The sequence below is a fragment of the Pseudomonas guariconensis genome (assembly GCF_015680235.1).
Lineage (GTDB): Bacteria > Pseudomonadota > Gammaproteobacteria > Pseudomonadales > Pseudomonadaceae > Aquipseudomonas > Aquipseudomonas guariconensis_A.
This window is the reverse complement of sequence record NZ_JADLJL010000008.1, coordinates 1-57,671: the sequence shown is the minus strand read 5'-3', so window position 1 is coordinate 57,671 and position 57,671 is coordinate 1. Positions and strand designations below refer to the sequence as shown.

Below are 57,671 nucleotides of genomic sequence, written 5' to 3'. Positions count from 1 at the left end.
CCGTCCATTTCCAGCGGCAAGCGGATGCCGTGCCAATGAATGGTCGTTTCCACCGGCAGGCGGTTGATGAAGCGCACCCGCAGCCAGGTGCCCTGGCGCACCCGCAGCTCGGTTCCCGGCGCCGACGGACCGAAAGCCCAGGCCTCGGTCTTGAAGCCAGGCACCAGCTCCACCTCCAGAGGGGCAGCGATCAGTTCGTAGTCGTGCCCGGCATTCTCATCCTCGACCTTACCCAGCCAGTAACGCGCTGCCCCTCCAGCGCCCAGGCCAACCACAACCAGGCCGGTGAGCCCCTTGAGCATTTGTCGACGGGTGAAGGACATCGGTGCGGGTACCTCGTGCTCGGTGCAATCAGTCTGCCAGCAGGGCTGGCAATGAAGGGCGAATACGATACACCTGCAATTGAGAAAGATTAAGTGAAGTCTGTCCAGGTAGCACTATCTACCGCTTGTACCCTGCCACAAAAAAGCACCCTGCAAGCCCTTTCGACGACCACGAGGACGCTCATGTCCCTGACTCAGCAGCAACAAAATGACCGTCAAGCACTGAACCAGATCGCCAAGCAGGTCATCCAGGCCTGCCCCGACATGCGCCAAATGGCACGGGAAATCGCCCAGGCCCTGTTGCACCACCATGGTTTATCGACGCTTGAACCGGACCATGTCTATTTTCATCGCTTCCACACCGCCGCGAGCAGCCCGCGCACCTTCAGCGGTTGGCAACATCATGCCAAGCCCTACCTGTCACTGACCTTGCCCAAACTGGTAATGCATCGTTTCACCCCCACCGAACAGGACAACAGCGACCAGCTCGACGTCTATGCGGGCTTTTACAGAGATGGCCCAGGCAAGGGCGTCTATGACGAACACAACGAGGTTCGCCTGCTGCCCAAGGATGCCCTCGACTACTTTTGGCAGATCGATTTCAGCAGCCAGTACCATCAGCGCCTGGCGACGTTCTGGGCGCAGCATGACGATGACTATCGCACCCTGGCCAAGGCACGCTTCCTCAGTACGTTACTGGAAGTGCGAGCCCGGCAAGGAGACAACCTGCTGGCCAGGCGCGCATTGCTGGTCGCCAAAGCCTTGGCCGGCATACACGGATGGCCCCCCACCCTGCAACAGCTTCGCCAGACAACCACGCCTACTGGCACGTGCAAGGTGCACACCTTCGACATCGGCGGCTATGTTGCCAGTGATGTGCTGCGAGTCGTCATGGACGACGGCTACCAGTTGCTCTATCTCCCTGGCGAAGACGAGGCCCTCAAACTGTTCGCCAGCGAGCGGGACCTTTACGGCTGGGTTCTGGCAACCACCCGGGAGCCGGCTGCGCGGGCACGCTTCCTGAGCCATTTCCCCCTGGCCAGCCATGGGGAGCACGACCCCAATGTCGGCCTGGGGCACCTGCTCGACATCATGAGATGCCAATGGGATGCCAAGCATCCCAAGGGCCTCGATACACTGGACAGCCCCTTGACCCTGGACGCCTTCAACCATCTTCGCGACGCGGCACGCCAGCGAATGATCGAGGACGCTCATTTCGCCCTGCGCTCCAATGCGGACCTGCGTAAACAGCTGTGGGTCGGCTACCTACGTGCCTTCAACCAGGTATTCGCCCCCTTGGCAGCCCTCGATTGGCCGCTGGCATTGGCTGCGACAGGGGCAGGCCTGGCCGAGACCGGGCTGGACATCGACCAGGCCATAAACGGCCATACCACCGCGGACCGTCAGGAGGGAGCCATCGCTGCGATCGTGGCGGCGATCAATACGCTGTTCGATATCCTGATGTTGCGTTCGGCCGGCGTGAATGATGCAGGTGAAATGGCCGAGACAAGTACAACGGAAGGTGAAGATGGCGACGCGCCATCGGCGCAAACACCGCAAGACCCGCTTGAACCCGCCGCCCCCGAGGAGCTCCAGCATTGGGTCCCCGAAGCGTTCCAACCGTCCGCACCACTGCAGCTGGCCGAAGCATTCGAAAGCAATGTCATCTTGGCCGATGACGCGAGCACTACCGTTCACAGCCAGGACGGCAAGCGCTACGTGGTCATCGATGACCTGCCCTACCAAGTGCGCTACGCCGGCGAGATCAATACCTGGGTCGTGATCGATCCGGAAAACCCTTATTCGTTCACACGCAACATTCCCATCGTTCAGGATGCCGATGGTAACTGGCAGTTCATCGAACGCATGGGGCTCAAAGGCGGCACACCCAGGTTCCTGCTTAGGGCCTGGGGGCGCCTGCATCCACGCCCAGCCCTGCCAGCGCTGGACCCGCTGCCCTATGAAATACCCGAGGCACAGCGGGCAACTTTCGAAAGGTTTGCGTTACGTGGCGAAGGTGAATGGGCAATGCTCGACCCTGGCGCCAGGGTATACCAACAGCTACGCGACCGAATGGCTGCGGACGCGACACGGTTCTATGCCACCTTCCAGCAACCTCCACGCCCACGCATACCGGAGTTCTCGAGCACGAGCGGCTCCCGCGAGATCCTTCAGAAGCTGTATGAGCAGTCACCGGGATTGGTCATCGGCGAGTCGCACGTCGAGCAAGGTGCCAAGCAGTTCCTGATTCAAAACATGCAGCAATTGAAGAATCAGGGCATCAGGGTGCTGTACCTGGAGCATTTCATGATCGACTTCCAGCAGGCCGAACTGGACGTTTTCAATCGCACCGGCGTACTGCCGGCAGACCTCAAAACCTACATAGAGGCGCACGACGCCCGCGCTTCGCTGGAGCCGACGCCATACACGCTGAAGAAAGTGCTGTACCAAGCCTATAGCCGCAACATCAGGGTCCAGGGCATCGACTGCCTGGTCTCCTACCGCCCGGTCTGGGAAGAGCCGCCTTTCCCTGACGCCCGCCAAAGGATGATGAACTTCTTTGCCCACCGAGTCATCCAGGCCGACCAGGCACGACGTGGGACGACGAAATGGCTGGCGCTCGTGGGCAACACACACGCCAATACCTTCGAAGGTGTGCCAGGCCTTAGCGAACTGCAAGGCACCCTTGGCTTGCGCGTCCAGGATGTCGAGATCACCCAACCCCGGACCATAGCCCCCGACGCAGGCTTCGAAGATTCCTTCGACGGCCAGACCTACCCCGTCACCAGCGACCTCCTGCTGAAAGTACCGCTGACTCGCCCCTGGATGTAATGCACCACCGGAACCTTTCCCCCAAAAAGCCGAAAGCCCGCAATTACGCGGGCTTCCGGGGTATTTTTTGCCACTCGCCGCCGGTCTATGCCGGACGCGGGATCATTCCCACTCGATGGTGGCTGGCGGCTTGCTCGACACGTCGTAGGTGACGCGCGAGATACCATCGATTTCGTTGATGATACGACCGCTGACGGTTTCCAGCAGCTCGTACGGCAGGTGTGCCCAGCGAGCGGTCATGAAATCGACAGTCTCGACGGCGCGCAGGGCCACGACCCAAGCGTAGCGACGGCCATCGCCGACCACGCCGACGGATTTCACCGGCTGGAACACCACGAACGCCTGGCTGGTCTTGTGATACCAGTCAGCCTTGCGCAGTTCTTCGATGAAGATGTGGTCGGCGCGACGCAGCAGGTCGGCGTATTCCTTCTTCACTTCACCGAGGATACGCACGCCCAGGCCCGGGCCCGGGAACGGGTGGCGGTAGACCATGTCGTACGGCAGGCCCAGCTCCAGGCCGATCTTGCGGACTTCGTCCTTGAACAGCTCGCGCAGCGGCTCGACCAGCTTGAGGTTCATTTCCTCAGGCAGGCCACCGACGTTATGGTGCGACTTGATCACGTGCGCCTTGCCGCTCTTGGCGCCAGCCGACTCGATCACGTCTGGGTAGATGGTGCCCTGGGCGAGGAACTGGATGTTCTCCAGCTTGCTGGCCTCGGCATCGAACACGTCGATGAAGGTGCGGCCGATGATCTTGCGCTTCTTCTCCGGGTCGGCCTCGCCGGCCAGGTTGTCGAGGAACTGCTTTTCAGCGTCGGCGCGGATCACCTTGACGCCCATGTTCTCCTTGAACATGGCCATCACCTGGTCACCTTCGTGCAGGCGCAGCAGGCCGTTGTCGACGAAGACGCAGGTCAGCTGGTCGCCGATGGCGCGGTGCAGCAACGCGGCAACCACGGAGGAGTCGACGCCGCCGGACAGGCCCAGCAGCACGTTGGCCGAACCGACCTGCTCGCGCACCTGGGCGATGGCGTCCTCGACGATGTTGGACGGGGTCCACAGGGCTTCGCAGCCGCAGATATCCTGCACGAAGCGGGACAGGATGCGACCGCCCTGCTTGGTGTGAGTCACTTCCGGGTGGAACTGCACGCCGTAGTAGCCACGGGCGTCGTCGAACATGCCGGCGATCGGGCAGCTCGGGGTGCTGGCCAGGATGTTGAAGTCGCCCGGCATCTGGGTGACCTTGTCACCGTGGCTCATCCACACGTCCAGGCCGAGCACGCCGTCATCGTCGACATGGTCTTCGATGCCATCGAGCAGGCGGCTCTTGCCGACCACGTCGACGCGGGCGTAGCCGAATTCGCGCAGGTCGGAACCTTCGACCTTGCCGCCCATCTGCTCGGCCATGGTCTGCATGCCATAGCAAATGCCCAGCAGCGGGACGTTCAGGTCGAAGACGGCCTGCGGCGCGCGCGGGCTGTTGGCTTCGTGAACGGACTCCGGGCCGCCGGCAAGGATGATGCCGCGCGGGTTGAAGGCACGGATCGCTTCATCGTCCATGTCGAACGGGTGCAGTTCGCAGTAGACACCGATCTCGCGCACGCGGCGGGCGATCAGCTGGGTGTACTGGGAACCGAAATCGAGGATCAGGATGCGGTGAGCGTGAATGTCGAGGGCCATGACTCAATCTCGTCAGTGGAAATCGGAAACGACGCGGGGCTGTCATGACAGCCCCGCTAACAGGTGTTGCTGGAAGCCTCAACCTACGCGGTAGTTTGGCGCTTCCTTGGTGATCTGTACGTCATGCACATGGGACTCGGCCATGCCGGCACCGGTGATGCGCACGAACTCCGGCTTGGTGCGCATCTCGTCGATGGTCGCGCTGCCGGTGTAGCCCATGGAAGACCGCAGGCCGCCCATCAGCTGGTGGATGATCGCCGCCAAGGCACCTTTGTAGGGCACACGGCCTTCGATGCCTTCCGGAACCAGCTTCTCGGCACCGGCCGAGGAGTCCTGGAAGTAGCGGTCCGAGGAACCCTGGGCCTGCGCCATGGCGCCCAGCGAGCCCATGCCGCGATAGGCCTTGTAGGAACGGCCCTGGAACAGCTCGACCTCGCCCGGGGCCTCTTCGGTACCGGCGAACATCGAACCCATCATGACGCACGAGGCGCCCGCGACGATGGCCTTGGACAGGTCACCGGAGAAGCGGATGCCACCGTCTGCGATCAGCGGCACGCCTGTGCCTTCCAGCGCGGCGGCGACGTTGGCGATGGCGCTGATCTGCGGCACGCCGACACCGGCGACGATGCGGGTGGTGCAGATCGAGCCTGGGCCGATGCCGACCTTGACCGCGTCGGCACCGGCTTCGGCCAGGGCCTTGGCAGCGGCACCGGTGGCGATGTTGCCACCGATCACCTGCACCTGTGGGTAGGTTTGCTTGACCCAGCGAACGCGGTCGATCACACCCTTGGAGTGGCCGTGGGCGGTGTCGACCACCACCACGTCGACGCCGGCGGCAACCAGGGCGGCAACACGCTCGCCGGTGTCCTTGCCGGTGCCGACCGCGGCGCCAACGCGCAGGCGACCCTGGTCGTCCTTGCTGGCCAGCGGGTAGGCCTTGGCTTTTTCGATGTCCTTGACGGTCATCATGCCTTTGAGGTTGAACTTGTCGTCGACGATCAGGACTTTTTCCAGGCGGTGCTTGTGCAGCAGCTCGCGGACTTCGTTCTTGTCGGCGCCTTCACGCACGGTGACCAGGCGCTCCTTGGGCGTCATCACCTCGCGCACCTTGGCGTCCAGGCGGCTTTCGAAACGCACGTCACGGGAGGTGACGATACCGACCAGGTCGCCGTTCTCCAGCACCGGAACACCCGAGATGTTGTTCAGGCGGGTCAGGTCGAACAGGTCGCGCACGGTGGCGTCGGCGTCGATGGTGATCGGGTCCTTGACCACGCCGGCCTCGAACTTCTTGACCTTGCGGACTTCGGCAGCCTGCTGCTCGATGGTCATGTTCTTGTGGATGATGCCGATGCCGCCTTCCTGGGCCATGGCGATGGCCAGGCGCGCTTCGGTCACGGTATCCATGGCGGCGGAGACCAGCGGAATGTTCAGCTCGATGCCGCGGGTCAAACGGGTCTTGAGACTGACTTCATTGGGCAGTACCTCGGAATAGCCAGGTACAAGGAGGATATCGTCGAAGGTCAGGGCTTCTTGGCTGATACGCAGCATCGCGGGGGCTCCCGGGCGGGAAAAATGGAAGCGCGCCATTATACTCATCCACGGCGCGCCGCTCAATGCAAAATAAGGGCCTTCGGTCAGCCTTGCGGCAGTTTTACCTGCACCACTGCCACCGGCTGGTCCAGCCAGTCGGCGAAGCTGTCGAGAAAGGCCTGGGTGAACCCGGCCTCGCCCCAGTTGTTGAAGATGAAGCCCAGGTTGGAAAAGGCACACGGCTGCAGGAACAGAAAGCCGTTGATGTCGTCCTCGAAACCGCACAGGGGACAGGTGAAGTTGTCCGTCACCCCGGGCATCCATTCCTCCAGGCTTTCGAACAGCGGCTCGCCGACCTCACGCCGGCATTCAGGGCAGCCGGCCTCTTCGAGAAAGCCTTCGGTGGGCGTATAGATGCAGCGCTTGAGCATCACCTCCAGGCCGTTGACCTGTTCGCCGAAGGGGAGCTTCTCGGGGTGCAGCGCCACCTTGCGGGCACCTTCGGCCAGGGCATGGCCCATGCGATTGCCAGTGCGCCCACAGGTGCTGAGCTGCTCCTCGACGATCTTCTCGCGCACCAGCCAACGCAGGATCGCCCGGGCGCGGGCTTCGTGCACCGGCACGGTGGACAGTTTGGGGACGATGATGCTCTGGGTGTTCATGAACGAAACGGGCCTGCGGACTGCGGTAGTGATGAGATTCTACCGCTCAACCACCGAGGTAGCGACCGATCAGCGCCAGCCCGCTGGCCAGCACCAACCAGGTGACCAAGCGCACGAAGGCCTCACGGGACAGCTTCTGGCTCAGGTGCCGACCTAACCAGAGCCCGACGACCATCACCGGTAGCAAGCATGCCGCGAGCCATAACAGGTGGGCATCGGCATACGCTCCGGCGATGAGAAACAGCGACAGGCGCACCACCGTGCTACAGCTGATCAGCGCACTCTGGGTCGCACGCGCCTGCTCCGTGGAGTCCAGCCGGGCATTGAGATAGATCGCATAAAGAAAACCCCCGCTGCCGAACAAAGCGCCGAACAACCCGCCCGCCGCGCCCATCGGCACGGCCCAGGCGCCTGCCAACCGCGCGGGCCGCACCTTTATCGCAAGGCCATACACGGCATACCCCGTCACGAACAGTCCCATCAGCAACAACAGAAGGTCTGACTTCAAATGCAGTAGGAAGACCACCCCCAGGGTGCAGCCCACCGCCATGCACGGCAGCAGCCTCAACAGCTCGCTGCGCGCCACCGCCCTGCGCGAGGGTAGCCAATTACCGAAGGCTGCCACGAAGTCCAACAGCACCAGCAGCGGGATGATCCGCGACAACGGCATGAAATGAATCAGTATCGGCCCTGCCACCAAGGCCGTGCCGAAGCCAGCAATGCCAAAGACGATGTAGGCAATGCCGACCCCTAGCAGGATGGGCAACCAATCAAGACCGGAAAACGGCAGTTGGGCAAGCATGGGCGTGATCCCTGACAAGACGCAGATAGGTTAGCCAGGCATGAGCCATGCCGACTAATATGCCTTTGCGCCCTCAGCCATCTCGAAAAGGCATGCCATGACTTCCATTCGCCAATTGCGCTATTTCGTGGAAATTGCCGAGAACGGCAGCTTCAGCGCAGCTGCCGAGCGGCTGTACATTGCCCAATCGGCCTTGAGCCGGCAGATCAAGGAGCTGGAACAGCAGCTTGGCACGCCGCTGTTCGAGCGTACTGCCCGCCAGCCACGCCTGACCGCGGCCGGACTGGCGTTTCTCGACCGCGCCCGACACCTGCTGGCTGACCTGGACAAGGCCGAACGCCTGGCCCGGGAGATTGGCCAGGGCTTGCGCGGCAGCTTGCGCCTGAATCACTCCAGCACCGTTCCGTTGACCGGACGGCTGCTCGAGCGCCTGGGCGGCTATCTGGAGGCCAACCCCGGCGTTTCCCTGGAGATCGCTCAGCAATCGTCGGAAGCGCAGTTGGAAGATATCGCCGAAGGACGTCTGGAAATCGGCCTGCTTCGCCTGCCCGTATTGCGCCAACATCAGGACGTGGAAACCCATATCTTGTTCAGCGAGCCGTTGCTGCTAGCCGTGGCGGCAAGTCATCCACTGGCAAACGCCACGCAGGTGGACCTGGAGCGATTGCATGAGGAGCGCTTTATCTCCATCCCCCATCGGCAGCGAGGGGGGTTGAGCTATCTATCCGCTTCGTTGTGCATGAAGGCGGGGTTCTTTCCCCGGGCCGCGCAGGTCGTTTCTCGCAAGACCACCCAACTGCAACTGATCCAGGCCGGTTTCGGAGTGGCGCTGTTGCCGGCGTGCATGCGCGACATTGCGCCGGCCTCGGTGCACTTCGTACCGCTGGATGAGCCTTGCCAGAGCACCGTAGCCCTGGCGTGTCGACGAGAGGCCGGGGACCTGGTGCGCCAGTTCGTCTCGGCGATGCAAGGCTCGAGCGCCAGCACAGACAACCAGGTGTGATGTCCTTTATCATGCCCGCCATGATCAGAGACCCCTTCGAACGACTCGGGCTGGACCGCGAGGTCCTCACCGTCAGCCAGCTCAACGGCCGCGCCCGCGTGCTGCTGGAGGACGTGTTCCGCAGCGTCTGGGTGGAAGGCGAGATTTCCAACCTCGCCCGCCCGGCCTCCGGGCACATGTATTTCACCCTCAAGGATAGCGGCGCCCAGGTGCGCTGCGCACTGTTCCGGCAGAACGCCGCGCGTGTGCGCCAGGCCCTGCGCGATGGCCTGGCCGTGCGCGTGCGCGGCAAGGTCTCGCTATTCGAGGGGCGTGGCGACTACCAGCTGATCCTCGACACCGTCGAACCAGCAGGCGACGGCGCCTTGCGCCTGGCCTTCGAGGCACTGAAGGAAAAGCTCGGTGCCGAGGGCCTGTTCAGTGCCGAACGCAAGAAACCGCTGCCGGCCCACCCGCAACGCATCGGCATCGTCACCTCGCCCACGGGCGCGGTGATCCGCGACATCATCAGCGTGTTCCGCCGCCGCGCGCCACAGGTCGAACTGAACCTGATCCCCACCGCCGTGCAAGGGCGCGAGGCCATCGGCCAGATCGTCCGCGCCCTGCGCCTGGCCGACAGCCAAGGCTACGACGCCCTGATCCTGGCCCGCGGCGGCGGTTCGCTGGAAGACCTGTGGTGTTTCAACGAAGAGGACGTGGCCCGTGCCGTGGCCGCCTGCGTGACGCCCATCGTCAGTGCAGTGGGCCATGAGACCGACGTGTCGATCAGCGATTTCGTCGCCGACGTGCGCGCACCGACGCCCTCCGCCGCCGCCGAGCTGCTGGCGCCGGACAGCAGTGGCCTGCAGCAACGCCTCGACAGCCTGCAGCGCCGCCTGCTGCTGCGCATGAAGAACCGCCTGGCCCATGATCACCTGCGCCTGGAAGGCCTGGCCCGGCGCCTGCGCCACCCCGGCGAGCGCCTGCGCCAGCAGGCCCAGCGCCTGGATGACCTGGACATGCGCCTGCGCCGCGCTTTCATGCTCACCATGAACCAGCGCCACGAACGTCTGGGCCGCCTCGACACGCGCCTGGCCGCCCAACACCCGGGCCGGGCGCTCAAGCTGCTCGGCCAACGCCTGGACACCCTCGCCGAACGCCTGCCGCGGGCGATGCGCGACGTGCTCAAGGACCGCCGCCAGCGCTTCCAGGCACAGCTGCAGACCTTGCAGGTGGTCAGCCCTTTGGCCACCCTGGCGCGTGGCTACAGCATCCTGCTCGACGAGCACGGCCAGGCCATCCGCAGCGCCGCCCAGACCCACAACGGCCAGCGCCTGACCGCACGCCTGAACGAAGGCGAGCTCAAAGTGCGGGTCGAGGACAACCACCAGACCCCGGTCACCCTTTCGCTACTGGACTGACACATGCCCCGCCTGCTCGCGCCTTTGCTCGCCCTTTCCCTGCTGTTGCTCGGCACCCATGCCCAGGCCAGCTACATCACCCGCCAGCTGAACAAGCCGGTGCCCGGCGGCGTGGCAGTGGTCAACCTCGGCCCCGCCGCCACTGCGCCCGCCGCACGTTTCGACGGCAAGCCGGTACTGGTGGTCCAGGAGCAGGGCAACTGGCTGGCCATCGTCGGCATCCCGCTGACCCAGAAACCCGGCACGGCCGTGATTACCCAGGGCGCTCGCACGCTGCCCTTCAACGTCGCCAGCAAGAAATACCCCGAGCAGCACATCACCCTGAAGAACAAGCGCCAGGTCAACCCCAACCCCGCCGACCTCAAGCGCATCGACCGCGAGCTTGCCGAGCAGATCAAGGCCTACCGCAGCTTCAGTCCTACGCTGCCGAGCAACCTGATCCTCGACAAGCCGGTCACCGGCCCCTTGTCGAGCAAGTTCGGCGTGCGCCGCTTCTTCAACGGCGAGGAACGCAACCCCCACGCCGGCCTGGACTTCGCCGTACCCGCCGGCACGCCGATCAAGACCCCGGCCAATGGCAAGGTGATCCTGGTGGGCGACTACTTCTTCAATGGCCGCACCGTGTTCGTCGACCACGGCCAGGGATTCATCAGCATGTTCTGCCACATGTCGAAGATCGACGTGAAACCGGGCCAGGCACTGCGCCGCGGCGAGGTGGTCGGCCGCGTGGGCGCAACTGGGCGGGCGACCGGGCCGCACATGCATTGGAACGTCAGCCTCAACGATGCACGGGTCGACCCGGCGATCTTCATTGGCGCCTTCCAGCCCTGAACACTGCGGTACGCCCGTCACGGGGCAAGCCCGTTCCCACAGGTTTCATGTTGACTCGAGTCGCGCAGTGAACCTGTGGGAGATTGCCCAGCCTTTCGGGCTGCGCTGTCGCGCAGAGAACAAGCGGCTAGCGCCGCCCCCCTGTAGGAGCGGGCTTGTCCCGCGATCGGGCCAGCCTACCCGACGGCATTTGCGCCCCCTGTAAAGACCGCGCAAGCGACGCTGCCTTTTCCAAAGCAATGAGCGATAAAATCTCGAAAGCCTGGGTTTTTTGAGCATTTCTATCAATTTTTCACAGAGGCTTGCCATCTCTCACCCCACTGGTTAGGGTTGAGGCATGAAAACCTCCAACACCCTCATTCTGCTTCGCCAACACCGCAGCCTCTGCCTGGTCAGTGCACGACTACCAGGGTGAATCGCGTCGCCTCGCCTTTTCATCTCGTTACGTTCGGCAGGCCCGATCACGGCCGCACACTAAAGGATTGCTTCCATGACCATGCTCAAAGACCCTTCGAAGAAATACCGCGCGTTCCCGACCATCGACCTGCCTGACCGCACCTGGCCGTCGAAGACCATCACCCAGGCGCCGATCTGGTGCAGCTCCGACCTGCGTGACGGTAACCAGTCGCTGATCGAGCCGATGGACTCGGAGAAGAAGCTGCGTTTCTGGAAGACCCTGGTGCAGGTGGGCGTGAAGGAAATCGAGGCCGCGTTCCCGTCCGCCTCGCAAACCGACTTCGACTTCGTGCGCACCCTGATCGAAGACGGCCACATCCCGGACGACACCACCATCCAGGTGCTCACCCAGGCCCGCGAAGACCTCATCGCCCGCACCTTCGAGTCCCTGCGCGGCGCCAAGAAGGCCATCGTGCACCTGTACAACGCCACCTGCCCGTCGTTCCGCCGTATCGTCTTCAACCAGGACAAGCAAGGCGTGAAGGACATCGCAGTCAACGCAGCCAAGCTGTTCGTCAAGTACGCAGCCCAGCAGCCAGACACCCAGTGGACCTTCCAGTACTCGCCGGAAACCTTCAGCGCCACCGAAATGGAGTTCGCCAAGGAAGTCTGCGACGCCGTGATCGAGGTATGGAACCCGACGCCTGAGCACAAGATCATCCTCAACCTGCCGGCCACCGTCGAAGTGTCGACGCCGAACGTGTACGCCGACCAGATCGAGTGGTTCTGCCGCAACGTCAACCGCCGTGACAGCGTGATCATCAGCCTGCATACCCACAACGACCGTGGCACCGGCATCGCCGCCACAGAACTGGGCCTGATGGCCGGCGCCGACCGCGCCGAAGGCTGCCTGTTCGGCAACGGCGAGCGCACCGGCAACGTCGACCTGGTGACCTTGGCGCTGAACCTTTATACCCAGGGCATCGACCCACAGCTGGACTTCTCCGACATCGACGGCGTGCGCAAGGTCGTCGAGGAATGCAACCAACTGCCGGTGCACCCACGCCATCCGTACGTCGGCGACTTGGTCCATACCGCGTTCTCCGGCTCGCACCAGGATGCCATCCGCAAGGGCTTCGCCAAGCAGAAGGACGGCGAACTCTGGGAAGTACCGTACCTGCCGATCGACCCGGCCGACATTGGCCGCAGCTACGAGGCGGTGATCCGCGTCAACAGCCAGTCGGGCAAGGGCGGCATCACCTACCTGCTCGAGCAGGAATACGGCATCAGCCTGCCGCGCCGCATGCAGATCGAGTTCAGCCAGGTGGTACAGGGCGAGACCGACCGCCTGGGCCTGGAAATGACCGCCCAGCAGATCTACAGCCTGCTGCACAAGGAATACCTCCAGGCCAATACACCGTATGCATTGGTCAGCCATCGCCTGCAGGAAGAAAACGGCCACAGCGCCGTGGAAGTGGAAGTCGCCGGCGAAGGCGAAACCACCCTGCACTGGCGCGGCAAGGGCAACGGCGCGCTGGAGGCACTGGTCGCCGGCCTGCCGATTTCGGTCGAGATCATGGACTACAACGAGCATGCCATCGGCGCCGGTACCAACGCCAAGGCTGCGGCCTACATCGAGCTGCGCGTGGCCGGCGGCCGCCCGGTGCATGGCGTGGGTATCGACGAGAACATCACCACCGCCAGCTTCAAGGCACTGTTCAGCGCCCTGAACCGCTCGCTGAGCCAGCAGGCTGCCAAGGCGGCGTAAACCGTCACGCAGTGATCAAGGCCCGCATCCTTCGATGCGGGCTTTTTTATGTCTGCTGGGCTGTTGGGGCTGCTATGCAGCCCTTTCGCGGCACAAGGCCGCTCCACAGGGATTGGCGTCTGTAGGAGCGACCTTAAAGGGACCCAGCGCGCTTCCAGGGCAAAAAAAAGGGGCGCTGACCAAAGCGCCCCATAAGCCGTGTAGCACACAACGAATCCGGTTTCAGTCCAACAAGGCCATCGCCTCGGCGCTGCACGCCTGGATCCGCGCCCAGTCGCCATTCTTGACCCAGCTGCTGTCGAGCATCCAGGTGCCGCCCACGCACATCACATTGGGCAGCGCCATGTAGCTGCGTACATTGCCTGGGTTGACGCCACCAGTAGGGCAGAAACGGATATCGCCGAACGGGCCGCCAAAGGCCTTGATCGCCGCCACGCCGCCACTGATCTCCGCTGGGAACAGCTTGAAGCGACGGTAGCCCAGGGCGTAGCCCATCATGATTTCCGACGGCGTGCTGATGCCCGGCAGCAGCGGGATATCGCTTTGCACGCCAGCCTCGAGGATGTCCGGGGTGATGCCTGGGGTGACGACGAACTGCGCACCGGCCGCTTCCACCGCGGCGAACATCTCGCGATCGAGCACCGTGCCAGCACCGACACACAGCTCCGGACGTTGCTCACGCAGCACACGGATGGCTTTGAGGCCATGCTCGGAGCGCAAGGTCACCTCCAGGGTGCGGATGCCGCCGGCAGCCAGGGCATCGGCCAGGGGCAGGATGTCGTCCTCACGGGCGATGGTGATCACCGGCAGGATGCGCGCCTGTTCGCAGATCGCGTCGATCCTCGCGGCTTTTTCAGCCATCGAGAGCAAAGGCTGTGGTCGTTCAAGGGTGGTCATGACAGTGGATCCTTGGCTCATGGGCACCAGTAGATGTCCAGGGGGTCGTGAAGAAAAGCGCGAATCGGCATTTCAGTAAGGTTTTCGCCCGCCGAGGCGGCGCGCAGGGTAGCGAGCTTGCCCTCGCCCTGCACCGCCAACGCGGTGAAGGCGGCCTTGGCCAGCATGGCGCGGGTCATGCTCAGGCGCTGGCGCGGTACGTTCGGGGCCAGCATCGGCAGGCAGCGGCGCCGACTGGCCAAGTCCAGGCCTTCATGCAGGTTGGGGCTGGCCGGGAACAGCGAGGCCGTGTGGCCGTCATCGCCCATGCCCAGCACCAGCACGTCGATCGCAGGCAACCCGGCCAGCGCCTGGTCGGCCTGCTCGGCCGCGGCCTCGAGATTCTCGGCATTGCGGTACAGCCCGAGGAAACGTGCCTTGGCCGCCGCGCCTTTGAACAGGTGGCGGTTCAACAGGCCGGCATTGCTGTCGGCATGCTCGACCGGCACCCAGCGTTCATCGGCCAGGCTGACCGTGACTTTGGTCCAATCCAGCGTTTCGGTGGCCAGCTTCTCGAAAAACGGTACCGGGCTGCGCCCGCCCGACAGCACCACGCAGGCCTGCCCTTTGCTGGCGATGGCCTGGCGCAGCCGCTCGGCCACGTCCCGGGCCAGCGAGGCCGCCAATGTGTTGGAATCCGCCAGCTGATGCACCTTCACGGTCGCCGGCAATTGCAGGTCAGATATCGCCATACCAAGCCCTCCCATCGCGAGTGATCAGCGCGATCGAACTCATCGGCCCCCAGGAACCGGCCGCGTAGGGCTTGGGGGCGTCCCCGGCGTTCTTCCAGCCGGCGATCAGTTGGTCGCACCATGTCCAGGCGTATTCAATTTCATCCTTGCGCACGAACAGGTTCTGGTTGCCACGCATCACTTCCAGCAGCAGCCGCTCGTAGGCGTCCGGGATGCGCGCACTGCGCCAGGTATCGGAAAAATTCAGCTGCAAGGGCCCGCTGCGCAGCTGCATGCCCTTGTCCAGGCCTTGCTCCTTGGTCATCACCCGCAAGGAAATACCTTCGTCCGGCTGCAGGCGGATGATCAGTTTGTTACCGATCTGCAAACGCTGTTCGGGGGCGAAGATGTAGTGCGGCGTCTCCTTGAAGTGGATGACGATCTGCGACAGCTTCTGCGGCATGCGCTTGCCGGTGCGCAGGTAGAACGGCACGCCGGACCATCGCCAGTTGCGGATGTCGGCGCGCAGGGCGACGAAGGTTTCGGTGTCGCTCTGGGCATTGGCGTTGTCTTCCTCCAGGTAACCCGGCACCGGCTTGCCGTCGCTGTAGCCGGCGATGTACTGGCCGCGCACCACGCGGGTGGCCAGGGCCTCGCCGGTGATCGGCGCCAGGGCCTTGAGCACCTTGACCTTCTCGTCGCGGATGCTGTCGGCGGACAGGTCGCTTGGCGGGTCCATGGCGATCAGGCACAGCAGCTGCAACAGGTGGTTCTGGATCATGTCGCGCAGTTGCCCGGCCTTGTCGAAATAACCCCAGCGGCCTTCGATGCCGACCTTCTCGGCCACGGTGATTTCCACGTGGGAGATCGAGTTCTGGTTCCACTGGGTTTCGAACAGGCTGTTGGCAAAGCGCAGGGCGATCAGGTTCTGTACCGTCTCCTTGCCCAGGTAATGGTCGATGCGGTAGACACGGTTCTCCGGGAAGAAACGCGCCACCGCATCGTTGACCCTGCGGGAAGACTCCAGGTCGTGACCGATGGGCTTCTCCAGCACCACCCGGGTGCGTTCGGCAAGGCCGGCCTTGTCCAGGTTCTCGCAGATGGCCCCATACACGGCCGCAGGCGTTGCGAAATAGGCGATCAGCGGCAGGTCCGCCGCCACCTGCCCGGCCAGGTCCTGGTAGCCCTCGGCCTGGAGGAAGTCCAGGCGCAGGTAGCTCAAGCGGCCAAGGAAGCGCCCCAGCACGCCGGGCTCGATATCGGCATCGGGCACGAAACGGCGCAGGTGGGCCTCGATGGTCGCCAGGTGCTGCTCGCCCTCTCCCGCTTCGCGAGCCAATGCCAGCAGGCGGGAATCGGGGTGCAGCAAGCCAGCCCGGTCGAGCTGGTAGAGCGCGGGGAACAGCTTGCGCAGCGCCAGGTCGCCCAGGGCGCCAAACAGGGCAAAGGTGCAAGGTTCTACACTGATCGCAGCCATGATGTTGGTTCTTTCCTAAAGTTGGCCTAGGAATATCGCTTTCAAACGCAGTTTTCAAGGGCTAATGTAGTAAAAACTACAACATTACCGACAAATACCACACACAAGTGGTGCGACACGGGCACCGACAGTACGATAGACACCGTGCAAACGGCCCGCTGTTCCATCAGCCGGCTGTCTTCCCGACCCAAGGACATACCATGGACCGCGTGCGAAACCTCCTGGAACAGATCCAGGGACGCCTCGACGAGCTGAACAAGGCCGAACGCAAAGTCGCCGAAGTCATCCTGCTCAACCCGCAACAAGCCACCCGCTTCAGCATCGCCGCCCTGGCCCAGGCCGCCAAGGTCAGCGAGCCGACGGTCAACCGCTTCTGCCGCTCCTTCGGCGTCAGTGGCTACCCCGAGCTCAAGCTGCAACTGGCCCAGAGCCTGGCCAGCGGCGCCGCCTACGTCAGCCGCGCGGTGGAAGCCGACGATGATCCGGCAGCCTATACCCAGAAGATCTTCGGCAGCGCCATCGCCTCGCTGGACAGCGCCTGCCAACAGCTCGACCCGCAACAGGTCAGCCGTGCCGTGGACATGATGATCCAGGCCCGGCAGATCCACTTCTTCGGCCTGGGCGCCTCGGCCCCGGTGGCCCTCGACGCCCAGCACAAGTTCTTCCGCTTCAACCTGGCCGTGTCGGCCCATGCCGACGTGCTGATGCAACGCATGCTGGCCTCGGTGGCCCACACCGGCGACCTATTCGTGATCATCTCCTACACCGGGCGTACTCGCGAATTGGTCGAAGTGGCGCGCGTCGCCCGCGAAAACGGCGCCTCGGTGCTCGGCCTGACCGCCGCCGGCTCGCCCCTGGCCAAGGCTTGCAGCCTGAGCCTGCACATCCCGCTGCCGGAAGACACCGACATCTATATGCCGATGACGTCGCGGATCATCCAGCTCACCGTGCTCGATGTACTGGCCACCGGCATGACCTTGCGTCGCGGCGTGGACTTCCAGCCGCACCTGCGCAAGATCAAGGAAAGCCTCAACGCCAGCCGCTACCCCGTCGAGGACGACGAACTCAGCTGAGCCGGTGCGCCTGCAGGCTCAGGTGAGCCTGCTGCCCGGGCGCCAGGCTCAGGCCCTCGCCGCTGCCGCTGGCCGCTTCGACACAGACGAAGCGCTGGCACTCACGCCCGCTGACCCCCACCAACGGCCGCCGCCCCGGGTGCCAGACCACGGTATCGTCGCTGTCGCCGGTATCGATGCACAGTTCGCGCTGCCAGGCCGGGTCCTGCAATTGCACCCGAGGCGTGCCTGGGTAGACCTTCTGGCACCCGCCCCTGAGCTTCAAAGCGCCATCTTCGCGGCAGGCCTGGCGATTCAGGCGGTCATAACCTTCGATGTCCTCGAGCCCGGACAGCGCTATCTGAGCAACGTCACTGATTCGCCAATAGGCCAGCAGCGCATGGCTCAGCTGGCATGGCTCGCTGTCCTGGTGCTCGGTGGTCAGACTCAGCTCCATGCGCCGGCCCAGTCGAGCATGCAGGTCGACCTGCCAATCGCACAGCTGCAGGCGCCACTTGAGGGTCACGCCCTCCTCGTCCTCCTGGCTGTCCATCAGCTTCCAATCGAGCAACCGCGCCCAGCCATGGGCCGGCCACAGGTCCTCGCTCGGGTGACGCCCGTACCACGGCCAGCACACCGGCACACCACCGCGAATGGCCCCCACCTGCGGCCACTGTTCGGCGCACCACAGCCAGGGCCGCTCGCCCGCTGGTTGGAAGTGCAGGAGTTGCGCGCCCTGGCGACTGAAAACCGCCTGGCAATGGGGGTGGTCGATGATCAGTACATCGCGCTGCTGGTAACGCTCCCATTCGAACGTCGGCCGAGGCCTCTGCGCGCAAAAGAAGCGATGTAGCGGATGTTCAGGCATGGTTCCAAGCTCTTGTTGTTTGAGACAGCGCTATCTCGGCTCAGGCCTCGTTTCCACCGCAGACCAGTGGAAACGAGGAAGCCGGAAATGGATGGCGTAAATTTACAACAATTTTTCTCAGAATGACGACTGAATCTTCAAACCCGCGACCAGCGCGTTGTCCACATCGTCCACCCCGCCCGGGCTCTTGATGTATTGCAGGTTGGGCCGCACGGTCAGCCAGTTGGTGACATGGAAGCCGTAGTAGAGCTCGGCGTTGTACTCGGTGCGCTGCAGCGGCACGAAGGCTGGGTTGTCGTAATCGTCGATGCCACTGGCGGCGTTGAGCTGCTCGGCACGCTTCTTCACGTCGTCGTTGACGTGGATGCGGGCGATGCCCAAGCCAATGTCATCCTTGGGTCGGGCATCGAAGGGGCCCTTGTAGACCATGCCGACCTGCTGGTAGTTGTCGATGACGTTGGTGGCCTTGTCATGCACCGTGAAGTTGGCGAACAGGCTCAGGCCCCGATTGACGTCGCCGCCGTGGGCGGTCACCTGCTGCTGGGCAACTACCCACCAGCCATGCTTGCTGGAGTGGGACTTGAAGTCGTTGCCGGTGATGCCCTGTGGCTGGCCATTGACGTCCTCGTAGATATCGTCGGCATTGGCGGTGCTGTAGTAGTAGCCCAGGCGGTACTCGCCCGGCAGGCCGTTGACCTTGGGCGACCAGACCATCTCCACCGGCAGGATGGCGCCCTTGGTGCCACTGCCGCTGAGCTTGAAGCCGTTACCGGTCTCCAGGTTCGAGGGGTTCTGCTCGAAGGCGCCCACCTGCACGAAGAACTCCGGGTTGATGTTGTATTTGACCCGCAGCGCCCACTGGCTGACCGGCCAGTTGTACCAGATGCCGCCTACCCAGTTGCCTACCTGGGAGCCGCAGAACGCCAGGTTCTGGAAGTCGCAGGGGAAGCTGTTGAAGTCCTCGCCTTCACCGAAGCGGCCGAATTTCACGTCCAGGGCGCCATCGAAGTACTTCTGCTTGATCCACATCTGGGTCAGGCGCCAGGTCTGGCCACGGCCCCAGACTTCCTGCACCGAGCTGAGGTGGCCGGCCCGCGGGTCGCCGATGCGGTCGTTGGAGAGGTTGCGACCGCTACGCTCGGTGATCGCCAGCTTGAACTCGGCGTCATGCCAGCCGAGGATCTTCTGCAGGTCCAGGTGCGCCCCGAGGGCGAACTGATCGCTGTAGCGTGCCGTCTTGTCGTCGTTGTAGCCGCCGTGCAGGTTGCCGGCCACTTCGCCGACATAATCGAGGGTGAAGTCGTAGCCTTTTTCCAGCAGTTCGGTGCGCGTCCCGCCCCAGTCGCCGGTCATCCATTTCGAGTCCGCCGAGAAGGCCTCGGCTGCCTGTGCCCCATTGCTGCCGACGATGGCCAGCATGGCCAGCGACCCCAGCGTCCTGATGCGTTTGCGATGATCCATCCCTTGTTCCTCACTCTTCTTGTTATTGATGGTGTAGACGATTCAGCGACTCTTGAAGCGCGCCACGTTGCCCGTGACCCCGGATACCGGTTCGGCAAGGTCCAGACGTTCGCCGCTTTGCGCGTCGAACAGCAGTACCCGGGCCGGGTCGAATTGCAGGTTCAGGTTGTCACCGACCCGGCAGGCAACATCCGGCGCCAGCCGACAGCAGACCTTGGCCTGGTTGAGGGTGACGAAAACCAGCAGGTCCGGCCCGGTGGGCTCGGTCACCTGCACTTGGGCGCGGATGCCAGGCAGGCCATTGCCCTCTCCCACGCCGATCTGCTCCGGACGGATGCCCAGGACCACTTCGCGCCCCTCCCATGCGTCCATCCGCCCCAGGGGCAACTCACAGCGCGCCTGGCCGCTGTCGAGCAGGGCCAGCAGGCGCCCTTCCTGTTTCGTCAAACGAGCCGGGATGAAGTTCATTGGCGGTGAGCCGATGAAGCTGGCGACGAACTGGTTGGCCGGGTCGTTGTAGATCTGCTGGGGCGTGCCGAACTGCTGGATGACGCCATCTTTCATCACCGCCACCTTGTCACCCAGGGTCATGGCCTCGATCTGGTCGTGGGTGACATATACGGTGGTGGTTTTCAGGCGCTGGTGCATCAACTTGATTTCGGTGCGCATCTCCACCCGCAGCTTGGCGTCCAGGTTCGACAGCGGCTCGTCGAACAAGTAGATTTTCGGCCGCCGCGCCAGGGCCCGGCCCATGGCCACCCGCTGTTGCTGGCCGCCGGAGAGCTGCCCGGGCTTACGGCCGAGCAGGTGTTCGATCTGCAGCAGTTTGGCGACCCGCGCCACCTCCTCGTCGATGGCCGCCTGGGGCATCTTGCGGATCTTCAGGCCAAAGGCGATGTTGTCGCGCACGTTCATGGTCGGGTACAGCGCATAGGACTGGAACACCATGGCGATGTCCCGGTCCTTGGGGCTCATGCCGCTGATGTCGGCGCCATCGACCAGAATCTCGCCACCACTGATGTCCTCGAGCCCGGCGATGCAATTCATCAGGGTCGACTTGCCGCAGCCGGACGGGCCCACCAGGATCAGGAACTCACCCGACTCGATACCCAGGTCGATGGCCTTGAGGGTATCGGCCAGGCCGCTGCCGTAGCGCTTGTTGACGTTGCGAAGTTCGAGCCGTGCCATATGTCACCCCTTGACCGCGCCGGCGGTCAGCCCGCGCAGGAAATATTTGCCGGCCAGCACATAGACCAGCAGGGTCGGAAGCCCCGCGATCATCGCCGCCGCCATGTCGACGTTGTATTCCTTGACCCCGGTGCTGGTGTTGACCAGGTTGTTCAGGGCCACCGTGATGGGCTGGGCGTCGCCGCTGGCGAACACCACGCCGAAGAGGAAATCGTTCCAGATCTGGGTGAACTGCCAGATCAGGCAGACCATGATGATCGGCACCGACATCGGCAGCAGGATGCGCCCGAAGATCGTGAAGAAGCCCGCACCGTCCAGCCGCGCCGCCTGCACCAGGGCCTCGGGCACGCTGCAGTAGTAGTTGCGAAAGAACAGCGTGGTGAAGGCCAGGCCATAGACGACGTGCATCAGCACCAGGCCCGCGGTGGTACTGGCCAGGCCCAGCTTGCCCAGGGTGAACGAGGCTGGCAGCAGCACGGTCTGGAACGGCAGGAAGCACCCGAACAGCAACAGGCCGAAGAACAGCTGCGACCCTCGGAAGCGCCACATCGACAGCACATAGCCGTTGAGCGCGCCGATCAGCGTGGAGAGCACCACCGCCGGCACGGTGATCTTCACCGAGTTCCAGAAGTAGCCGCCCACGGTGTCCCAGGCCTTGATCCAGCCGATGCCGGTGACCACCTCCGGCCAGCTGAGCAAGTTGCCGGCACGGATGTCCTCAGGTGTTTTGAAGCTGGTGAGCAACATCACCACCAGCGGGACCAGGTACAGCGCACAGGCAGCCAGCAGGGTGGCGTGAATGGCCAGGCGGCTGGGGGCGAACCAACGGGGGCTAGTCATGGCGCTTGTTCCTCAGTTCCGAATACAGGTAGGGCACCAGGATCGCCAGGATGGCGCCAAGCATGAGGATCGCGCTGGCCGACCCCATGCCCATCTGCCCGCGGCTGAAGGTGAAGTTGTACATGAACATTGCCGGCAGGTCGGAGGCATAGCCAGGGCCACCTGCGGTCATGGCGGCGACCAGGTCGAAACTCTTGATGGCGATGTGAGCGAGGATCATCAGGGCGCTGAAGAACACCGGCCGCAGGCTGGGCAACACGATGCGCAAATAGATCCTCGGCAGGCTCGCGCCGTCGACCTGGGCAGCCCGCACGATTGACGGGTCGACCCCGCGAAGGCCCGCCAGGAACAGCGCCATGACGAACCCGGAAGCCTGCCACACCGCGGCGATCACCAGGCAGTACACGACCCGCTCGGGATCCACCAGCCAGTCGAAGCGAAAGCCCTCCCAGCCCCAGTCGCGCAGCAGCTTGTCCAGGCCCAGGCCGGGGTTGAGCAACCATTTCCAGGCCGTGCCGGTGACGATCATCGACAGCGCCATGGGGTAAAGGTAGATAGTGCGGATGAACCCCTCGCGGCGGATGCGCTGGTCTAGCAGCACAGCGAGCAGTACCCCGACCACCAGGCTGATGCCGATGAACAGCCCACCGAACACCAGCAGGTTCTTGCTGGCAACCCACCAGCGGTCGTTGTCGAGCAGCTTGAGGTACTGGCTCAGCCCAGCCCACTTGTAGCTGGGCATGAAGCTTGAGTTAGTGAAGGACAGGACGAAGGTCCAGAGGATGTAGCCGTAGAAGCCCACCAGGACAATCAGCATGCTGGGCGCCAGCACCAGTTTCGGGAGCCAGCGCTGCAAGGCGTCCAGGGGTGAGGCCCGCAGGGTTGCGGTTGCTGTGTTCATGAGTGATACCGAGTCAATGGCGGCGCTGGGCACCGCATCGCGGGGCAAGCCCGCTCCCACAGAGTGAGCGCTGCCCACAGGTCATGCGGCACCTGTGGGCGTAGGCTCGTTATTGGGCCGCCTTGATCGCCGCGCCCAACTGCTTGGCCGCCTTGGCCGGGTCGGCCTTGGGGTCGTTGAGGAAGTTGGTGACCACATCGAAGATGGCCCCCTGCACGGCCAGCGACGAGGCCATGTTGTGCGCCATGCTCGGCTGCAGGCCATCGCCCTGCTCGGCTTGCTGGAAGTCCTTCTGCGACTGCTGGGTGCAAGCATCGAACTGGCTCATATCCATGCCCTGGCGCACCGGCAGCGAGCCCTTGGCCTGGTTGAAGGCAGTTTGGAAGGCCGGCTCCAGGGCGACCTTGGCCAGGTCGTTCTGGGCCTTGATGTCGTTGTCGTCCTTGAGCTTGAACATCGCCAGGGAGTCGATGTTGTAGGTGAAGCTGCCTTGGGTGCCGGGGAATGGCACGCACTGGTAGTCCTTGCCAGCTACCTTGTGTGCGGCAGTCCATTCGCTCTTGGCCCAGTCGCCCATGATCTGCATGCCGGCCTTGCCATTGATGACCTCGGCGGCGGCGATGTTCCAGTCACGCCCGGCGCGGTTGGCGTCCATGTAGGTCCCCAGGCGCTGCAGGACCTTGAAGGCCTGGACCATTTGGTCGCCGGTCAGGGTGCCTTGGTCCAGCTCGACGAAGGCTTTGTGGTAACCCTGCGGCCCCAGGACCGCCAGCACCAGGTTCTCGAACACAGTACTGTCCTGCCAAGGCTGGCCACCATGGGCCAAGGGCTGGAAACCTGCGGCCTTGAGCTTGTCCGCGGCGGTGAACAGTTCGTCCAGGGTGGTGGGCACCTTGGCCCCGGCCTTCTCGAACACCTGCGGGTTGACCCACAGCCAGTTGACCCGGTGGATGTTCACCGGCACGGCCACGTAGTGATCGTCGTATTTCCAGATGGGGGTGAGCTTGGCCGGCAGCAGTTGGTCCCACTGATTGGCCTGGGCCACGTCATCGAGCTCGGTGAGCAGGCCCAACGCGCCCCACTCCTGGATGTCCGGGCCTTTGATCTGCGCGGCGGCGGGCGGGTTGCCGGCCACGGCACGGCTCTTGAGCACGGTCATGGCAGCGGCACCGCCACCGCCGGCCACGGCGTTGTCCTTCCAGGTGAAGCCGTCCTTCTCGACTTGTTGCTTGAGGGTGTTCACGGCAGCGGCCTCGCCACCGGAAGTCCACCAGTGCAGGACTTCGACGGTGCCGTTGCTGGCGGCGGATGCATGAATCGGCATGAGCGAAGCGAGGGAAACGACAGCGGCGAGACGAGTGATCGCATTCATCGTGGGAAACCTTTCTTGTTGTTATGCATAGGCAAGTCATGGGTACTTGCGCTTGCATCCGAGTCTAACCAGACGCCCATGCCGGGCAGGTAACGAAGGGATGCGCAAATGTCACCGACTCGTGACATTCGACTGTTCAATCAGCGCTGCGCGGCAGGCTCAAGGTCACCCGCAACCCACCCTGGCGCAGGTTCAGCAGGCTCACCTCGCCGCCATGGCTGTGGGCGATATTGCGCGCGATACCGAGCCCCAGGCCGTAGCCCTGCTGCTGCCCGGCCAGACGAAAATGCGGCTCGAACACCTGCTCCAGACGCTGCTCGGGAACACCAGGCCCTTGGTCGTCCACCTGCAGGACGAAGCCGGTGGCGCTATCCAGAATACGCAGGTGCGCCCGCTCCCCGTATTTGATGGCGTTGTCGATCAGGTTGCCGATGCAGCGGCGCAAGGCCAGGGGCTTGCCCGGGTACGGCGCCAGGGCACGACCCTCGAGGGTGATGCGGCCATCGCCCAGGTAGGGCTCGGCGAGCATCTCAAGCACCTGGTTGAGGTCGATGGGCTCGATGTTCTCGTGGATGTCGGTGTCCTTCACGCATTGCAGAGCACCCTTGACCAACAGCTCCAGCTCGTCGAGGTCACGGCTGAACTTGGCCTGCATCCGCTCGTCCTCGAGCAGCTCGACGCGCAGGCGCAGGCGTGTGATGGGCGTGCGCAGATCATGGGACACGGCACTGAACAGCTGCGCACGTTCGGTCAGGTAGCGGCTGATACGCTCGCGCATGCTGTTGAACGCTCGCCCCACCTCGACCACTTCGCTGCCGCCCCCCTCGACCACCGGGGCCACGTCGGCCCCCAGGGACATCTCCCGCGCCGCCCGGGCCAGGCGCTTGAGCGGGCGGCTCTGCCAATGCACCAGCAAGCCGATGAACAACAGCAACAAGGCGGTGGTCAGGGCGATGAAGCCGATCTGCTGGCGTGGCAGCCGTTCGGCCTCGAGGCTGGTGTAGGGCTCGGGCAGCAACGAGGCGATGTACAGCCACTCGCCTTCGCCCAGGCGGATCTGCGTCACCAGCACCGGCGGGTTCAGCGGCTCCAGGGTCAGCGAGTAGTGCGCCCATGAGCGCGGCAGTTCGTCGAGCTTCAAGCCGCTGTTGAAGATACGCAGCTCCTGTGGGCTGACGAATTCCACCGAAATTTCCATCTGCTGGCCCAGGCGCTCGTGCAACACCTGCTCGAACACCTCGATCACCGCTCGCTTGCGTGGGGTGATCGGCAGCATGGGCATGTCCAGGGGTTTGTCGTTGAGCGAGACGAAGAAACGCGTGCCGCCCATGCTGCGCAGCTGGTCCAGCACCATGGGCCGGTAGGCCACCGGCAACGAACGAAAATAGCTGACGCTGGCGCTCATCGAATGCGCCAGGCTACGGGCGCTGGCCTGCAGGCCCTGGAGCTGGCTGGCGCGCAACTGGGAAACCCAGATCAGGCTCGACAGCCCTTGGGCCAGCAACACCACCAGCAGGGTAAGCAGCAGCATGCGCCCCAGCAACGAGCGCGGCAGCAAGCGCCAGCGTCGCTCAGCAGGCCGGGTAGACATGGGCTGCCAGCAGGTAGCCACTGCCGCGCACGGTGCGTATCAGCCGAGGCGGCTTGTCGGTGTCACGCAGGCGCTGGCGCAGGCGGCTGACCGCCATGTCGACGATGCGGTCCAGCGGCATAGGCTCGCGCCCACGGGTGGCGTTGCCGATGGTGTCGCGGTCGAGGATCTGCTGCGGGTGGTCGAGAAACAGCTTGAGCAGGGCGAAGTCGGCCCCGGAGAGGATCACCTCCTCGCCATCGCGGTGGAACAGCCGGTGGCTGATGGTGTCCAGGCGCCAGTCATCGAAGGTCAGTACGGCCTGGCTGGGCACCGCCTGACCGAACTCGGCGCGGCGCAGCAGGGCCTTGATCCGCGCCTGCAATTCGCGCGGGCTGAACGGCTTGCCCAGGTAGTCGTCGGCGCCCAGCTCGAGGCCAATGACCCGGTCGGCCTCGTCGGAGCTGGCGGTCAGCATGATGATCGGTACCCGTGCCAGGCGAGGATGCTGGCGCACCCAGCAGCACAGGCTGAAACCGTCTTCGTCAGGCAGCATCACGTCGAGGATCACCAGGTCGCAGGGCTCGCGCTCCAGCGCTTGGCGAAAGCCCTGGCCGTCGGCCTCGGCATGCACCTGAAACCCGGAGCGACTCAGGTAGGTTTGCAACAGCTCGCGAATTTCCTGGTCGTCGTCGACCATCAGGATCGATTTGCCGGTGGTGGTCACTGAACCTTCCTCTGAACAGTGGAAACGGGGCTGCCTGGCAGCCCATCGCGGGACAAGCCCGCTCCTACAGGGACAGCGTCGCGCCTGATTCGTGGGGGCTTGCTCCGCGATCGGGCTGACCTTGGCTCAATGATCCAACGCCTGCTGCAACGCGACGCCTGCCCCCAGCAACCCGGAAAACTCCGCCGTCACCAGCCACACCGGCACCCCGTCGAAATACCCGCTCATGCAGCCCTTGTCGGCAAAGCTCGCGGCAAAGCCGCTGCGCAGGAACAACTCGGCAAAACGCGGGATCACGCCGCCGACAATATAGACGCCGCCCCGGGCACCGAGGGTCAGGACATTGTTACCAGCGACTCGCCCAAGGAAGCGGCAGAACTGCTCGACCACCGCCAGCGCTCGGGGTTCGCCGCCTAGAGCGGCATCGGTGATCTGCGCCGGGGTCTTGTGTCTGGGTGTGTCCCCATCGAGTGCGCACATGGCCTGGTACAGGCGCACCAGACCACCGCCACTGAGCACCGTTTCGGCGCTGACATGGCCGATTTGCCCGTGGATCTGCTGGTGGATCGCGGCCTCGCGTGCGTTGCCCACCGGCAGGTCGACATGCCCGCCCTCCCCCGGCAAGGCCAGCCAGTGCTGGTTGTCCAGGCGCAACAGGCTACCCACGCCCAGCCCGGTACCGGGGCCGATGACCAGGGCCGGCCGAGCGGGGTCGGCCGTGCCCGCGCAGACCTGGCGATATTCGCCGTCCTGCAGGCGTGTCATGCCCAGGGCCATGGCGCTGAAATCATTGATCAACAGCAGGCGCTCGACCTGCAGGGCCCGGCAAAAGGCACTGCGGCTCAGGCGCCAGTGGTTGTTGGTGAAGCGGAACTCGTCGCCGCTGACCGGCCCCGCCACCGCCAGGCATACGGCGGCCAGGCCACCGCGGGGAATACCTTGCCCGGCGAGGTAGGCCTCAATGGCCTGCTCGGGGTTGGTGTAGTCGGCGGTCGCCAGGACCTGCACGGCCTGCAGCTGGTTGTCGTGCCACAGGCCGAAGCGCGCGTTGGTGCCACCGATGTCGCCAACCAGCAAAGCCTTCATTTGAGCTGCTCCAACGCCGAGGTGAAGGCGCTGGCGCCCTGCTCGGCCGAGCTGAACGCCACACGCATGAAGCCGAACAGCTCGCGCCCCATGCCCAGGTCGTTGCCCTGGGGGGCCGTGGGCAGGTCGCGGGTTGCCAGCTCTTCGGCCGACACCATGATCTGCAGCGTGCCTTCGACACCGTCGACCCGCACGATATCACCATCGCGCACCCGCGCCAGCGGGCCGCCGTCATAGGCCTCCGGGCAGACGTGGATCGCGGCCGGGATCTTGCCTGAAGCGCCGGACATCCGCCCGTCGGTCACCAGTGCGACCTTGTAGCCGCGGTCCTGCAGCACGCCCAGGAATGGGGTCAGCTTGTGCAGCTCGGGCATGCCGTTGCAACGCGGGCCCTGGAACCGCACCACCGCGACGAAGTCACGCTCCAGCTCGCCGGCCTTGAAGGCATCGGCCAACGATTGCTGGTCATGGAATACCCGCGCCGGCGCTTCCACCACCTGATGCTCCGGCGCCACGGCAGACACCTTCATGACGCCCCGGCCAAGGTTACCGTTCATCACTCGCAGGCCACCTTCGGCCGAGAACGGCCGCGCCACCGGGCGCAGGATACTCTCGTCCAGGCTCTGGCGTGGGCCTTCACGCCAGACCAGCTTGCCTTCTTCCAGGAACGGCTCCTGGGTGTAGCGGCGCAGGCCGTGGCCAGCCACCGTATTGACGTCTTCGTGCAGGAGCCCGGCGTCGAGCAGTTCGCGAATGAGGAAGGCCATGCCACCGGCGGCCTGGAAATGGTTGATGTCGGCCTTGCCGTTGGGGTAGACGTGGGACAGGGTCGGCACCACCTCGGACAGGTCCGCCATGTCCTGCCAGGTCAGCTGGATACCCGCGGCCTGGGCGATGGCCGGGATGTGCAGGGTATGGTTGGTGGAGCCCCCGGTGGAGTGCAGGGCGACAATGGCGTTGACCAGGGCCTTTTCATCGACGATCTCGCCCAGTGGCATGAAGCTGCCGCTGGCCTTGGTCATGCGCGTGACCTGCTGCGCCGCTTCGGCGGTCAGGGCATCGCGCAGCGGGGTATAGGGGTTGACGAACGAAGCACCCGGTAGATGCAGGCCCATCACTTCCATCACCAGCTGGTTGGTGTTGGCCGTACCGTAGAAGGTACAGGTACCCGGGCTGTGGTAGGACTTCATCTCCGACTCCAGCAACTCCTCGCGGCTGGCCTTGCCCTCGGCGTAGCGCTGGCGCACGTCAGCCTTTTCCTTGTTGGAGATGCCCGACGGCATCGGCCCACCTGGCACGAAGATGGTCGGCAGGTGGCCAAAGCGCAGGGCGCCCATCATCAGGCCGGGGACGATCTTGTCGCAGATACCCAGCATCAACGCCGCATCGAACATGTTGTGCGACAGCGCGATGGCCGTGGACAGGGCGATTACCTCACGACTGGCGATGGCCAGCTCCATGCCCGGCTCGCCCTGGGTGACGCCGTCGCACATGGCCGGCACACCACCCGCGAACTGGCCGACCGAACCGATCTCACGCAGGGCCTGTTTGATCTGCTCCGGGAAGTGCTGGTACGGCTGGTGGGCCGAGAGCATGTCGTTGTACGCCGAGACGATGGCCACGTTGGCGGCGTTCATCATCCGCAGGCTTTGCTTGTCCTGGGCGCCGCAGCCGGCCACGCCATGGGCGAAGTTCGCACACTGCAGGCTGGCACGCATGGGGCCATCGCTGGCCGCGCCGCGAATCAGCTCCAGGTAGCGTTCACGGGTGGCACGGCTGCGTTCGACCAACCGTTCGGTGACCTCAAGGATGCGCGGATGCATGTACTGGACTCCAGGCTAACTGTGGGGGTGGCGTCTTCGGGCATTTCCCCTCCAAACGATTGCGGCCTAGGCTCAAGGTAAGGGGGCCTGACGCGATCACGGGGCGGTCTGCCCGACCACTCGTTGTAGGTTTAACAAAATACTGCCATCAAAAAGGCTTGTTTTCTATCCTGCGAGGAATAATCTTGTAATTCCAATAACAAAACCGTTTCAGTGAAGTCACCTTTTTTGCCACGGCTTCACCCGGACCGCCAGAGGTAATGCCATGACCCTTCGCATCGCGATCAATGGATTTGGCCGCATCGGACGCAACGTCCTGCGCGCACTCTATACCCAAGGCTACCGCCAGGACCTGCAGGTCGTCGCCATCAATGACCTGGGCGACAGCGCGATGAACGCCCATCTGCTCAAGTACGACAGCGTGCACGGCACGTTCGAAGCCAGTGTGGAGGCCGACCAGGAGAGCCTGACGGTCAACGGCGACCGCATCTCGGTCAGCGCCATCCGCAACCCGGCGGAGCTGCCGTGGAAGGCCGAGGGCGTGGATGTGGTGTTCGAATGCACCGGCCTGTTCACCGACCGCGCCAAGGCCGCCGCCCACCTGGCCGCCGGGGCGCGCAAGGTGATCGTCTCGGCACCGGCCAAGGGCGCCGATGCCACGGTGGTCTACGGGGTCAACCATGACACGCTGAAGGCTTCGCACCAGATCATCTCCAACGCCTCCTGCACCACCAACTGCCTGGCGCCGATCGCCCAGGTGCTGCACCGCGAGTTCGGCATCGAGCAAGGTTTGATGACCACCATCCACGCCTATACCAACGACCAGGTGCTCACCGACGTCTACCACAGCGATCCTTACCGGGCGCGTTCGGCCACCCAGTCGATGATCCCGAGCAAGACCGGCGCCGCCGAGGCCGTAGGCCTGGTACTGCCGGAGCTGGCCGGCAAGCTCACCGGCATGGCCGTGCGGGTGCCGGTGATCAATGTGTCGCTGGTGGACCTGACCGTCAACCTCAAGCGCGACGTCAGTGCCGAGCAGGTCAACCAGCTGTTCCTCGAGGCCAGCCGGCACTCCCGGATACTGGGCTACAACGCCTTGCCGCTGGTGTCGTGCGACTTCAACCATAACCCGCTGTCGTCGATCTTCGATGCCAACCATACCCGGGCCAACGGGCGGATGCTCAAGGTACTGGCCTGGTACGACAACGAATGGGGCTTCTCCAACCGCATGCTGGATAACTGCCTGGCGTTGTGCAACGCCCGCTGATCGCGGTGTCGAGCTGCACTGTCGCGCAGCGAACACGTGGCGACTGTGGGGACTGCAATTGGGCCGGGCCTGATATCGCGTCGCCTGGTAAGGGCTTCGCCCTTGATCGCGGGGCAAGCCCGCTCCTACAGATTGCTAGCCGGGCCTGTGGGCGGGCTTGTCCCGCGATTGGGCCGGGCCTGATATCACCACCGCCTGGCAATGTGATTACAGATTAGACTTGACCAACAGAGCGGATGATAAGCATTATCATTCGCTTCCTATCGGTCAGGTTTTCCCGTGAGTCAGTCCCGGTTCAACACAGTCTTCGTCACCCAGCGCCTCACGCTGTTGCGTACGCTGCAACGCATGGTGGGCAACCCCAGCACCGCCGAGGATCTGTTGCAGGAAACCTACCTTCGCGTCACCCGCGCCCTGGGCGAGCGGCCGATCGAGCACCTGGAGCCGTTCGTGTTCCAGACCGCGCGCAATCTCGCCCTGGATCACCTGCGCGCCCGCCGTGTGCAGGCACGTACCTTGGTCGAGGACGTCCCTGACGACATCCTGCACAACGTCGCCGCCCCCACCACCAGCAACGAGGATGCCGCCCATGCCGAGCAGTTGCTCGAGCGCTTGAGCGTCAGCCTCGGCCAATTGACACCGCGCCAGCAACGCATCTTCATCCTCAGTCGCCTGCACGGCGCCAGCTACCTGGAAATCGCCGAACAATTGAACGTCTCGGCCAGCACGGTACAGAAGGAACTGAAACTGATCATGGCCATTTGCATTGGCGTGGCCGACCGCCTCAAGTGAGCCGACCACTCGCCGGCCGGTCCAGGCAAAGCCCTTGCCTTGCTTCACCGCAGCCTTGATCATTTGCGAAAAGACCTACAGCAAGGATTCTCCGTGACTGACAGCCCTGCCCCTGGCCCGTCGCCTGCCGAGCCTGATGCCCGTGCCCGCGCCATGGACGAAGCGCTGGACTGGCTGGTGCGCCTGCAATGCGCCAGCGAAGAGGACACCCAAGCCTTCGAGGCCTGGCTGGGCGCAGCTGCGGAAAACGCCGAGGCCTATGTCGAAGCCGAGGCCCTGTGGAACGGTGCGCCACTGCGCCAGGCCGCTGCGCAACTGCACCACACCCGGCGCCGTTCCGTGGGCGGTCGCCTGCGCGCCCACTGGAAACCCCTGGCCACCGCCGCCGTGCTGCTGGTCGGGCTGTTCACCTTCGGCAACCTGCCTGTACGCCTACAGGCCGACCATCTGACGGTGGTCGGCGAACGCCAGCGCCTGCAGTTGGGCGATGGCGCCAAGGTGCTGCTCAACACCGACTCGGCCTTCGCCAGCGACCTGCACAATGGCCGCCAGGTCGCCCGCCTGCTCCAGGGCGAAGCCTATTTCCAGGTCCCCGGCAATACCCTTGAGCCTCTGGAAGTCCAGGCCGGCCCCTTGCGGGCGCAGGCGAGCGACACCGATTTCGCCGTTCGTTACCTCGACGGCCAGGCCCAGGTCAGGGTGCAGCGCGGCGATATCGACCTGCAGGCGGCCAGCGATCAACGCATTCGCCTCAGTGCCGGCGACAGCATCAGCGTGGGGGCCCAGGGTTTTGGCACGCGTCAACGTGCCGACCTGCGCAAGGACCTTGCCTGGGTCGATGGCCGCCTGGTGTTCGAAAATTGCCCATTGAGCCAGGTACTGGCCGAAGTCCGGCGCTACTACCCAGGCTGGATCATCAACCGCAACGCAAACCTCGACCACGTCGCGGTGACCGGCAACTACCGCCTCGACCAGCCGCTGGAAACCCTGCGCGCCCTCGCCCACATCACCTCGGCACAGCTGCATGAGTATCCGGCACTGGTGATCCTCAACTGATCTGCTGGTTTTTTTTACGCGATTGCCGCCCTTCGTCCGTCTCGTTATAGCCAATGCGACTGATTCTTGTTCGAAAACGAGAACAGCCATCACCTATAACAGTTCGCGCGTCAGGGAGCGCCTTCGATGTCCACAGGTTCAACTCGCCCATCCAACCCGTCCCGCCGCATGGGGCAATTGTCCCTGCTGACCCTCGCCCTGCTCGCCAGCGGCGCCTGCAGCCTGCCGGCACTGGCCGCGGAACCGGCCCAGGCCAGCAGCCCACGCATGGGCGACTACCGCTTCGCCATCGACCAGCAACCCTTGGTCGCTGCAATCAATGCGTTCAGCCAGGTCACTGGCTGGCAGGTCGGCTTTAGCGCCGAGGTGGCCGAGGGCGTTTCGTCGCCAGGCGTGCGGGGCTCGTTGGCACCGGAAGCGGCGCTGCACCGCCTGCTGCAAGGAACCGGGCTCAAATTCCGCACCATCGGCAATGGCAACGTGGTGCTGGAGCGCCAGATGACGGGCAACGCCATCGCCCTGCAGCAGCTGACGGTCAGTGCCACCCGCAGCGCTCAGGACGTCAGCCAGGTACCGAGCACCGTGACAGTGCAAACCCGCCAACAGCTGGACCGGCAGAACGTCAACAACATCCAGGACATGGTGCGCTACGAGCCCGGCGTATCGGTGGCCGGCACCGGCCAGCGCAGCGGTTTGAATGGTTTCAACATTCGCGGCATCGACCGCGAACGCATCCTGACCCAGGTCGACGGCGTCTCCATCCCGGACAGTTTCTTCTACGGCCCCTACGCGCAAACCCAACGCAACTACGTCGACCCGGAAATCGTCAAGCGCGTGGAAATCCTGCGCGGCCCGGCGTCGGTGCTGTATGGCAGCAACGCGATTGGCGGTGCGGTGAGCTACTTCACCCTCGATCCAGACGACATCATCAAGCCCGGCAAGGACGTCGGTGCCCGCCTGAAGACCGGCTACAGCTCCGCCGATGAAAGCTGGTTGACCTCTGCCACCGTCGCCGGCCGCCAGGGCGACTTCGACGGCCTGCTGCACCTGAGCCAGCGCAACGGCCACGAAACCGAATCCTACGGCGAGCACGGCGGCACCGGCCTGGACCGCACCAAGGCCAACCCGGTGGACGCACGCACCACCAACGTACTGGCCAAGTTGGGCTGGAACTATGCCGATGACGCACGCCTGGGCTTGACCTACGAGCGCTACAAGGACGATCGCGACCAGAACATCCTCAGTGCGGTAGGCGGTCCTTTCATCCCTGGCTGGGGCGCTTCGAACATGTACCGTGCGCGTACCAGTAACGACACCATTACCCGTGAGCGTTTCGGCATCAACCATGAGTTCGGGCTCGATAGCCTGGTGGCCGACCATGTGAAGTGGAGCTTGAACTACCAGGTCGCCAAGACCGATCAGAACACCGAGGAGCTCTATGTGCCCGGGGCGCGTGAAGTCTTGCGCACGCGCAACACGACCTACAAGGATCGCAAGTGGGTCTTCGACGCCCAGCTGGACAAAGCATTCAGCCTGGGTGAAACCGACCACCTGCTGACCTATGGCACGACCCTCAAGCATCAGGAAGTGGCCGGCTCACGCAGTGGTGCCGGCACCTGCCTGGCCGTCGGCAGAGACTGCCCTGCCGAAGGCGCGGACAGCCCGAAGGATGGGCAGGTGCTCGTCAGCGACTTCCCGGACCCGACGGTCAATACCTACAGCCTCTTTGTCCAGGACGAAATCCGCTGGAACGATTGGACCTTCCTCCCCGGTGCACGCTATGACTACACCCGCATGAAGCCGAAGATGACGGACGAATTCCTGCGTGGTCTGGAGAACGGCAGCGGCAGCGCGCAAAACGTCGACGACTCGGCCAAGAAGTGGCATCGCCTGTCGCCCAAGCTGGGTATCACCTACGCCTTCGATGACAACTACACCTGGTATGGCCAGTACGCCGAAGGCTTCCGCACGCCGACGGCCAAGGCCATGTATGGTCGCTTCGAAAACGCCGAGCTGGGCTATAGCGTCCAGGGCAACCCGAACCTGGAGCCTGAAAAGAGCAAGAGCTATGAAACCGGCCTGCGTGGCAACTTCGAGGCGGGTAACTTCGATGTCGCGGTGTTCTACAACAAGTACCGTGATTTCATCGACGAAGACGCGGTCAAGAGCCTGGACCTGCTGCCCACCTATCAGGCCAACAACATCAGGCACGCCACCATCAAGGGTGCCGAGGTCAAGGGCCGCCTGAACCTCGACCACTTCGGCGCGCCGCAGGGCCTGTACACCCAAGGCTCGATCGCCTATGCCCATGGCCGCAACGACGACAGTGGCCAGCCGCTGAACTCGGTCAACCCGCTGACCGGCGTGTTCGGGCTGGGTTACGAGCAGCCGAACTACGGCGGCCTGGTGAGCTGGACCCTGGTCAAGCGCAAGACCCGTGTCGACGACAGCACCTTCTTCGCCCCGGACGGCCAGAGCTCGAAGTTCCGTACGCCAGGCTACGGCGTGCTGGACCTGAGCGGCTTCTACAAGGTGACCGACGACCTCACGGTCAATGCCGGCCTGTACAACCTCACCGACAAGAAGTACTGGCAGTGGGACTCGGTACGCCGCTACGACGGCCAGGGCGAAGCTGCCGTGACCCAGCCGGCCAACCTCGACCGCCTGACAGCACCAGGGCGTAACTTCGCCATCAACCTGGTGTGGGATATCTGATCCGTTCGGCGCAGCGGCCTGGGTGCCTGTGAGATCGAGCGCCGCGCGGGCGGCGCTCGATCTCACAAACAACACCCCCCCACAGAGGTACGCCCTCCTGCTCGAACAGAATTTTTACGTCCAGCCACTACCTCGTTCGTCTTGTCACTAGAGCCCAATTTCCCAAGGACCTACCATGACCGCCACTTCCCTGCGTTCGCAACGCCTGAACCAGGTCACCCACGCCCCTCACACCGAGCTGGACGCCCTGGTCAAATCGCACAAGCCATTCGACAGCCGCGAAAGCTTCGCCCGCTTCGTGGTTGCCCAGTACCTGTTCCAGTCCGAGCTGCAGGCGCTGTACAACGACCCGAAACTGATCGCCATCTTTCCCGACCTGGCCGCCCGCTGCCGTGCCGAGCAAGCCCGCCTGGACCTGGCCGACCTGGATACCGAGGTGCCCGCCCGGGTACCCGGCGCACTGCACAACCCCACCCTCGGCCAGGCCTTGGGCTGGATCTTCGTCTCCGAAGGCTCCAAACTGGGCGCCGCGTTCCTGATCAAGCGTGCCGTGGCCCTGGAGCTGTCCGACAGTTTCGGTGCCCGTCACCTGGGCGAGCCGGAAGGTGGCCGCGCCGAAGGCTGGAAGCAGTTCACCCGGATTCTCGATGGCCTTGAGCTGTCGCCCGAGGAAGACGCCGCTGCCGAACGTGGCGCGGTCGCGGCCTTCGAACGTTTCACCGAGCTGCTCAAGCATGCCTATGCCGCCGATGCTGCACTGGCCTGACACGCTTCACCCGGCCGCCTAGGCGGTCGGGCCCTTCCCTGCAGTGAGACCATGACCCGACCTGCCCGCTCCAAACTGTCCCGCCTGTTGTTCGCACTCCTTGCTTACGTCAGCCTGGGCATCGGCCTCGTGGCCATCGTCATCCCCGGCCTGCCGACCACCGAGTTCATCCTGCTCGCGGCCTGGGCCGCCACCCGCAGTTCCCCCCGCCTGAGCGCCTGGCTGGAAAACCATCGCCTGTTCGGGCCGATCCTGTACAACTGGCGCAATGGCAAGGTGATCCAGCGCCGGGCCAAGGTCAGCGCCACCCTCAGCATGCTGCTGTGCGCCGGTCTGATGCTGGTGTTCCTGGAGGCCCGTTGGCCGGTCTTCCTGGCCATCGGCGGCATGGCCCTGGGTAACCTGTGGATATGGTCGCGCCCGGAACGCCCTACCCCACCCAACCCGGGCGAACGTTCACAAGCTCAGCACTCCTGAATACAGCGCGTAGGCGGCCAGGCCGGCCCCGGCCAGCACCGCTGCGAAGATCAGCTTCTCCCATCGGGTGAACAGGGCTTGCCCCTGCTCATGCTTGGCCCGGGCAAACAGGATCACCCCAGGCGCATACAACAGCGCCGACAGCAGCAAGTACTTGAGACCTCCGGCATATAGCAGCCAGACGGCATAGAGCAACGCGACCATGGCCACCAGCAGGTCCTTGCGGCGCCGCCGTTGTTGCCCGGCATAACCTTCACCGCGCAGCGTCAGCAACACAGCATAGGCCGCGGACCAAAAGTACGGCACCAGGATCATCGACGAGGCCAGGTAGATCAGGCTGGTATAGGTGCCCGCGGAGAACAGGGTGATCAGCAGGAAGCCCTGGATCATGCAGTTGGTCAACCACAGCGCATTGGCCGGTACATGGTTGGCGTTTTCCCGCGCCAGGAAACGTGGCATGGTCTTGTCCCGGGCCGTGGCGAAGAGGATCTCCGCGCACAGCAGTGCCCACGACAGCAAGGCCCCGAGCAACGACACCGCCAGCCCGATGCTGATCAGCAACGCGCCCCAGGGCCCGACGATGTGCTCGAGTACCGATGCCAGCGACGGGTTCTGCAGCTTGGCCAGTTCCGGCTGGGTCATCACCCCTAGCGACAGCACATTGACCAGCACCAGCAGGGCCAATACACCAAGAAAACCGATCACCGTGGCCTTGCCCACGTCCGAGCGATGCAGGGCCCGGCCGGAATAGACGCTGGCGCCCTCGATACCGATGAACACGAACACGGTCACCAGCATCATGTTGCGCACCTGCTCCAGCACGCCGCCGAACTTCGGGTTGCCCAGGCCCCAGATGTCGCGGGTGAAGATATCGGCACGGAAGGCAAAGGCCGCGATGACGATGAACATCAACAGCGGTACCACCTTGGCGATGGTGGTCACCTGGTTGATGAACGCCGCTTCCTTGATGCCGCGCAGCACCAGGAAGTGCACCGCCCATAGCAGCAGCGAGGCGCAGCCGATGGCCGCCGGCGTGTTGCCTTCGCCGAACACCGGGTAGTAGAAGCCCAGCGTGCTGAACAGCAGGACGAAATAGCCGACGTTGCCCAGCCAGGCGCTGATCCAGTAACCCCAGGCCGAGGAAAAACCCATGTAGTCACCGAAACCGGCCTTGGCATAGGCATACACCCCGGAGTCGAGTTCAGGCTTGCGGTTGGCCAGGGTCTGAAACACGAAGGCCAGCGCCAACATGCCCACTGCGGTGATCCCCCAACCGATCAGTACCGCCCCGACATCGGCCCGGGCCGCCATGTTCTGCGGCAACGAAAAGATGCCGCCGCCAATCATCGAGCCGACCACCAGTGCGATCAACGCACCCAGGCGCAGCTTTTGTCCCGGTTCAGCCATGGGTCCTCTCCTTGGTGCGTTGCAATACGCATGAAACAACCGCCCCTATAAATAACTGCAGCGTTTTATAGTAGCCCATGCGATCAAACGTTAAAAACTCATAACAACGCGTTCTATGTCCTTGGTATTAATACTGCGCGTTCCTTGCCTCAGGTCAACGCCTGAAACTTTTAATACAGAATATGTACCGAAACTTGCTTCTCAGCCAAAAACGGCTAGCGTTCTATGCTCGCAGGCGACACAGAGTGTTTACTCTAGATCGACATGGAAGTGCCAGCGCGCAAGGCCTGCAGCCGGGTAGTCGGCACGCTCCAGGAGGTTATGTGAAGGAATTTTCCTACTTCACATCGTCATAAACTGACCCAGGTCAGCGAATGGCAACGACGTCGGAATTACGCTGAGGTCAACGTTCTCCTGACATGGAGTTGTTAAATGTCTGATTCTCCCGGAAAACTAAAACTGGGTGCACTCGTTGCACTTGTCGTCGGCTCGATGATTGGCGGCGGCATCTTTTCATTACCGCAAAACATGGCAGCCAGTGCCGGTGTCGGCGCGGTGCTGATCGGTTGGGCCATTACCGCCGTGGGCATGTTGACCCTGGCCTTCGTGTTCCAGACCCTGGCCAACCGCAAGCCCGACCTGGACGGCGGGGTGTATGCCTACGCCAAGGCCGGTTTCGGTGACTACATGGGCTTTTCCTCGGCCTGGGGTTACTGGATCAGCGCCTGGCTGGGCAACGTCGGCTACTTCGTGCTGTTGTTCAGCACGCTGGGCTATTTCTTCCCGATCTTCGGTGAAGGCAATACCCCCGCCGCAGTGATCGGCGCGTCCATCCTGCTGTGGTCGGTGCACTTCCTGGTGCTGCGCGGCATCAAGGAAGCGGCGTTCATCAACCTGGTCACCACGGTGGCCAAAGTCGTGCCGCTGGCGCTGTTCGCCCTGATCTGCCTGTTCGCCTTCAAGCTCGACATCTTCACCGCCGACATCTGGGGCGAAGGCTCGCCGGACCTGGGCAGCGTGATGGATCAGGTGCGCAACATGATGCTGGTGACCGTGTGGGTGTTCATCGGCATCGAGGGCGCGAGCATCTTCTCCTCGCGGGCGGAAAAACGCGCCGACGTGGGCAAGGCCACGGTCATTGGCTTCATCACCGTGCTGCTGTTCCTGGTACTGGTCAACGTGTTGTCGCTGGGCGTGATGACCCAACCGGAGCTGGCCAAGCTGCAAAACCCGTCGATGGCTGCCGTACTCGAGCACGTGGTCGGTCACTGGGGCGCGGTGCTGATCAGTGTCGGCCTGATCATCTCGCTGCTCGGCGCCTTGCTGTCGTGGGTACTGCTGTGTGCCGAGATCATGTTCGCCGCGGCCAAGGACCACACCATGCCGGAGTTCCTGCGCCGCGAGAACGCCAACCATGTGCCGGCCAACGCCCTGTGGCTGACCAACGCCATGGTGCAGATCTTCCTGGTCATCACGCTGTTCTCCAACAGCACCTACCTGTCGCTGATCTACCTCGCCACCTCGATGATCCTAGTGCCCTACCTGTGGTCGGCCGCCTACGCGGTGCTGCTGGCAATGCGCAGCGAGACCTACGAGCAGGCCCTGGCCGAACGCAAGAAGGACCTGGTCATCGGTGGCATCGCCCTGCTGTACGCCATCTGGCTGCTGTACGCCGGCGGCGTGAAGTACCTGCTGCTCTCGGCCCTGCTCTATGCCCCTGGCGCGATCCTGTTCGCCAAGGCCAAGCGCGAGGTGGGCCAACCTATCTTCACCAACGTGGAAAAACTGATCTTCGCAGCCGTCGTGGTCGGCGCCCTGGTGGCGGCCTACGGCCTGTACGACGGCTTCCTGACCCTTTGAACCACGTCTTCGCATTTTTGGAGGAATGAACCATGTCCACGGAAAAACACATGTACGGTGTCCACTCCGAAGCAGGCAAGCTGCGCAAGGTAATGGTCTGCGCCCCGGGACTGGCGCACAAGCGCCTGACCCCGAGCAACTGCGACGAGCTGTTGTTCGACGATGTGATCTGGGTCGACCAGGCCAAGCGCGACCACTTCGACTTCGTCACCAAGATGCGCGAGCGCGGGGTGGATGTACTGGAAATGCACAACCTGCTCACCGACATCGTGCAGAACCCCGAGGCCCTGAAGTGGATCCTCGACCGTAAGATCACCCCTGACACCGTCGGGGTGGGCCTGACCAACGAAGTGCGCAGCTGGCTCGAAGGCCAGGAGCCACGCCACCTGGCCGAATTCCTGATCGGCGGCGTGGCCGGCCAGGACCTGCCGCAGAGCGAAGGCGCCAGCGTGGTCAACATGTACAACGACTACCTGGGCCATTCCAGCTTCATCCTGCCGCCGCTGCCCAATACCCAGTTCACCCGCGACACCACCTGCTGGATCTACGGCGGCGTGACCCTCAACCCGATGTACTGGCCGGCGCGACGCCAGGAAACCCTGCTGACCACCGCCATCTACAAGTTCCACCCTGAGTTCACCAAGGCCGACTTCCAGGTCTGGTACGGCGACCCGGACCAGGAGCATGGCCAGGCCACCCTCGAAGGCGGCGACGTCATGCCGATCGGCAAGGGCATCGTGCTGATCGGCATGGGTGAGCGCACCTCGCGCCAGGCCATCGGCCAACTGGCACAGAACCTGTTCGCCAAAGGCGCGGTAGAGAAAGTGATCGTCGCCGGGCTGCCGAAGTCCCGCGCGGCCATGCACCTGGACACCGTGTTCAGCTTCTGCGACCGCGACCTGGTCACGGTCTTCCCGGAAGTGGTGCGCGAGATCGTGCCGTTCATCATCCGCCCGGACGAAAGCAAGCCCTACGGCATGGACGTACGCCGCGAGAACAAGTCGTTCATCGAGGTGGTCGGCGAACAGCTGGGCGTCAAGCTGCGCGTGGTCGAGACCGGCGGCAACAGCTTCGCCGCCGAGCGCGAGCAGTGGGATGACGGCAACAACGTGGTGGCGCTGGAGCCAGGCGTGGTCATCGGCTACGACCGCAATACCTACACCAACACCTTGCTGCGCAAAGCCGGGATCGAGGTCATCACCATCAGTGCCGGCGAACTGGGCCGAGGCCGCGGCGGTGGCCACTGCATGACCTGCCCGATCGTACGCGACCCCATCGACTACTAGGCCATCACACCCCCGGCGGCCCCCACAAGGCGGCAGCCGGGTCGACCCCGAATCCAAGGAGAACCGTCATGGCGTTCAATATCCACAACCGCAACCTGCTCAGCCTCGAACACCACAGCACCCGTGAACTGAAATACCTGCTGGACCTGTCCCGCGACCTCAAGCGCGCCAAGTACACCGGCACCGAGCAGCAGCACCTCAAGGGCAACAACATCGCCCTGATCTTCGAAAAGACCTCGACCCGCACCCGCTGCGCCTTCGAAGTCGCCGCCTACGACCAAGGCGCCAACGTCACCTACATCGACCCCAACTCCTCGCAGATCGGCCACAAGGAGAGCATGAAGGACACCGCCCGAGTGCTCGGGCGCATGTACGATGCCATCGAATACCGTGGCTTCAAGCAGGAGATCGTCGAGGAACTGGCCAAGTTCGCCGGCGTGCCGGTGTTCAACGGCCTGACCGACGAGTACCACCCGACCCAGATGATCGCCGACGTGCTGACCATGCGCGAGCACAGCGACAAGCCGCTGCATGACATCAGCTATGCCTATCTGGGCGATGCCCGCAACAACATGGGCAACTCATTGCTGCTGATCGGCGCCAAACTCGGCATGGACGTGCGTATCGCCGCGCCCCGGGAGCTGTGGCCCCATGACGACCTGGTGCAACGCTGCAAGCAATACGCCGAGGAGAGCGGCGCGCGCATCAGCCTTACCGAAGACCCGAAAGCCGCGGTCGATGGCGTGGACTTCGTCCACACCGACGTCTGGGTCTCGATGGGCGAGCCGGTCGAGGCCTGGGGCGAGCGCATCAAGTTGCTGCTGCCCTACCAGGTGAACAAGGAGCTGATGAAGGCCACCGGCAACCCACGCACCAAGTTCATGCACTGCCTGCCGGCGTTCCACAACTCCGAGACCAAGGTCGGCAAGCAGATCGCCGAACAGTACCCGCACCTGGCCAACGGCATCGAAGTCACCGACGACGTGTTCGAGTCGCCGGCGTGCATCGCCTTCGAACAGGCGGAAAACCGCATGCACACCATCAAGGCGATCCTGGTATCGACCCTGGCTGACCTCTGACAACCCTCTCGTTCCTTGTGGGAACTCTGTGGGAGCCGGCTTGCCGGCTCCCACAAAGAACGAGGCGTTCACTCCATTTCAAAAGGACATTCACCATGCGTATCGTTGTTGCTTTGGGCGGCAACGCCCTGCTGCGTCGCGGCGAGCCCATGACCGCCGACAACCAGCGCGCCAATATCCGTACCGCCACCGAGCAGATCGCCAAGATCCACCCGGGCAACGAACTGGTCATCGCCCACGGCAACGGCCCGCAGGTCGGCCTGTTGTCGCTCCAGGGCCAGGCCTACAAACCCGATGAAGCCTACCCGCTGGACGTGCTCGGCGCCGAGACCGAAGGCATGATCGGCTACATGATCGAACAGGAGCTGGGCAACCTTTTAGACTTCGAAGTGCCCTTCGCCACGCTGCTGACCCAGGTCGAAGTCGATGCCAACGACCCGGCCTTCAAAGACCCGACCAAGTTCATCGGCCCGGTATACGGCAAGGAAGAAGCCGAGCGCCTGGCCAAGGAAAAAGGCTGGGTGGTCAAGGCCGATGGCGACAAGTACCGTCGCGTGGTCGCCAGCCCCAAGCCCAAACGCATCTTCGAGATCCGCCCGATCAAGTGGCTGCTGGAAAAGAGCAGCATCGTGATCTGCGCCGGCGGCGGCGGCATTCCCACCCTGTACGATGAAAATCGCAAGCTCAAGGGCATCGAAGCGGTGATCGACAAGGACCTGTGCTCGGCCCTGCTCGCCGAACAACTGGAGGCGGACCTACTGATCATCGCCACCGACGTCGACGCGGCCTACATCGACTGGGGCAAGCCCACGCAGAAGGCCATTGCCCAGGCCCACCCCGACGAGCTCGAACAGCTGGGCTTCGCCGCAGGCTCGATGGGGCCTAAGGTGCAGGCCGCCTGCGACTTCGCCCGCCACACCGGCAAGGTCGCGGTGATCAGTTCGCTGGAAAACATCGAAGACATCGTCAAAGGCATCGCCGGCACCCGCGTCAGCACCGAGAAGCCGGGCATCAGCTACCGTTGAATGCAATTGGCAGGCAGATCGCCCGTCGTTTTCAACCTTCCGGAGGACTCCGCCATGGCCCAGTACAAGCCCGGACACGTGCATATCGAGCGCACCGCGCTCAACCAGAACGACCATAGTTACGACCTGAACATCGAATACGAAGTGGCGCAGGACCCAAGGGAAGGTAGAGGCATCCAGTTCCACATGCATGGCAGCATCGAGGGCAAAACGGTCGACGAGAAGTTCTTCCTGGCCAAGGACCAGGTCCTGCCGAGTTTTCTCATGCAGCTCAGCCGCAGGGCCCAGTCGCACCTGCCGCCGCCGAAGAAGTTCGAGAACCTCGGCTCGCCGCACAAGCTCTACGACTACATGTTCGAGGACATTCGCCAGACCCTGGACGTGAAGTCGGGCGACCCGATCAAGCCTGAGCATCTGGAGTGACGGGCCGCTTTGCGACCCTTTCGCGGCACAAGGCCGCTCCTACAGAAGCATGCGTCCCCTTGTAGGAGCGGCCTTGTGCCGCGAAAGGGCTGCGCAGCGGCCCCGGCGATGTTGAGGCATACTACCGCCCTTCTCTCAGCCAAAATCCCATCGCCCCATGCGCATCCACGTCAGCTTCATCGACCGCGTCGGCATCACCCAGGAAGTCCTGGCCCTGCTCGGCGCACGCAACCTCAACCTGGATGCCGTGGAGATGGTCCCGCCCAATGTCTACATCGACGCGCCGACCCTGAGCCCCGCCGTGCTGGAGGAGCTTCACGACGCGCTGTTCGAGGTTCAGGGGGTGCAGTCGGTGGAAGTGGTCGACATCCTCCCAGGCCAGCGCCGCCACCTGCAGCTCGACGCACTGCTCGCCGCGATGAGCGACCCGGTACTGGCAGTGGACAGCGCAGGCCTGGTGCTGCTGGCCAACCCCGCGCTGATCGCACTGTGCGGGCGCGAGTCCGCTGGGCGCTCGGTGGGCGAACTGTTCGACGACCCTGGGCTGCTCGAGGCCCTGGTGGAAAACAACTTCCACCTGCCGATGCGCGAGATGCAGCTCAACGGCCAAAGCCTGCTGCTCGATGCCACGCCGATCACCAACGCCGGCGGCCTGCTGACGCTCTACCCGCCGACGCGCATGGGCGAGCGCCTCTCGGCCCTGCGCCACGACCACGCCGAAGGCTTCGACGCACTGCTCGGCGACTCGCCGGCAATCCGCACCCTCAAGGCCCGCGCCCTGCGAGTAGCGGCCCTGGACGCACCGCTGCTGGTGCATGGCGAGACCGGTACCGGCAAGGAGCTGGTGGCCCGCGCCTGCCATGCCATCAGCAGTCGCCATGCAGCCCCCTTCCTTGCACTGAACTGCGCCGCCCTGCCGGAGAGCCTGGCCGAGAGCGAACTGTTCGGCTATGCCCCCGGCGCCTTCACCGGCGCGCAGCGCGGCGGCAAGCCAGGGCTGATGGAGCTGGCCAACCAGGGTACGGTGTTCCTCGACGAGATCGGTGAGATGTCGCCTTACTTGCAAGCCAAGCTGCTGCGGTTTCTCAGCGACGGCAGCTTCCGCCGGGTAGGCGGCGACCGCGAGGTCAAAGTCGATGTGCGCATCATCAGCGCCACCCACCGCGACCTGGAGCGCATGGTCGCCGAAGGCACCTTCCGCGAAGACCTGTTCTACCGCCTCAACGTGCTCAACCTGCAGGTACCGCCCCTGCGCGAGCGGGGCCAGGACATCCTCCTGCTGGCGCATTTCTTCATGCAGCAGGCCTGCACGCAGATCCAGCGCCCACCCTGCCGCCTGGCCCCGGCCACCCATTCGGCACTGCTCGCCAACCCCTGGCCGGGCAACGTGCGCCAGCTGCAGAACGTGATCTTCCGTGCCGCGGCCATCTGCGAAGGTAGCCTGGTGGACATCGGCGACCTCGACATCGCCGGCACCTCCGTGGCGCGTGGCCAGGACGGCGAAGTGGCGAGCCTGGAGCAAGCGGTGCAGGCCTTCGAGCGCGACCTGTTGCAACGTCTGTACCTGAGCTACCCCTCGACCCGGCAGCTGGCCGGGCGCCTGCAGACCTCGCACACCGCCATCGCCCAACGGCTGCGCAAATACGGTATTCCGGGCAAGCATTGAAAACTATCTTTCCCCTGAACTTTAAATATTAAGTCGATTAACTTCAGAATCCCCTTACATAACTAACCGACACTTCACACCTAGAATCCCGCGCTCTAGTCAATATTCTTCTGAAGATTCAAAGAGTGCACTCACATGCTTGAGCTCGACTTCTATGGAACGCTGGTGGCAGCCTCGCTGGTATTGCTGCTGGGGCGTGGCCTTGTCGCCCGCCTGGGTTTCCTGCGCACCTACAACATCCCCGAACCGGTGGCAGGCGGCCTGCTCGTGGCCTTGGTGCTGCTGGGCCTGCGCAGCCTGGACATCCAGGTCCAATTCGATACCTCGTTGCAAACGCCCTTGATGCTCGCCTTCTTCGCCACCATCGGCTTGAGCGCAGACTTCGCCAGCCTGAAGAAAGGCGGGCGTGTGGTTACCGTGTTCCTGCTGGTGGTCACTGCGCTGCTGGTGGTCCAGAACGCCATGGGCATCGGCCTGGCGACAGCCCTCGGGCTGGACCCGCTGATGGGCCTGCTGTCGGGCTCGATCACTTTGTCCGGCGGCCACGGTACCGGCGCGGCCTGGGGCGCGACCTTCAGCGAGAAGTTCGGCCTGGCCTCGGCGTCCGAGCTGGCGCTGGCCTCGGCGACATTCGGCCTGGTACTGGGCGGGTTGATCGGCGGCCCGGTCGCACGCCTGCTCATCAGCCGCGTGCAGACGCCCGGCATCGTGTCGGAAGCGCCAACCCTGCCCAAGGGGTTCGAGCAACCCAACAAGGAACGCCTGATCACGCCGTTCTCCCTGATCGAAACCATCGCCCTGATCGCGGTCAGCCTGCTGGCAGGCTCGCTCTTGAACGAATGGCTCAAGGGCACGGCATTCGAACTGCCGACATTCGTCTGCGTATTGTTCGTAGGCGTCATCTTGCGCAACGGGCTTTCGGCTTTGGGTTTGTATCAAGTGTTCGAGCGAGAAGTGTCCGTGATGGGCAATGTGAGCTTGTCGCTGTTCCTGGCCATTGCCCTGATGTCGCTCAAATTGTGGGACCTCGCGGCCCTGGCATTGCCCTTCCTGATTCTGTTGACCGCACAAACGCTGGTCATGGCCTTGTTCGCGATCTTCGTCACATTCAGGGTCATGGGCCGCAACTACGATGCGGCAGTGCTGGCAGCCGGGCATTGCGGTTTCGGCCTGGGTGCCACGCCTACGGCCATCGCCAACATGCAGGCGGTGACCCAACGCTACGGAGCGTCCCAGCTCGCCTTCCTGGTGGTGCCAATGGTGGGGGCATTCTTCATCGACATCATCAACGTCATCGTGATCAAGCTGTACCTCGCCCTGCCCCTCTTCGCCGCCTTTTGACTACGGGGCTCGCGCCCCAAGCTGACAAAACTGTAATGCTTGTCTCAGGCAGCTGACAGCCGTCGCTGCCTAGGCTAAGACCATGAGCGAGCTGTGGCGCATAGCCCAGCCCGACAGCCTGGCCGCGCCGATGGATCGCGCAGGCTCCATTGACTCATGGGACATACACGGCATGCATTGCAAAACCTCGAGGCGAACCTTCGTCAAGGGCCTGGCCGCAAGTGGCATCCTGGGCGGCCTGGGCCTGTGGCGCAGCCCGGTCTGGGCCCTCACCAGCCCAGGGCAGCCCACGGTGCTGAGCGGTACCGAATTCGACCTGTTCATCGGCCAGACGCCGGTCAATATCACTGGCGCCTCGCGCACGGCCATGACCATCAACGGCACCCTGCCCGGGCCACTCCTGCGCTGGCGTGAAGGCGACACGGTCACCCTGCGCGTGCGCAACCGCCTGCAGGAAGACACCTCGATCCATTGGCACGGCATCATCCTGCCGGCCAACATGGACGGCGTACCGGGCCTGAGCTTCCACGGCATCGCGCCGGACGGCCTGTACGAATACCGGTTCCAGGTCAGGCAGAGCGGCACCTATTGGTACCACAGCCATTCCGGGTTGCAGGAACAGGTGGGCGTATACGGCCCCTTGGTCATCGACCCGAAGGAACCCGAGCCCTTCCAGTACGACCGCGATTACGTGGTGATGCTCAGCGACTGGACCGACGAGAACCCGGCCCGGGTCATGGCCAAGCTGAAAAAACAGTCCGACTACTACAACTTCCACAAGCGCACCGTGGGCGACTTCATCAACGACGTGGGCGAGAAAGGCTGGTCGGCCACCCTGGCCGACCGCAAGATGTGGGCCGAAATGAAAATGAGCCCCACGGACCTCGCCGATGTCAGCGGGTATACCTATACCTACCTGATGAACGGCCAGGCGCCAGATGGCAACTGGACAGCCATCTTCAAGCCGGGCGAGAAGATCCGCCTGCGCTTTATCAACGGTTCGGCCATGAGCTACTTCGACGTCCGCATCCCGGGCCTGAAGATGACCGTGGTCGCCGCCGACGGCCAGCCCGTCGAGCCGGTGAGTATCGACGAGTTTCGCATCGCCGTCGCGGAAACCTACGATGTGCTGGTGGAGCCTGCCGCTGAGCAGGCCTACACGATCTTCGCCCAGTCCATGGACCGTACCGGTTATGCCCGCGGCACCCTGGCCGTGCAGCATGGCCTGAGCGCCGCGGTACCGGCGCTCGACCCACGCCCCCTGATCAGCATGGCCGACATGGGCATGGACCATGGCGGCATGGGCAGCATGGCCCCAGGCATGCAGGGCGACATGGCCGGCATGGACCACAGCCAGATGGCGGGCATGAACCATGGCGCCGCCGGTGGCCAGATGCAGCAGCACCCGGCCTCGGAAAGCAATAGCCCGCTGGTCGACATGCAGACCATGACCCCCACGCCCAAGCTGGACGACCCGGGCATCGGGCTGCGCGACAACGGCCGCAAGGTACTGACCTATGCCGACCTGCGCAGTACGTTCATCGACCCGGACGGCCGCGAGCCCGGCCGCACCGTCGAGCTGCACCTGACCGGCCACATGGAGAAATTCTCCTGGTCATTCGACGGGATCAAGTTTTCCGACGCCGAGCCGTTGCGCCTGAAATACGGCGAGCGCCTGCGCATCACCCTGGTCAACGACACCATGATGACCCACCCCATCCACCTCCACGGCATGTGGAGCGACCTCGAGGATGAGCACGGCAACTTCATGGTGCGCAAGCACACCATCGACATGCCCCCTGGCTCCAAGCGCAGCTATCGCGTCACCGCCGACGCGCTGGGCCGCTGGGCCTACCACTGCCATCTGCTGTTCCACATGGAAATGGGCATGTTCCGTGAAGTCCGTGTGGACGAATGAGGAGACTTGCAATGAATGAATCCAAGATGCGTAAGACACTGTTCGGCGGCCTGCTGGCCTTCGGCCTGGCCGTGTTGTCGATGCCTGCGGCCCTGGCCGCAGACGAGCATGACGCACACCAGAAACGCTCGGCGGGCGAGATGGAGAAAATGGATCATGGGCAGATGGACCACGGCAGCATGGACCACGGCAAGATGCCCATGGACCATGGAAAAATGATGGATCACGGCTCGATGAAGCCTGAGCCGAAAACGGACAAGGCACAAACGGGCAAGGACAATGACCAGTAGAACCACGGCATCATCCGCACTGGCGGCGCTTGTCTCGTTCGGGGCCCTGGCCCTGGGCCCGGCAAGCGCAGCCGAAGGCATGGATCACAGCCAGATGGACCACGGCCAAATGCACGGCATGGGTCACAGTCAGATGAACCACGGCCAGATGCACGGCATGGGTCACAGTCAGATGAACCACGGCCAGATGCAAGGCATGGATCACGGCAAGATGAACCACGCCGCGCCAGGCGCTTCGTCGGCGACCGAAAGCCGCACCCCCATTCCGGAGCTGACCGACGCCGACCGCAAGGCTGCCTTTCCCCCGCTCCCCGGCCATGGCGTCCACGACAGCGCGATCAACACCTTCTTCCTGCTCGACCAACTGGAGTACCAGGACGCCGATGACGGCAGCACCTTGGCCTGGGATGCGTCGGGCTGGATCGGCGGCGATGTCGATCGCCTCTGGCTGCGTTCCGAAGGCGAACGCACCAACGGCGTGACCGAGGAAGCCGAGGTCCAGGCGCTCTGGGGCCATGCCATCGGGCCTTGGTGGGATGTGGTCACCGGCGTTCGCCAGGACTTCAAGCCTGGCGCCCCGCAAACCTGGGCCGCATTCGGGCTGCAAGGCATGGCGCTCTATGCCTTCGAAGCCGAAGCGACGGCGTTCGTTGGTGAGAACGGCCAGAGCGCACTGCGCCTGGAAGGTGACTACGACATATTGCTCACCAATCGGCTGATCCTCCAGCCGACGGCAGAAGTGAACGTCTATGGCAAGAACGACGAAGCACGTGGCGTCGGCTCGGGCCTGGCCAACACCGAAGTCGGCCTTCGCCTGCGTTATGAAATACGGCGCGAGTTCGCGCCCTATATCGGCGTCACGTGGAGCCGCTCCTACGGCAATACCGCCGACATGCTGCGCGACGAGGGCGAGGATGTGGAAGAAGCGCGCTTCGTGGCCGGTATCCGTATGTGGTTCTGAGACCCTGACATGAAAAGAACAATAAAAACGCTGAGCCTTGCAAGTGCCGTAGGTAGTGCGGCCATCCTGGGGGTGGCCTATTTCGGCCTGGTCAACGTGGGGGCCGATGACCCGCACTTCGCCCCGGTCCACGCCTTCTTGGCCATGGCCCGAGACCGCTCTATCGAAGTGCGTGCGCGAAACCTCCAGGTCCCTGACCTCAAGGATGAAGCCTTGATTCGAACAGGCGCCGGCAACTACAACGCCATGTGCGTCAGCTGCCACTTGGCGCCGGGCCTGGAAAAGACCGAACTGAGCCAAGGCCTGTATCCTGCTCCGCCGAACCTGGCCAAGCCAGGGCTGGATGCAAGCCCTGCCCTGGCATTCTGGACCATCAAGCATGGCATCAAGGCCACGGGCATGCCGGCCTGGGGCAAGAGCATGGAAGACCCGTACATCTGGGGCATCGTCGCCTTCCTCCAGCAATTGCCCTCCTTGGATGCCGAGCAGTATCAGCTGTTGGTCGCCAGCAGTTCAGGCCACCAGCATGGCGGCGGTGAAACCCGGATGCACAATGCGCCCGATGGCCATGGTGCTCATCATGGAACTACCCCGGCGCAGGAAGCGGCTGTACCAGGTACCCATCACCATGCGGACGGTAAGAAGCACGCCCACCATTGACGGCAGAACGGGGTGACCGTATCGATTTCAATACAATGTACTGAAATCGTTCCAAACCACCTCGACTACCAGTACGCAAGGGTTTGATCCACCATGGCTTTTCAATCGCCGCCGAGCTGTAGTGATTTCATTACACCTCAACCCGACAAACCCTCGCGCAAATCGCTGTCCGCCTTGATTTCCGGGCCCTCGCACTAATTGGCCGCATTATTGCTAAGGGAATCGTGACCAAGAGCGCGGAACCACCGTGCCTACCTCCCCTGCTTCGAGGATTCCCCATGAGCGAGTTGCGTTTCACCGAAGATCACGAATGGCTGCGCGTCGAAGCTGACGGCAGTGTCACCGTGGGCATCACCGCCTATGCCCAGAACGCTTTGGGCGATGTGGTCTACGTGCAACTGCCGGAACTGCAGCAATACGAACAAGGCGCCGAAGCCTCGACCGTGGAATCGGTGAAAGCCGCCAGCGGCGTGTACATGCCCTTGACCGGTAAAGTGGTCGCAGTCAACGAAGACCTCAACAACAGCCCTGAGTTGGTCAATGAAGACCCATTGGGCGAAGGCTGGTTCTTCCGCTTCGTTCCGGCCGACGCCAGCGCCGTCGGCAAACTGCTCGACCAGGCCGCCTACGACCGCCTGATCAACGAAAACGCCTGAGGAGCCGCCATGACCATCAACCTCGGCACCGCCAATGAATTCATCGCCCGCCACATCGGCCCACGCAGCGCCGATGAACAGGCCATGCTCACCGCCTTGGGCTTCGAGTCGCTCGATGCCATGACCGCCGCGGTCATTCCCGACACCATCAAGGGCACCAGCGTACTCGGTAACGCCGACGGCCAGAGCGAGGCCGATGCCCTTGCCGACCTCAAGGCCATCGCCGGCAAGAACCAGCTGTTCAAGAACTACATCGGCCAGGGCTACTACAACACCCACACGCCGGCTCCGATCCTGCGCAACCTGCTGGAAAACCCGGCCTGGTACACCGCCTATACCCCCTACCAGCCGGAAATCTCCCAAGGCCGCCTGGAAGCGCTGCTCAACTTCCAGACCCTGATCAGCGACCTGACCGGCCTGCCGATCGCCAACGCCTCCCTGCTTGACGAAGCTACCGCCGCCGCCGAGGCCATGACCTTCTGCAAGCGCCTGTCGAAGAACAAGGGCGGCCATGCCTTCTTCGCCTCCATCCATTGCCACCCGCAGACCCTCGACGTGCTGCGCACCCGTGCCGAGCCCCTGGGTATCGAAGTGGTGGTGGGCGACGAGCGCGAGCTCGGCGATGTCGGCAACTTCTTCGGTGCCCTGCTGCAATACCCGGCCAGCAACGGTGACGTGTTCGACTACCGCGAGCTAGTACAACGCTTGCACGCCAGCAATGCCCTGGTCGCGGTGGCCGCTGACCTGCTGGCTTTGACCCTGCTCACCCCGCCGGGCGAATTCGAGGCGGACGTGGCCATCGGCAGCGCCCAGCGCTTCGGTGTACCGCTGGGCTTCGGCGGCCCGCACGCGGCCTACTTCGCCACTCGCGATGCATTCAAGCGCGACATGCCCGGCCGCCTGGTCGGCGTGTCCATCGACCGCTTCGGCAAGACCGCCCTACGCCTGGCCATGCAGACCCGTGAGCAGCACATCCGCCGCGAGAAGGCCACCAGCAACATCTGCACCGCCCAGGTGCTGCTGGCCAACATCGCCAGCATGTTCGCCGTGTACCACGGCCCGGTCGGCCTCAAGCGCATCGCCGAACGCACCCACGCCTTGACCGCTATCCTCGCCACCGGCCTGGAACAGTTGGGCGTCCAGGTCGTTACCCGTGCCTACTTCGACACCCTCACCCTGGCCACCGGTGACGCCACCGCCCGCCTGCACGAGCAGGCCCGCGCCCAGGGCATCAACCTGCGCCAGATCGACGCCGCGCACCTGGGCCTGTCCCTGGACGAAACCTGCACCCAGGCCGATGTCGAGGCCCTGTGGCAGCTGTTCGCCGAAGGCAAGGCCGCGCCGGCCTTCGCCAGCCTGGCTGCCAGCACTGTCTCGCGCCTGCCATCGGCCCTGCTGCGCCAATCGGCGATCCTCGAACACCCGGTGTTCAACCGCTACCACAGCGAAACCGAGCTGATGCGCTACCTGCGCCGCCTGGCCGACAAGGACCTGGCCCTGGACCGCAGCATGATCCCGCTAGGCTCGTGCACCATGAAGCTCAATGCCGCCAGCGAGATGATCCCGGTGACCTGGGCCGAGTTCGGCAACCTGCACCCCTTCGCCCCGGCCGAGCAGAGCCAGGGCTACCTGCAGATGACCCGCGAACTGGAAGCCATGCTCTGCGCCGCCACCGGCTACGACGCCGTATCGCTGCAGCCCAACGCCGGCTCCCAGGGCGAGTACGCGGGCCTGCTGGCCATCCGCGCCTACCACCGCAGCCGCGGCGAAGGCCACCGTGACATCTGCCTTATCCCATCCTCGGCCCACGGCACCAACCCCGCTACCGCGCACATGGCCGGCATGCGTGTGGTGGTCACCGCCTGTGACGCACGCGGCAACGTCGATGTCGAGGACCTGCGTGCCAAGGCCATCGAGCACCGCGATCGCCTGGCCGCGATCATGATCACCTACCCTTCGACCCACGGCGTGTTCGAGGAAGCGATCGGCGAGATCTGCGCGATCATCCACGACAACGGCGGCCAGGTGTACATCGACGGTGCCAACATGAACGCCATGGTCGGCCTGTGCGCTCCAGGCAAGTTCGGCGGCGATGTCTCGCACCTGAACCTGCACAAGACCTTCTGCATTCCCCACGGCGGTGGCGGCCCAGGCGTCGGCCCGATCGGCGTCAAGTCGCACCTGGCACCGTTCCTGCCTGGCCATGCGGCCCTGGAGAACACCCAGGGCGCGGTCTGCGCCGCACCGTTCGGCAGCGCCAGCATCCTGCCGATCACCTGGATGTACATCCGCATGATGGGCGGCGTGGGCCTCAAGCGCGCTTCGCAGATGGCCATCCTCAACGCCAACTACATCGCCCGTCGCCTGGAAGAGCACTATCCTGTCCTGTATACCGGTGGCAATGGCCTGGTGGCCCACGAGTGCATCCTCGACCTGCGCCCGCTCAAGGACAGCAGCGGCATCAGCGTCGACGACGTGGCCAAGCGTCTGATCGACTTTGGCTTCCATGCCCCGACCATGTCCTTCCCGGTGGCCGGCACCTTGATGATCGAACCGACCGAAAGCGAGTCCAAGGAGGAACTGGACCGTTTCTGCGACGCGATGATCCAGATCCGCGAGGAAATCCGCGCGGTCGAGAACGGCACCCTGGACAAGGACGACAACCCGCTGAAGAACGCCCCGCACACCGCGGCGGAACTGGTCGGCGAATGGGCCCACGGTTATAGCCGCGAGCAGGCGGTGTACCCGCTGCCGAGCCTGGTGGAGGCCAAGTACTGGCCGCCAGTGGGCCGGGTCGACAACGTGTACGGCGACCGCAACCTGGTCTGCGCCTGCCCGTCGATCGAGAGCTACCAGGACGCCTGATCAGGCATGCTGGCCCAATCGCCGGCAAGCCGGCTCCCACAGGCGTCTCGCTGCCCGTAAGCATGGTGCAGTACCTGTGAGAGCTGGCTTGCCAGCGATCGAGTGCGCAGCACTCGCTTTCACCTTCTGGAGGGAACACGCAATGTCACTGAGCGTCTTCGACCTGTTCAAGATCGGCATCGGCCCCTCCAGCTCGCACACGGTCGGCCCGATGCGCGCCGCCGCGCGCTTCGCCGAAGGGCTGCGCCGCGATGGCCTGCTCACCCGTACCGTAAGCGTCAAGGCCGAGCTGTATGGCTCGCTCGGCGCCACCGGCAAGGGCCATGGCAGCGACAAGGCCGTGCTGCTGGGCCTTGAAGGCGAGCACCCGGACACCGTCGACACCGAGGCCATCCCCGCCCGTCTGCACGCGATCCGCGACAGCGGCCGCCTGCGCCTTTTGGGCGAGCATGAAATCGCCTTCGTCGAGAAACAACACCTGGCGATGATCCGCAAGCCCCTGGCCTACCACCCCAACGGCATGATCTTCCGCGCCTTCGATGAAGCCGGGCTGCAGATCCGAAGCCGGGAGTACTACTCGGTCGGTGGTGGCTTCGTGGTCGACGAGGATGCCGCCGGCCAGGACCGGATCGTCGAGGACAGCACCGTGCTGGCCTACCCGTTCCGCACCGCCAAGGAACTGCTCGCCCACTGCAGCGAACAGCACCTGTCGATCAGCCAGGTGATGCTGGCCAACGAAGCGGCCTGGCGGCCCGAGGCCGAGACCCGCGAAGGGCTGCTGCACATCTGGCAGGTCATGCAGGATTGCGTCGAAGCCGGTTACCGTCACGAAGGCATCCTGCCCGGCGGGCTCAAGGTCAAGCGGCGTGCACCGGCGCTGTATCGCCAGCTCAGCCGTCACCCCGAAGCCAGCCTGCGCGATGCGCTGTCGGTGCTCGACTGGGTCAACCTCTACGCCCTGGCGGTGAACGAGGAGAACGCCTACGGCGGGCGGGTGGTCACCGCGCCGACCAATGGCGCGGCGGGCATCGTCCCGGCGGTGCTGCACTACTACATGCGCTTCATTCCCGGTGCCAACGAGGACGGGGTCGTGCGCTTTCTGCTCACGGCTGCGGCCATCGGCATCTTGTACAAGGAAAACGCCTCGATCTCCGGTGCCGAAGTCGGCTGCCAGGGCGAGGTGGGTGTAGCGTGCTCCATGGCGGCCGGCGCTTTGTGCGAGGTCATGGGCGGCAGCCCGCAGCAGGTGGAGAACGCCGCCGAGATCGGCATGGAACACAACCTGGGCCTGACCTGCGACCCCATTGGCGGGTTGGTCCAGGTGCCTTGTATCGAGCGCAACGCCATGGGCTCGGTCAAGGCGATCAACGCGGTGCGCATGGCCTTGCGTGGCGACGGGCAACACTATGTCTCGCTCGACAAGGTCATCCGCACCATGCGCCAGACCGGCGCAGACATGAAAAGCAAATACAAGGAGACCGCCCGCGGCGGTCTGGCCGTCAACATCATCGAATGTTGACCCGAATAACAACGAGGAACCATCGATGTCCGAAACACTGCACAAGACCCCATTGCACGCCCTGCACCTGGAACTGGGCGCCCGCATGGTGCCGTTCGCCGGCTATGACATGCCGGTGCAGTATCCACTGGGCGTGCTCAAGGAGCACCTGCACACCCGTGAACAGGCGGGCCTGTTCGACGTCTCGCACATGGGTCAGATCCGCCTGCGCGGCAGCGATGCCGCCAAGGCTCTGGAAACCCTGGTGCCGGTGGACATCATCGACCTGCCGGTGGGCATGCAGCGCTACGCCATGTTCACCAACGAGCAAGGTGGCATCCTCGACGACCTGATGGTCGCCAACCTGGGCAAGGACGAGCTGTTCCTGGTGGTCAACGCCGCCTGCAAGGAACAGGACTTGGCTCACCTGCAAAAGCACATCGGCGCGCGCTGCGAGATCCAGGCGCTGTTCGAGGAGCGCGCCCTACTGGCCCTGCAAGGCCCCGCTGCCGTCAAGGTGCTCGAGCGCCTGGCTCCGGAAGTGGCCGGCATGACCTTCATGCAGTTCCGCCCCGTCAACCTGCTAGGCGCCGACTGCTATGTCAGCCGCTCGGGCTACACCGGTGAAGACGGCTACGAGATCTCGGTCCCGGTCGCCGCCGCCGAAGCCCTCGCCCGCCGCCTGCTGGCCGAGCCCGAGGTACAGCCGATCGGCCTAGGCGCACGCGACTCGCTGCGCCTGGAAGCCGGCCTGTGCCTGTACGGCCACGACATGAACACCTCCACGACGCCAGTCGAGGCCAGCCTGCTATGGGCCGTGTCCAAGGTGCGCCGCGCCGAGGGCGCACGTGCCGGTGGTTTCCCGGGGGCCCACGCCATCTTCGAGCAACAACGGCAAAGCGTTGCCCGCAAGCGGGTTGGCTTGCTGCCGCAAGAGCGCACCCCAGTCCGCGAAGGGGCGCAGATCGTCGATGCCGACGGGCAGCCCGTCGGTGAAGTGTGCAGCGGCGGCTTCGGCCCGACACTCGGCGCCCCGGTCGCCATGGGCTATGTCGATAGCGAACATGCTGCACTCGATACCGCTTTGTTCGCTGTTGTGCGCGGCAAGCAGGTGGCCTTGAAAGTGAGCAAAATGCCATTCGTAGCGCAGCGTTACTATCGCGGTTGATAACCGGGGAGACAGGTTCTGCATATTCGTTTTCGAACCTGTCATATAACTTTTGGAACATGGCGCCAGGCCAGGCGCCATGCCGTTTCCGACAATTTTGTCGGTTATCGGCAAAAGCCGGGAATCCAGTGGTCCGCAGGGCTTGTTTTTCTCGCTGGAGTTAGCGTAGAGTCATTGCACTGTGTTTGCATGGGTCGCAACAGTTCGTGACCTGGGCCAGTAGCTGAATCTGCTACAACCCGTTCGACGTCTCTTACTTTCCTGCAACCCAGCCCGGTACTCTTTCATAACCTTTAGATATGAAAGAAACTGTCATCAAAATTTAAGCTTCATAGGAAACAAGACAATGGCTGAGCGTCAGAACGGTACCGTCAAGTGGTTCAATGACGAGAAAGGTTACGGCTTCATCACCCCAGAAAGCGGTCCGGATCTGTTCGTGCACTTCCGTGCCATCGAAGGCAACGGCTTCAAGAGCCTGAAAGAAGGCCAGAAGGTCACCTTCGAAGCAGTGCAAGGCCAGAAAGGCATGCAGGCTGACAAGGTTCAGGTCGCCGGCTAAGCCCGATCCCGACTTCAAAAAGCCCCTGCCATGTGCAGGGGCTTTTTTTTGCCCGTAGAATAGCCGCTTCGCCATATGGAGCTGCCCCTGCATGTCCAAGCCTCTGCTCGCCCCCCAAGGCGACTTCCCACCGGTCGGCCTGGGCCGCCGCCTGGCTGCGATGTTCTATGACTTCCTGCTGTGCACCGCGCTGCTGATCGTCACCGCCGGCCTCTACAAGCTGGTGCAGATGGCGATCATCGGCGAGGCGCGCATGCGCGAGTTGACCGATGCTGGTGCGCTGGACGGCGACCCGCTGCTGTCGACGATCCTGCTGTTCGCCCTGTTTGGCTTCTTCGCCAAGTTCTGGACCCACGGTGGCCAGACCCTGGGCATGCAGGTATGGGGCGTACGGGTGCAGAACGCCGACGGCAGTGCCATCAGCCTGTGGCAGGCGTTGTTGCGCTTCGTGGTGGCCATCGCGTCGTGGCTGTGCCTGGGCCTGGGCTTCCTCTGGGCGCTGGTCGACAAGCGCAAGCGTGGCTGGCACGACATTTATTCAGAAACCCAGTTGGTGCGGGTGCCCAAGCGCAAGTGAAACCTACCAACCTGTAGGAGCGTGCAAGAGCATTGCCTGCCGGCACAAAAAAGCCGACCCTGAGGTCGGCTGCACTTGGGGCTGCTACGCAGCCCATCGCCGGGGCCGCCCGGGACCCCCCCCCGGGAGCCGCCGGCAGGGAGAGGGTGGCGGCGGGCAG

At 63.9% G+C, this 57,671-nt stretch carries 48 protein-coding genes (1 of these 48 running past the window's edge); 29 read left to right on the top strand and 19 right to left on the bottom strand.

The window, feature by feature from the left end; all coding sequences use genetic code 11:
• Positions 1-323 carry the beginning of a multicopper oxidase family protein gene (locus tag IRZ56_RS08365; protein ID WP_196144524.1) on the bottom strand. Its footprint begins 1,060 nt before the window's first position, so the window shows 323 of its 1,383 coding nt (coding positions 1-323); the start codon lies at positions 321-323; its stop codon lies beyond the left edge, outside the window.
• Between the two features lie 183 nt (positions 324-506).
• Here IRZ56_RS08365 and IRZ56_RS08360 point away from each other — a divergent pair, with 183 nt between their 5' ends.
• Positions 507-3,155 carry a membrane-targeted effector domain-containing toxin gene (locus tag IRZ56_RS08360; RefSeq protein ID WP_196144523.1) on the top strand — a complete coding sequence of 883 codons (2,649 nt, stop codon included), beginning with the start codon at positions 507-509 and terminating at the stop codon, positions 3,153-3,155.
• Positions 3,156-3,257: 102 nt separating this feature from the next.
• On the opposite strand, the gene guaA is transcribed toward IRZ56_RS08360, so the two are convergent.
• The 4 genes from guaA to IRZ56_RS08340 all read right to left on the bottom strand — a co-directional run bounded on the left by guaA (position 3,258) and on the right by IRZ56_RS08340 (position 7,829).
• Positions 3,258-4,835 (bottom strand): glutamine-hydrolyzing GMP synthase, encoded by a 1,578-nt coding sequence (guaA, locus tag IRZ56_RS08355; RefSeq protein ID WP_196144522.1) that lies wholly within the window; start codon positions 4,833-4,835, stop codon positions 3,258-3,260.
• 78 nt (positions 4,836-4,913) lie between these two features.
• Entirely contained in the window at positions 4,914-6,383 is a 1,470-nt protein-coding gene (gene guaB, locus IRZ56_RS08350; RefSeq protein ID WP_196144521.1) for an IMP dehydrogenase, read from the bottom strand.
• Positions 6,384-6,469: 86 nt separating this feature from the next.
• Positions 6,470-7,027: a sugar ABC transporter ATPase gene (locus IRZ56_RS08345; protein ID WP_196144520.1), complete on the bottom strand. Its 558-nt coding sequence runs from the start codon at positions 7,025-7,027 to the stop codon at positions 6,470-6,472.
• Positions 7,028-7,073: 46 nt separating this feature from the next.
• Positions 7,074-7,829, bottom strand: a complete 756-nt coding sequence (locus IRZ56_RS08340) for a sulfite exporter TauE/SafE family protein (protein WP_196144519.1) — start codon at positions 7,827-7,829, stop codon at positions 7,074-7,076.
• A gap of 97 nt (positions 7,830-7,926) precedes the next feature.
• On the opposite strand from IRZ56_RS08340, the gene IRZ56_RS08335 reads away from it, so the two are divergent.
• The 4 genes from IRZ56_RS08335 (at position 7,927) to leuA (ending at position 13,227) form a co-directional block, all read left to right on the top strand.
• Positions 7,927-8,832, top strand: coding sequence for a LysR family transcriptional regulator (locus tag IRZ56_RS08335; RefSeq protein ID WP_196144518.1), 906 nt, complete (start codon positions 7,927-7,929; stop codon positions 8,830-8,832).
• 20 nt (positions 8,833-8,852) lie between these two features.
• The gene (gene xseA, locus IRZ56_RS08330; RefSeq protein ID WP_196144517.1) at positions 8,853-10,232 is read left to right on the top strand and encodes an exodeoxyribonuclease VII large subunit; all 1,380 of its coding nucleotides are present in this window, start codon (positions 8,853-8,855) and stop codon (positions 10,230-10,232) included.
• A 3-nt stretch (positions 10,233-10,235) separates the two neighbouring features.
• A complete protein-coding gene (locus IRZ56_RS08325; RefSeq protein WP_196144516.1) occupies positions 10,236-11,063 on the top strand; it encodes a M23 family metallopeptidase in 828 nt (275 codons plus the stop codon).
• A 490-nt stretch (positions 11,064-11,553) separates the two neighbouring features.
• On the top strand, positions 11,554-13,227 hold the full coding sequence (gene leuA, locus IRZ56_RS08320; RefSeq protein ID WP_196144515.1) for a 2-isopropylmalate synthase: 1,674 nt from the start codon (positions 11,554-11,556) through the stop codon (positions 13,225-13,227).
• 222 nt (positions 13,228-13,449) lie between these two features.
• Here leuA and IRZ56_RS08315 read toward each other — a convergent pair whose 3' ends face one another.
• Genes IRZ56_RS08315 through zwf form a run of 3 tightly spaced genes read right to left on the bottom strand, consistent with a single transcriptional unit; the run spans position 13,450 to position 16,311 of the window.
• Positions 13,450-14,124: a bifunctional 4-hydroxy-2-oxoglutarate aldolase/2-dehydro-3-deoxy-phosphogluconate aldolase gene (locus IRZ56_RS08315; protein WP_196144514.1), complete on the bottom strand. Its 675-nt coding sequence runs from the start codon at positions 14,122-14,124 to the stop codon at positions 13,450-13,452.
• A 17-nt stretch (positions 14,125-14,141) separates the two neighbouring features.
• Positions 14,142-14,855, bottom strand: a complete 714-nt coding sequence (gene pgl, locus IRZ56_RS08310) for a 6-phosphogluconolactonase (protein ID WP_196144513.1) — start codon at positions 14,853-14,855, stop codon at positions 14,142-14,144.
• Entirely contained in the window at positions 14,842-16,311 is a 1,470-nt protein-coding gene (gene zwf, locus IRZ56_RS08305) for a glucose-6-phosphate dehydrogenase (RefSeq protein WP_196144512.1), read from the bottom strand. The genes pgl and zwf overlap by 14 nt, the downstream gene beginning before the upstream one ends.
• A gap of 209 nt (positions 16,312-16,520) precedes the next feature.
• Between zwf and hexR the strand changes: the two genes are divergently transcribed.
• On the top strand, positions 16,521-17,384 hold the full coding sequence (gene hexR / locus IRZ56_RS08300; protein ID WP_224459361.1) for a DNA-binding transcriptional regulator HexR: 864 nt from the start codon (positions 16,521-16,523) through the stop codon (positions 17,382-17,384).
• On the opposite strand, the gene IRZ56_RS08295 is transcribed toward hexR, so the two are convergent.
• From IRZ56_RS08295 to edd, 10 genes are all read right to left on the bottom strand, one after another.
• Entirely contained in the window at positions 17,377-18,231 is an 855-nt protein-coding gene (locus IRZ56_RS08295) for a D-hexose-6-phosphate mutarotase (RefSeq protein ID WP_196144510.1), read from the bottom strand. The two genes, hexR and IRZ56_RS08295, sit on opposite strands and share 8 nt — an antisense overlap.
• Positions 18,232-18,348: 117 nt before the next feature.
• Positions 18,349-19,650, bottom strand: a complete 1,302-nt coding sequence (locus IRZ56_RS08290; RefSeq protein WP_230381265.1) for a carbohydrate porin — start codon at positions 19,648-19,650, stop codon at positions 18,349-18,351.
• A gap of 84 nt (positions 19,651-19,734) precedes the next feature.
• The gene (locus IRZ56_RS08285; protein WP_196144508.1) at positions 19,735-20,880 is read right to left on the bottom strand and encodes an ABC transporter ATP-binding protein; all 1,146 of its coding nucleotides are present in this window, start codon (positions 20,878-20,880) and stop codon (positions 19,735-19,737) included.
• Between the two features lie 3 nt (positions 20,881-20,883).
• Positions 20,884-21,720: a carbohydrate ABC transporter permease gene (locus tag IRZ56_RS08280; RefSeq protein WP_196144507.1), complete on the bottom strand. Its 837-nt coding sequence runs from the start codon at positions 21,718-21,720 to the stop codon at positions 20,884-20,886.
• Complete coding sequence (locus IRZ56_RS08275) at positions 21,713-22,621, bottom strand: carbohydrate ABC transporter permease (RefSeq protein ID WP_196144506.1); 909 nt, start codon at positions 22,619-22,621, stop codon at positions 21,713-21,715. Before IRZ56_RS08275 ends, IRZ56_RS08280 begins: the two co-directional genes overlap by 8 nt.
• 109 nt (positions 22,622-22,730) lie before the next feature.
• Entirely contained in the window at positions 22,731-23,993 is a 1,263-nt protein-coding gene (locus IRZ56_RS08270; protein ID WP_196144505.1) for an ABC transporter substrate-binding protein, read from the bottom strand.
• 136 nt (positions 23,994-24,129) lie between these two features.
• Positions 24,130-25,584, bottom strand: a complete 1,455-nt coding sequence (locus IRZ56_RS08265) for an ATP-binding protein (RefSeq protein ID WP_328306378.1) — start codon at positions 25,582-25,584, stop codon at positions 24,130-24,132.
• The gene (gltR, locus tag IRZ56_RS08260) at positions 25,565-26,263 is read right to left on the bottom strand and encodes a two-component system response regulator GltR (protein WP_230390352.1); all 699 of its coding nucleotides are present in this window, start codon (positions 26,261-26,263) and stop codon (positions 25,565-25,567) included. The genes IRZ56_RS08265 and gltR overlap by 20 nt, the downstream gene beginning before the upstream one ends.
• A 153-nt stretch (positions 26,264-26,416) precedes the next feature.
• Positions 26,417-27,376 (bottom strand): glucokinase, encoded by a 960-nt coding sequence (locus tag IRZ56_RS08255; protein ID WP_196144503.1) that lies wholly within the window; start codon positions 27,374-27,376, stop codon positions 26,417-26,419.
• Positions 27,373-29,199: a phosphogluconate dehydratase gene (edd, locus tag IRZ56_RS08250; protein ID WP_196144502.1), complete on the bottom strand. Its 1,827-nt coding sequence runs from the start codon at positions 29,197-29,199 to the stop codon at positions 27,373-27,375. The genes IRZ56_RS08255 and edd overlap by 4 nt, the downstream gene beginning before the upstream one ends.
• 265 nt (positions 29,200-29,464) lie before the next feature.
• On the opposite strand from edd, the gene gap reads away from it, so the two are divergent.
• The 6 genes from gap to IRZ56_RS08220 all read left to right on the top strand — a co-directional run bounded on the left by gap (position 29,465) and on the right by IRZ56_RS08220 (position 36,272).
• The gene (gap, locus tag IRZ56_RS08245; RefSeq protein WP_196144501.1) at positions 29,465-30,466 is read left to right on the top strand and encodes a type I glyceraldehyde-3-phosphate dehydrogenase; all 1,002 of its coding nucleotides are present in this window, start codon (positions 29,465-29,467) and stop codon (positions 30,464-30,466) included.
• Between the two features lie 279 nt (positions 30,467-30,745).
• Complete coding sequence (locus IRZ56_RS08240; protein ID WP_196144500.1) at positions 30,746-31,258, top strand: RNA polymerase sigma factor; 513 nt, start codon at positions 30,746-30,748, stop codon at positions 31,256-31,258.
• Between the two features lie 93 nt (positions 31,259-31,351).
• On the top strand, positions 31,352-32,314 hold the full coding sequence (locus tag IRZ56_RS08235) for a FecR family protein (protein ID WP_196144499.1): 963 nt from the start codon (positions 31,352-31,354) through the stop codon (positions 32,312-32,314).
• A 126-nt stretch (positions 32,315-32,440) separates the two neighbouring features.
• Positions 32,441-35,029 carry a TonB-dependent receptor gene (locus IRZ56_RS08230; protein WP_196144498.1) on the top strand — a complete coding sequence of 863 codons (2,589 nt, stop codon included), beginning with the start codon at positions 32,441-32,443 and terminating at the stop codon, positions 35,027-35,029.
• Between the two features lie 175 nt (positions 35,030-35,204).
• Positions 35,205-35,795, top strand: a complete 591-nt coding sequence (locus IRZ56_RS08225; protein ID WP_196144497.1) for a biliverdin-producing heme oxygenase — start codon at positions 35,205-35,207, stop codon at positions 35,793-35,795.
• Positions 35,796-35,846: 51 nt separating this feature from the next.
• On the top strand, positions 35,847-36,272 hold the full coding sequence (locus IRZ56_RS08220; protein ID WP_196144496.1) for a YbaN family protein: 426 nt from the start codon (positions 35,847-35,849) through the stop codon (positions 36,270-36,272).
• On the opposite strand, the gene arcD (IRZ56_RS08215) is transcribed toward IRZ56_RS08220, so the two are convergent.
• Complete coding sequence (arcD, locus tag IRZ56_RS08215; protein WP_196144495.1) at positions 36,252-37,679, bottom strand: arginine-ornithine antiporter; 1,428 nt, start codon at positions 37,677-37,679, stop codon at positions 36,252-36,254. The genes IRZ56_RS08220 and arcD (IRZ56_RS08215) overlap by 21 nt on opposite strands.
• Positions 37,680-38,111: 432 nt before the next feature.
• Here arcD (IRZ56_RS08215) and arcD (IRZ56_RS08210) point away from each other — a divergent pair, with 432 nt between their 5' ends.
• The 17 genes from arcD (IRZ56_RS08210) to IRZ56_RS08130 all read left to right on the top strand — a co-directional run bounded on the left by arcD (IRZ56_RS08210) (position 38,112) and on the right by IRZ56_RS08130 (position 57,511).
• Positions 38,112-39,539 (top strand): arginine-ornithine antiporter, encoded by a 1,428-nt coding sequence (arcD, locus tag IRZ56_RS08210; RefSeq protein WP_196144494.1) that lies wholly within the window; start codon positions 38,112-38,114, stop codon positions 39,537-39,539.
• A 32-nt stretch (positions 39,540-39,571) separates the two neighbouring features.
• Complete coding sequence (gene arcA, locus IRZ56_RS08205; RefSeq protein WP_196144493.1) at positions 39,572-40,825, top strand: arginine deiminase; 1,254 nt, start codon at positions 39,572-39,574, stop codon at positions 40,823-40,825.
• A 68-nt stretch (positions 40,826-40,893) separates the two neighbouring features.
• Complete coding sequence (locus IRZ56_RS08200) at positions 40,894-41,904, top strand: ornithine carbamoyltransferase (protein WP_196144492.1); 1,011 nt, start codon at positions 40,894-40,896, stop codon at positions 41,902-41,904.
• A 95-nt stretch (positions 41,905-41,999) separates the two neighbouring features.
• Positions 42,000-42,929: a carbamate kinase gene (gene arcC / locus IRZ56_RS08195; protein WP_196144491.1), complete on the top strand. Its 930-nt coding sequence runs from the start codon at positions 42,000-42,002 to the stop codon at positions 42,927-42,929.
• A 54-nt stretch (positions 42,930-42,983) separates the two neighbouring features.
• On the top strand, positions 42,984-43,352 hold the full coding sequence (locus tag IRZ56_RS08190; protein WP_196144490.1) for a DUF5064 family protein: 369 nt from the start codon (positions 42,984-42,986) through the stop codon (positions 43,350-43,352).
• Positions 43,353-43,509: 157 nt separating this feature from the next.
• A complete protein-coding gene (locus tag IRZ56_RS08185) occupies positions 43,510-45,018 on the top strand; it encodes a sigma-54-dependent transcriptional regulator (RefSeq protein ID WP_196144489.1) in 1,509 nt (502 codons plus the stop codon).
• 135 nt (positions 45,019-45,153) lie between these two features.
• On the top strand, positions 45,154-46,359 hold the full coding sequence (gene gltS / locus IRZ56_RS08180) for a sodium/glutamate symporter (RefSeq protein WP_196144488.1): 1,206 nt from the start codon (positions 45,154-45,156) through the stop codon (positions 46,357-46,359).
• A gap of 172 nt (positions 46,360-46,531) precedes the next feature.
• Positions 46,532-48,277 carry a copper resistance system multicopper oxidase gene (locus IRZ56_RS08175; RefSeq protein WP_196144487.1) on the top strand — a complete coding sequence of 582 codons (1,746 nt, stop codon included), beginning with the start codon at positions 46,532-46,534 and terminating at the stop codon, positions 48,275-48,277.
• An 11-nt stretch (positions 48,278-48,288) separates the two neighbouring features.
• Positions 48,289-48,567, top strand: coding sequence for a hypothetical protein (locus tag IRZ56_RS23135; RefSeq protein ID WP_230386050.1), 279 nt, complete (start codon positions 48,289-48,291; stop codon positions 48,565-48,567).
• Positions 48,557-49,528: a copper resistance protein B gene (locus IRZ56_RS08165; protein ID WP_230386051.1), complete on the top strand. Its 972-nt coding sequence runs from the start codon at positions 48,557-48,559 to the stop codon at positions 49,526-49,528. Before IRZ56_RS23135 ends, IRZ56_RS08165 begins: the two co-directional genes overlap by 11 nt.
• 9 nt (positions 49,529-49,537) lie before the next feature.
• The gene (locus tag IRZ56_RS08160; protein ID WP_196144486.1) at positions 49,538-50,188 is read left to right on the top strand and encodes a c-type cytochrome; all 651 of its coding nucleotides are present in this window, start codon (positions 49,538-49,540) and stop codon (positions 50,186-50,188) included.
• Positions 50,189-50,466: 278 nt separating this feature from the next.
• Positions 50,467-50,844 carry a glycine cleavage system protein GcvH gene (gene gcvH, locus IRZ56_RS08155; RefSeq protein ID WP_196144485.1) on the top strand — a complete coding sequence of 126 codons (378 nt, stop codon included), beginning with the start codon at positions 50,467-50,469 and terminating at the stop codon, positions 50,842-50,844.
• Between the two features lie 9 nt (positions 50,845-50,853).
• Positions 50,854-53,709, top strand: coding sequence for an aminomethyl-transferring glycine dehydrogenase (gene gcvP, locus IRZ56_RS08150; protein WP_196144484.1), 2,856 nt, complete (start codon positions 50,854-50,856; stop codon positions 53,707-53,709).
• Positions 53,710-53,851: 142 nt separating this feature from the next.
• The gene (locus IRZ56_RS08145) at positions 53,852-55,228 is read left to right on the top strand and encodes an L-serine ammonia-lyase (RefSeq protein ID WP_196144483.1); all 1,377 of its coding nucleotides are present in this window, start codon (positions 53,852-53,854) and stop codon (positions 55,226-55,228) included.
• 25 nt (positions 55,229-55,253) lie between these two features.
• A complete protein-coding gene (gene gcvT / locus IRZ56_RS08140; protein WP_196144482.1) occupies positions 55,254-56,375 on the top strand; it encodes a glycine cleavage system aminomethyltransferase GcvT in 1,122 nt (373 codons plus the stop codon).
• 346 nt (positions 56,376-56,721) lie between these two features.
• Complete coding sequence (locus IRZ56_RS08135; protein ID WP_003257941.1) at positions 56,722-56,934, top strand: cold-shock protein; 213 nt, start codon at positions 56,722-56,724, stop codon at positions 56,932-56,934.
• 91 nt (positions 56,935-57,025) lie between these two features.
• Entirely contained in the window at positions 57,026-57,511 is a 486-nt protein-coding gene (locus IRZ56_RS08130) for an RDD family protein (protein WP_196144481.1), read from the top strand.
• Positions 57,512-57,671 lie beyond the last annotated feature (160 nt).

Coding starts and splice junctions, on each gene's coding strand:
- IRZ56_RS08340 (WP_196144519.1), bottom strand. CDS start 7,829: ATGCTTGCCCAACTGCCGTTTTCCGGTCTTGATTGGTTGCCCATCCTG.
- zwf (WP_196144512.1), bottom strand. CDS start 16,311: ATGGCTGCGATCAGTGTAGAACCTTGCACCTTTGCCCTGTTTGGCGCC.
- pgl (WP_196144513.1), bottom strand. CDS start 14,855: ATGGCGATATCTGACCTGCAATTGCCGGCGACCGTGAAGGTGCATCAG.
- arcA (WP_196144493.1), top strand. CDS start 39,572: ATGTCCACGGAAAAACACATGTACGGTGTCCACTCCGAAGCAGGCAAG.
- IRZ56_RS08270 (WP_196144505.1), bottom strand. CDS start 23,993: ATGAATGCGATCACTCGTCTCGCCGCTGTCGTTTCCCTCGCTTCGCTC.
- IRZ56_RS08285 (WP_196144508.1), bottom strand. CDS start 20,880: ATGGCACGGCTCGAACTTCGCAACGTCAACAAGCGCTACGGCAGCGGC.
- xseA (WP_196144517.1), top strand. CDS start 8,853: ATGATCAGAGACCCCTTCGAACGACTCGGGCTGGACCGCGAGGTCCTC.
- IRZ56_RS08200 (WP_196144492.1), top strand. CDS start 40,894: ATGGCGTTCAATATCCACAACCGCAACCTGCTCAGCCTCGAACACCAC.
- gap (WP_196144501.1), top strand. CDS start 29,465: ATGACCCTTCGCATCGCGATCAATGGATTTGGCCGCATCGGACGCAAC.
- IRZ56_RS08345 (WP_196144520.1), bottom strand. CDS start 7,027: ATGAACACCCAGAGCATCATCGTCCCCAAACTGTCCACCGTGCCGGTG.
- IRZ56_RS08230 (WP_196144498.1), top strand. CDS start 32,441: ATGTCCACAGGTTCAACTCGCCCATCCAACCCGTCCCGCCGCATGGGG.
- IRZ56_RS08315 (WP_196144514.1), bottom strand. CDS start 14,124: ATGACCACCCTTGAACGACCACAGCCTTTGCTCTCGATGGCTGAAAAA.
- IRZ56_RS08190 (WP_196144490.1), top strand. CDS start 42,984: ATGGCCCAGTACAAGCCCGGACACGTGCATATCGAGCGCACCGCGCTC.
- gcvT (WP_196144482.1), top strand. CDS start 55,254: ATGTCCGAAACACTGCACAAGACCCCATTGCACGCCCTGCACCTGGAA.
- IRZ56_RS08295 (WP_196144510.1), bottom strand. CDS start 18,231: ATGCCTGAACATCCGCTACATCGCTTCTTTTGCGCGCAGAGGCCTCGG.
- IRZ56_RS08165 (WP_230386051.1), top strand. CDS start 48,557: ATGACCAGTAGAACCACGGCATCATCCGCACTGGCGGCGCTTGTCTCG.
- IRZ56_RS08290 (WP_230381265.1), bottom strand. CDS start 19,650: ATGCTGGCCATCGTCGGCAGCAATGGGGCACAGGCAGCCGAGGCCTTC.
- IRZ56_RS08160 (WP_196144486.1), top strand. CDS start 49,538: ATGAAAAGAACAATAAAAACGCTGAGCCTTGCAAGTGCCGTAGGTAGT.
- IRZ56_RS08130 (WP_196144481.1), top strand. CDS start 57,026: ATGTCCAAGCCTCTGCTCGCCCCCCAAGGCGACTTCCCACCGGTCGGC.
- edd (WP_196144502.1), bottom strand. CDS start 29,199: ATGCATCCGCGCATCCTTGAGGTCACCGAACGGTTGGTCGAACGCAGC.
- arcD (WP_196144495.1), bottom strand. CDS start 37,679: ATGGCTGAACCGGGACAAAAGCTGCGCCTGGGTGCGTTGATCGCACTG.
- IRZ56_RS08225 (WP_196144497.1), top strand. CDS start 35,205: ATGACCGCCACTTCCCTGCGTTCGCAACGCCTGAACCAGGTCACCCAC.
- arcD (WP_196144494.1), top strand. CDS start 38,112: ATGTCTGATTCTCCCGGAAAACTAAAACTGGGTGCACTCGTTGCACTT.
- IRZ56_RS08275 (WP_196144506.1), bottom strand. CDS start 22,621: ATGAACACAGCAACCGCAACCCTGCGGGCCTCACCCCTGGACGCCTTG.
- gltR (WP_230390352.1), bottom strand. CDS start 26,263: ATGGTCGACGACGACCAGGAAATTCGCGAGCTGTTGCAAACCTACCTG.
- guaB (WP_196144521.1), bottom strand. CDS start 6,383: ATGCTGCGTATCAGCCAAGAAGCCCTGACCTTCGACGATATCCTCCTT.
- IRZ56_RS08265 (WP_328306378.1), bottom strand. CDS start 25,584: ATGTCTACCCGGCCTGCTGAGCGACGCTGGCGCTTGCTGCCGCGCTCG.
- IRZ56_RS08325 (WP_196144516.1), top strand. CDS start 10,236: ATGCCCCGCCTGCTCGCGCCTTTGCTCGCCCTTTCCCTGCTGTTGCTC.
- IRZ56_RS08220 (WP_196144496.1), top strand. CDS start 35,847: ATGACCCGACCTGCCCGCTCCAAACTGTCCCGCCTGTTGTTCGCACTC.
- IRZ56_RS08360 (WP_196144523.1), top strand. CDS start 507: ATGTCCCTGACTCAGCAGCAACAAAATGACCGTCAAGCACTGAACCAG.
- IRZ56_RS08335 (WP_196144518.1), top strand. CDS start 7,927: ATGACTTCCATTCGCCAATTGCGCTATTTCGTGGAAATTGCCGAGAAC.
- IRZ56_RS23135 (WP_230386050.1), top strand. CDS start 48,289: ATGAATGAATCCAAGATGCGTAAGACACTGTTCGGCGGCCTGCTGGCC.
- IRZ56_RS08255 (WP_196144503.1), bottom strand. CDS start 27,376: ATGAAGGCTTTGCTGGTTGGCGACATCGGTGGCACCAACGCGCGCTTC.
- guaA (WP_196144522.1), bottom strand. CDS start 4,835: ATGGCCCTCGACATTCACGCTCACCGCATCCTGATCCTCGATTTCGGT.
- gcvP (WP_196144484.1), top strand. CDS start 50,854: ATGACCATCAACCTCGGCACCGCCAATGAATTCATCGCCCGCCACATC.
- gcvH (WP_196144485.1), top strand. CDS start 50,467: ATGAGCGAGTTGCGTTTCACCGAAGATCACGAATGGCTGCGCGTCGAA.
- gltS (WP_196144488.1), top strand. CDS start 45,154: ATGCTTGAGCTCGACTTCTATGGAACGCTGGTGGCAGCCTCGCTGGTA.
- IRZ56_RS08175 (WP_196144487.1), top strand. CDS start 46,532: ATGCATTGCAAAACCTCGAGGCGAACCTTCGTCAAGGGCCTGGCCGCA.
- IRZ56_RS08280 (WP_196144507.1), bottom strand. CDS start 21,720: ATGACTAGCCCCCGTTGGTTCGCCCCCAGCCGCCTGGCCATTCACGCC.
- IRZ56_RS08185 (WP_196144489.1), top strand. CDS start 43,510: ATGCGCATCCACGTCAGCTTCATCGACCGCGTCGGCATCACCCAGGAA.
- arcC (WP_196144491.1), top strand. CDS start 42,000: ATGCGTATCGTTGTTGCTTTGGGCGGCAACGCCCTGCTGCGTCGCGGC.
- IRZ56_RS08135 (WP_003257941.1), top strand. CDS start 56,722: ATGGCTGAGCGTCAGAACGGTACCGTCAAGTGGTTCAATGACGAGAAA.
- IRZ56_RS08145 (WP_196144483.1), top strand. CDS start 53,852: ATGTCACTGAGCGTCTTCGACCTGTTCAAGATCGGCATCGGCCCCTCC.
- leuA (WP_196144515.1), top strand. CDS start 11,554: ATGACCATGCTCAAAGACCCTTCGAAGAAATACCGCGCGTTCCCGACC.